The following is a 44,427-nucleotide window of genomic DNA, read 5'->3' as shown; positions in this document are numbered from 1 at the left end:
TGCCCTGGATATAGGTGCGATCCTCGAGTTTTGGGTCCGGATCGACGCAGGATTTCTGATTGCTGCGAAAGCCCCGCAGTCTGGGATCGGCGGTGGCAACGAAACGGCAATCGCGATCGTAGACGGTCAGTCCGATCACGCCGGGAAGGGTCGCCACTTTCTCCGCCAACCAGCGGTCCATCCGGACGACCTGCTCGGGGGCCGAGGCCAGCCGGCCGAGCTCCTCCGCCGATACCCGCCCGATGACCTCGCGCAGGACGTAATCGGCGGAGACGATGGTGGTGCCGAACCACTGGCTCATGAATTGGCTTTTCTGGACGGCCAAAGCCTGGCGTTCGACGAGGATGCGATTGCGCCCTTCGGCCAGGTCGAGTCCCAGCCACAGGCCGGCACAACCGAGCAAGGCAAACATCAGCACATAGACGACCGGCGACGAACTCTTTCCCCCCCACCCCGGCTGCATGCCCCCCCCTTCTCAACCTTAGGCGACTCGTGACTTTAGCGGTGTCCAGAGCCGAAATGAAGGCGCAACGGCGCCCAGTCCCCCGCAACTAGGCGTACCTTACCGCCCGCCATACGGCCATGGCCTGGGCGGTCTCGGCGACATCGTGAACGCGGATGATCTGGACGCCGGCATCCAGCCCGGCCAGATGCGCCGCCAGCGAGCCGGCCAGGCGCTGCTTGGGCGGCTCGCCCCGGCTTAAGCGGCCGATGAAGCTTTTGCGCGACGCCCCCAGCAATACCGGACAAGCCAGGCCATGCAGCAAGGCGAGCGAGCCCAGAAGTTGAGCGTTGTGATCGTCGTTCTTGCCGAAACCGATGCCGGGATCGATCGAGATGCGGTCGCGGCCGATGCCGGCCGCCTCGCACGCCGCCACGCGGCCGGCCAGATAGTCATAGACATCCAGGGGCGCGCAATCATAGACCGGCTCGGCCTGCATGGTCTGGGGCTGGCCCTGCATGTGCATCAGGCAGACAGACGCGCCGGAAGCGGCGGCGACCGCCAGGGCGCCCTCGCCCGCCAGGGCGGTGACGTCGTTGATGATGCGCGCACCCGCCTGGGTGGCGACCTTCATCACCGCGGCGTGGCGAGTATCGATCGACACCACCACCCCTTGGGCGGCCAGGGCCTCGACCACCGGGACAACCCGGTCGATTTCCTGCTGGTTCGATACCGGCTGGGCACCGGGCCGTGTTGATTCGCCGCCAACATCGATGATGGCGGCGCCGGCCTCGACCATCGCCAACCCGCTGTCGATGGCCACCTTGGCTTCCAGCCGGTCGCCGCCGTCGGAAAAGCTGTCCGGCGTCGTGTTGACGATGCCCATGATCGCCGGAGCATCCATCGCAACCGTACCCCAGGACGGGCGCTTGGCGCCGACCCGATGGATCAACCGGCCGACATGGCGGGCGACATCTTCACTTTCGGCTTCCGACCAAGCCAGGATGTCGGCGAATGGGGCCAGGGCCGCCCACACCTGGCCACCCTCGCGCCAGATGATGGTGGCGGCGGTGAAGGCCAGCGCGGTATCGCCGATCGGCCAGCCATTGCCCGAAACCACCGCCGCAGCGGCCTGCTCGCCCCACACCAGACCGGCCGGCAGCAGGTACAGGTCGGCGGGCGAAAACGCGAAGCCCCGCGGGAGAGCGGGGCTTCGACGCCAAGCGGAACGGATCACGGTCACGGGCCGGGTTGCGGCTCGGGATCGAAGCCGCCGGTGGTCGGGATGCCGGTGCTGGGCACCGACGAACGCCGGCCGCTTTCCTTGGGCTTCTCGGAACCGTCGCGGGTGATGGACTCGCCGCGGATCAGGGCTTCGACCTCGTCCTTGTTCAGGGTCTCGTATTCCAACAGGCCGCGCGCCACCGCTTCCAGGGCGTCGCGATTGCTGGTCAGGATCTCGCGGGCCTTCTTCTCGCCCGCCTCGACGAAGCGGCGGACCTCGGCGTCGATGGCCGAAGCGGTGGCGTCGGACATGGTCTTGTGCTGGGTCACCGAATGGCCCAGGAAGACCTCTTCCTGGTTATCGTTATAGCGCAGCGGCCCCAGCAGATCCGAGAAGCCGAACTCGGTGACCATCTTCTTGGCCATGTTGGTGGCCTGCATGATGTCGTTCGAGGCCCCCGAATTCAGGTGGTCCTCGCCATAGATCAGCTGCTCGGCGACGCGGCCGCCGAAGCACACCGCCATGCGGGCTTCCAGGAACTTCTTCGACACCGACAGCCGGTCGCGCTCCGGCAGCGACATGGTCACGCCCAGGGCGCGACCACGCGGGATGATCGTGACCTTGTGCAGCGGATCCGAGTGGGGCATGTGCAGGTTGACGACGGCGTGGCCGGCCTCGTGATAGGCGGTGGCCTCCTTCTCGGCTTCGGTCATCACCATCGAGCGACGCTCGGCCCCCATCATCACCTTGTCCTTGGCCGACTCGAACTCGGCCATGGTGACGACGCGCTTGCCGATGCGGGCCGCCAGCAGCGCCGCCTCGTTGACCAGATTGGCCAGGTCGGCGCCCGAGAAGCCGGGCGTGCCGCGCGCGATGATGCGGGCATCGACGTCGGGACCCAGCGGCACCTTGCGCATATGGACCTTGACGATCTTCTCGCGCCCGGCGATGTCGGGATTGGGCACCACCACCTGGCGGTCGAAGCGGCCGGGACGCAGCAGCGCCGGGTCCAGCACGTCGGGGCGGTTGGTCGCCGCGATCAAGATGACGCCTTCGTTGGATTCGAAGCCGTCCATCTCGACCAGCAGCTGGTTCAGGGTCTGCTCGCGTTCGTCATTGCCGCCGCCCAGACCGGCGCCACGATGGCGGCCGACGGCGTCGATCTCGTCGATGAAGATGATGCACGGAGCATTCTTCTTGCCTTGTTCGAACATGTCGCGCACGCGGCTTGCGCCGACGCCCACGAACATCTCGACGAAGTCCGAGCCGGAAATGGTGAAGAACGGCACGTTGGCCTCGCCGGCGATGGCGCGCGCCAGCAAGGTCTTGCCGGTGCCGGGCGGGCCGACCAGCAGGCAGCCCTTGGGAATCTTGCCGCCCAGGCGCTGGAACTTCTGCGGGTCCTTCAGGAATTCGACGATCTCTTCCAGTTCGACCTTGGCTTCATCGATGCCGGCGACATCCTCGAAGGTGACGCGGCCGGTCTTCTCGGTCAGCAACCTGGCTCGGCTCTTGCCGAAGCCCATAGCCTTGCCGCCGCCGCCCTGCATCTGGCGCATGAAGAAGACCCACACGCCGATCAGCAGCAGCATGGGGAACCACGAGACCAGGATGCTCCACAAGGTCGGCTGATCCTCGGCCGGCGGCTGGGCCGAGATGCGGATGCCCGATTCGCGCAGGCGCGGCACGATGTTGGCTTCCGGCGGCAGATAGGTGGCGAACGAGCGGTTGTCGGTGTAGTGGCCGGTGACGTGGTAGCCCTGGATGGTGACGTCGGCCACCTGACCGCGATCGACCTCGGCCATGAATTCCGAAAAGGCGATCTGGCCCAGTCCACGCTGCGGGCTGGAGGTCTGGAACAGGTTGAACAGCATCACCAACAACAAGGCGATGACGATCCAAAGCGCCAGATTCTTGCTGAAATTCAAGGCTCGGTCCTTCCTGTGTCCAACCCCGCCGATTTTTGCGGGCACGTATTAGATAATGCCGCCCCCGGCCGGAACAAGGCAATGGCGCATCGGCCCTTCCCACACGATCCATTCGGCGGAAATGACGCCTCCGCCCCGTTTATAGCCCAGGTGGGGCACGGCGAAAACACCATCTCGGTCGATCAGGGCCGGCAGGCTGGCCCGTGCCGACGCAGGAACCGGCGCCACCTTGCCCAATGGGCGCCAGCCCGATGCCCCCAGCCCGGCCAGACGCAGCCCGGCGGGCAGATCGTGCGGCACCTCGACCCGCAGGCGGCCGTCCCACAGCAGGCGCTCGCCCGGCACCAAGGTCACCGGCGGGGCCTGGCGCGCCGCCTCGCGGGCGAATACCACCGAATCCGCGCCGATGGCCAAGGTGCAGCCGGCCAGGGTCGCCTTTCCGGCATGGCCCTGGGCCAGGCGGCGGAACAATCCCTCGGTGCGCTCGGCGCGCGGCGGATAATCGCCGCCGCCTGCCGCCTGCAGCAGGCGAACCAACAGACGCAGGCCGATTTCCTCGGGGGGCTCGACGAAGGCGGCCAGGTCCACCGTGGCAAAGCCGGCCGGATGCAGGCGCACAGAGCGGCCGGCACGCTGGGCCACCATCCAGTCCAAAGCGTCACGGGCCCGGCGCATCCGGGTGGCGGTCTCGGCCAGGCGGGAAACGGTCAGCCCCTCGCCGGCCAGCACCGGCAGCAGGCGGCGCATCCTGACCCGGGCGAAGGCCGGATCGGCGTTGGAGGGATCCTCGATCCAGTCCTGGCCCCGGCTTTTCAGGAATTCGCGCAAACGCTCGGCCGGCACATCCAGCAGCGGCCGCAGCAGGACCACACCGTCCCGCGAGGTCATCGGCCCCATCGCCGCCAACCCATCGACCCCCGAACCGCGCCCCAGGCGCAGCAACAAGGTCTCGGCTTGGTCGGCCTGGTGGTGGGCCAGCAGCAGATGGCTCACGCCCTGGGCGCGGCACCACTCGGTCAGCAAGCCATAGCGGGCCGAACGCGCCATCGCCTGCAAATCGGCGGGGGGGCGCGCGCCTGCGCGGACCAACGTGACATGGGGAATGTTTCGCGCCGCCAACCACCGCCCGACCTGGGCGGCCTCGGCGCCCGATTCCGGACGAAGGGCGTGATCGACGGTCAAGGCGGTAACCCGCCCGCCCCGGGCGGCGGCCCACTCGGCGGTCAGCAGGGCCAGCGCCATACTGTCGGCGCCGCCCGATACAGCCACCGCCAGATGGGGCGGTAGTCCCGGCCCCAGGCGGTCCAGAACGGCGGCCAGCGCCGCCGCCGGGTCTACTTGCACTCGTATTTCTGCTTCTCGGCCTGGGCCGCGCGCTTGACGCGGTCGGCCATGCCGGGATGATCCTTGAACAGGATCGAGAAGGCGACGCAGGCTTCCTTCTTCTTGCCCTGCTGACCGAAAGCCGAACCGGCCTTGTAGATCATGTCCGGCGCCTTGGCATGCTTGGGATAGGTCTTGTAGGCTTCCAGGAAGGTGCGCGCGGCGGTGTCGAAATCCTTGCGCGAGAAAGCGATGTCGCCCAGCCAATAGCTGGCATTGCCGGCCAGTTGGTGGTTGGGATTCTTGGACAGGAAGTCCTGGAACCCCTTCTCGGCGACGGCGAAATCGCCGCGTTGGGCGGCAGCATAGGCATCGTCATACTGACCCTGGGCGTCCTTGGGGGCGGCATTGGCCGCCTGGGGCGGGGTCAGCTTCTTCATGTCCTTGTCGGACATGGTGCCCAGCACCTGCGGGCCGGGGGCGCCGCCGGGGGTTTCGGCACCGCGCGACGCCCCACCGGCCGCCGGCATCGACAGTTGGTTGGACCCGCCGCCGGCAGCCGGCTGCTGGGCACCCTGCAAATCGCGGAAGCGAGCGTCGATGTCGGCCTGAAGCCGTTCCAACGCCTTGTTGGCCTGCTGGGCCTTGAAGGTGGCTTCCTCGATCTTGCCGGTCAATTGGCGGACCATGTTTTCCAGTTCATCGACCCGTTCGTCCAGGCGCACCGCCAGGCCGGCCGGCATCGGCGCCGCGTCGGGCGAACGGACCACCGTCTGGCCGCCGCCCAAGGCCGGCGAGGTGATCACCGTCGAGCCACCGCTGCGGGCCATCTGGCCCTGCATCATCTGCAAGTCGCGCTCGAGCCGCTCGATGCGGTCGTACAAAGCGCGGTTTTCGAATTGGGCCTGGGCGGGAGCGGCCAAACCGGCCAGCAGGACGGCGATGGCGGGAACGATCAGCAAACGGCGCACGGGCGAACCTCGAAACGAAATGAACCAGAAACGGTTTAGACCGAGATCACGGCAAAAACAAGGCGCCCGCCACTTCCGCCGACCCTGGGGTCGACGGAAGGGCGGGCGCCCGCATCACGATCGTGATTGTCTTGGGCTTACTTGCCCAGGACGGTCACGCCACGACGGTTCTGCGACCAGGCCGCTTCGTTCGAACCCAGAGCGACCGGGCGCTCCTTGCCGTACGAAATGGTCTTGACGCGGTCCTTGGCGATGCCGGCACCGACCATGTAGTCCTTCACCGCGTTGGCGCGACGCTCGCCCAGGGCGAGGTTGTACTCACGGGTGCCGCGCTCGTCGGCATGACCTTCGATGGTCATCTTGTAGGTCGGGTACTTCTTCAGCCAAGCGACCTGCTTGTCCAGACCGGCCTTGGCGTCGGCGCGCAGAGCGAACTTGTCGTAGTCGAAGAAGACGCGATCGCCGACATTGGCGATGAAGTCCTGCTCCGAGCCCGGAACGATGCTGGGCTTGGCGGCGGCCGGAGCCGAAGCGGTGCTGGCCTGGGTGGCGCCCGACTCAGGGGCCGATTCGCAAGCGGCCAGCATGGCGGCGGCGGCGAAGATGCTCATAAAACGCAGTTTCATATTTGAGGACCCCCTCAATGGAACGCTGGAAGAAAAGGGAAAGGCAATTTGGACCTATCTTAGAGACGCCGCAGCAACCCTTTCAAGGGCCGACACAGCCTTCCTTAGGCATCGAAACAGGACCCGATACCTTCGGAACAAATCCTAATCGCCGCGGACTATACTGGTCTTCACCTAGGGAATCAAGGGGGACCAAGCAGGATCCGAACCATCTTGTGGCGTCAAAACCTGCCTTTCGTTGAATCCGGTCAGGTCAATGGTGTAGAGACGGGACGAAATTCCGCGTCCGCGCTCGTCGCTGGGGCCTTCCTTCCAGAAGGCCAGCACGCGGCCGTTGGGGGCCCAGGTCGGGCCTTCCACCAGGAATCCCTGGGCCAGCAGGCGCTCGCCCGAGCCGTCGGGATGCATGACGCCGATGAAGAACTCGCCGCCCTTCATCTTGGTGAAGGCTATGAGGTCTCCGCGCGGGGACCATACCGGGGTTGCATAGCGGCCGTCGCCGAAGCTGATGCGCTGCACGTTTCCGCCGTCGGCATCCATGGTGTAGATCTGCTGGGCGCCGCCGCGGTCGGAATTGAACACGATGCGCGTGCCGTCTGGCGAGAAGCTGGGCGAGGTGTCGATGGCCGGATGATTGGTCAGCCGCCGCTTCTGGCGGGTCATCAGGTTCATTTCATAGAGTTCGGTATTGCCGTCCTGGGCCAGGCTCAGGATCACCTTGTTGCCGTCGGGCGAGAAGCGCGGCGCGAAGGTCATGCCGGGAAAATCGCCCAACAGCTCGCGCCGGCCGGTATCGATCTGCAGCACATAGACGCGCGGAATGCCCTTGAAATAGGACATGTAGGTGATCTCGCGCGCGGTCGGCGAGAAGCGAGGCGTCAGCACCAGATCCTCGCCGGCGGTCAGGTAGCGATGGTTCTCGCCGTCCTGGTCCATGATGGCCAGACGCTTCTTGCGGTCGGTCTTCGGCCCCGATTCCGAGATATAGACGATCTGGGTATCGAAATAGCCGTCCTCGCCGGTGATCCGCTTGTAGATGGAATCGGCGACCAGATGGGCGATGCGGCGCCAACCGGACGGCGAGGCGGTATAGGCCTGGCCGGCCATCTGGCCTTCCGAGAACACGTCCCACAGGCGGAACTCGACCCGCATGCGGCCGTCGGAGCCGATCTCGACCTTGCCGCTCACCAGGGCTTCGGCGTTGATCTGCTTCCAATCGGCAAAGCGCGGACCGGCCTGCAGCGACGCCACATTCTGGATGAAGGCGCGTTGGTCGATGGGCTTGAACAGGCCCGAGCGCTCCAGGTCGGCGGCCACCACCCGGGCGATGTCCTTGCCCAGTTGGCTTTCCTGCGGCTGACCGCCGAACATGTCGGGAATGGCGATCGGCAGCGGCCGCATATGGCCGCGGGTGATGTCGATGCGCACTTCCGCGGCGGCGGGCTGGATGGCCACCAGGGCCAGGAAGGCGAAGGCCGCCAGCAGGGCGGCAGGGCGAAGTCGGCTCAGCATGGTCATGTTCCCATATCGTTGCAGGGAGCGAGAAAGTCGTGGAGCCCGCTTCGGGCACCATCAAAATCGCCGTCATGGCCGGGCTTGACCCGGCCATCCACGCGCATCCGCATAACGCGCTGTTTCCATTCGATTTTTGCGCGGCGCCACATGGATGCCCGTGTCAAGCACGGGCATGACGGAGTGTGGGGCGACGACTCGCGTCCATTCCGGGCTCGAGGCTCTGAAAGGCTCGCGCCACAAGCGTTTGCGGCGGGACGCCAAAATTTAAACCGGACAGCAGAGGGCTTGACGGAGTTCGGAAAGGCTGTGCCGCGCATCACCGCCTCCCCATCGCCTTGGCGACGTCGAAGGCCAGGATCAGGTTTCCATTCGTCAATGAATGGTATTCGTCGGGTCGGATCGGCAGCGGGCTGCACAGGCGAACGGCGCGCCGGGCGCTATCGACCGCAGCCTGACGGCCTGGGTTGGATGGCACCACCGGGTCCATATCCTTGGCCTCGACGACCGAGCCGTCGGGCTTCAGATACACACGGAGCCGAACAGCCTGTGCGCCGTCCCCGGTCGGCGGCACCCAACATCGGGCTACATGAGCGTGGATGCGGTCCACTAACGGCAACGATGCCTGCTTCTGCGGGTCGATCCCGTTCGGGGAACTCCGCATCGGCTTCAGCAAATTATCGATGCCGTCTCCAGCAAAGGTTGATGACATCGTTCCGAAAACGCCCCCTGCAGCCACCGCAACGGCCAAAGAAATTTGGAACAAGGCAAGCCCCGTCCCGTCTGGTCGATGACGGAAGAAATCGCGCAGAGTTCCCATCACCGCCTCCCCATCGCCTTGGCGACGTCGAAGGTCAGAACAAGGTCACCGTTCTTCAAGGTGTCGTACTTGTCCCTGGGGATCGGCAGCGGGCTGCAGGTGCGCACGGCGCGCCGGGCGCTGTCGGCGGCGGCCTGCCAGAAGCCGTCGGCGAAGATCGGCTTATCGACGATCTGGGCATCGGTGACCGAGCCGTCCGGCTGGATGAACACCCGGATCGCCACCACCAGCTTGTCGGCCTCCTTGGCTCCGGCCGGCGGCACCCAGCACTTCTCGACATGGGCGCGGATACGGTCCATCTCGGTCATCGACACCGGCTCCAGCGGGTTATGCTGGTCCGAGCCCTTGACGCCCTGGGGCTTGGGCTGATTGCCGGTTTCCTGGGTCTTGGGCGTGGGCTTGGCGTTCTTGGTGGACTTCATCAGCTCGTCCAAGGGATCGACCTTGGGCTTGGGCTTGTCCAGGGTCTTCAGCAGCGAATCCACATCGGTTTGCGGCTGCGGCTTGGGCGGCGGCTTGATCTCGGACAGCTTCTGTTCCGGCGGCTTGGGCTCGGGCTTGGGTTCCGGCTTGGGTTCCGGCTTCGGCTCGGGCTTGGGCAGCGGCGCCGGTTCGGGCTTGGGTTCCGGCTTGGGCGGCGGCGGCGGGGCCGGCGCAGGCGTCGGCTCGGGCTTGGGCGGTTCGGGCTTGGGCTGTTCCTTGGGCGGCTCGGGCTTGGCCGGTTCGGGCTGCGGCTCCTCGGCCTGCTTGGGCGGCGGATTGGTCTTCAGGCCGATCGGCACCAGATCGACGACCATCGGGGTTTCCTGCGGCGGCGGCTCGCGGAAGAAATGCGGCAGGCCGAACACGGCCAGCAGCGCCACCGTGACATGCAGCACGCCGGAATAGATCAGGCTGTCGCGACGCAGGACTGCCGACAAGGTCTACTTGCCTCCCTTCTTGCCGGCCTTGGCCGGCTCGGCCTGCTTCATCTCGGTGACCAGGGCCACCTTGGTAAAGCCGGCGCCACCCAGGGTGCCCATCACTTCCATGACCCGACCGTACTGGATGCCCTTGTCGCCCCGGATGAAGATGCGGGTGTCGGGCTTTTGGGCGGTGATCGCCTGCAGCTTCGGCACCAGTTCCTCCATGGTCACCTTGGTCTCCTGGATCCACACGTCGCCATTGGCATCGACGGTCACCGAAAGCGGCTGGTCGTCGCCCTTGATGGGGGCGGCCTCGGATTTCGGCAGGTCGACCTGGACGCCGGCGGTCAGAAGCGGCGCGGTCACCATGAAGATGACCAGCAGCACCAGCATCACGTCGACCATCGGGGTGACGTTGATGTCGGCCATCGGGCGATGGCGCTGGCGTCCGCCCTTCCTGCCTCCGATGGCGGCGCCCATCAGGCCTTCTCCTCGAGCTGACGCGAGAGGATGGCGCCGAATTCACCCGAGAAATTCTCGAGCCGCTTGGAATAGCGGTCGAGGTCGTTCGAGATCTTGTTGTAGGCGATCACCGCCGGAATGGCCGCGACCAGGCCCAGTGCGGTGGCGAACAGCGCCTCGGCGATGCCCGGGGCCACCACCGCCAGGCTGGTGTTCTTGGTCGCGGCGATGGACTGGAACGAGTTCATGATGCCCCACACCGTGCCGAACAGACCGATGAACGGCGCCGTCGAGCCGACCGAGGCCAGCACGCCCAGATTCCGCTCCAGGGTATCCATCTCGCGGCCCAGGGTGACATGCATCACCCGGTCGATGCGCTGCGGCAGGCTGACGCGGCTGGATTCGCGGTCGGCCAGGCCCTTGGCCGCCGAACGGCGCCATTCGCGCATGGCCGAGACGAAGATGGCGCTCATCGGATCGACCGGGCGCGAGCCGATGCGGTCGTAAAGCTCTTCCAGCGAGCCGCCCGACCAGAAGCTTTCCTCGAACTGCTCGGCGCGCTGCCACAGCGAACGCAGGCGCATCAGCTTGTCGAAGATGATCGCCCAGCACCAGAACGAGGCGATCAGCAACGCCACCATCACCGTCTTGACGATGAAATCCGCCCGCAGAAACAGCGCCCACATCGAGAGATCATGCTCTGCGATCGAGCCCGCCAGCTGCACCGACTGAACAGGATCCATAATGATTACCTTTCGCTTACCAAAGCCCGCAGGGTGGCCCGCATGTCCGCCGGAATGCGCGCCGCGCGCCCGTCCAGGCTGATGAAGGCCAGTTGGATGTGCAGACGCACCAAATCGGCGCCGTCGTCAAGTCGTCTGATGGTCTGGACCATCGAAAGCGAGGCGCCGCCGGCCAGGATGACCTTCGATTCCACTTCCAATCGGTCCATCAGTTTGGCCGGTTTCAGGAAGTCCATCTCGGCCCGGCGCACCGCGAAGGCAAAGCCCTTGCCATTGTCGGCCAGGGCGCGCTGGTCGATGCCCAAGGCTTCGACCATCTCGGTCCGCGCCCGCTCGGCGAAGTTCAGATAGTTGGAATGATAGACGATGCCGCCGGCATCGGTATCCTCCCAATAGACTTTCAGCGGATGGCGGAAGATCATTCCTCGTCCTCCATCCGGGCCAAAAGGTCCAACTGCACCAAGACCTCTTTCGGCGGGTTGAGGCCGATATGCTTGAAGCCCGAGGCCGACAGCATGCGGCCCCGGGGGGTGCGCTGGATCAGGCCTTGCTGCAGCAGATAGGGCTCGACCACCTCTTCCAGGGTGTCGCGGCTTTCCGACAGGGCGGCGGCCAAGGTGTCGACGCCGACCGGCCCGCCGCCATAATGCTCGGCGATGCAGGCGAGATAGCGCCGGTCCATGGAATCCAGGCCGATGCGATCCACTTCCAGCCGGGTCAGGGCGGCGTCGGCGATGGCAGCGTCCACCGGCGACTTGCCGGCGACGGCGGCGAAATCGCGTACCCGGCGCAGCAGCCGGCCGGCGACGCGGGGCGTGCCGCGCGAGCGCCTGGCCACCTCGCCCGCCCCATCGGCGGTCAGGTCGAAGCCCAGCACGCGGGCGCCGCGCGCCACGATCAGCTCCAGCTCCTCGGGGGTGTAGAAATTCATCCGGCAGGGAATGCCGAAGCGTTCGCGCAAGGGCGTGGTCAACAGACCCGAGCGCGTGGTCGCGCCGACCAGGGTGAAGGGCGCGAGGTCGATGCGGACCGAACGGGCGGCGGGTCCCTCGCCGATGATCAGGTCGAGCTGAAAATCCTCCATGGCCGGATAGAGCACTTCCTCTATGGCAGGATTAAGGCGATGGATTTCGTCGATGAACAGAACGTCGCGGGGTTCCAGATTGGTCAACAGCGCCGCCAGGTCGCCGGCCCGCTGGATCACCGGCCCCGAGGTGGCGCGAAAGCCCACCCCCAGCTCGCGCGAGACGATCTGCGCCAGGGTGGTCTTGCCCAGGCCGGGCGGGCCGTAGAACAAGGTGTGGTCCAGCGCCTCGCCGCGCGCCCGCGCCGCCTCGATGAAGATCTTCAGATTCTCGCGCACCTGCTTCTGGCCGATGAAATCGTCCAGCACCTGCGGGCGCAGATGGGTCTCGATATCGCCGGGCCGGCTTTCGGGCGAGACTTCGCGGCTCATCGGGGGCGGCTCATCGGGTCAGGTCCTTGGCCAGGCGCTTCAGGGACAGCCGGATCAGCGTGCCGGCATCAGCCCCCTCGCCCTGCTCGCGCATGGTCTGCCCGACCGCCTCGAAGGCTTCCAGGCGGCGATAGCCCAGATTGACCAGGGCGGAGATGACATCCTCCATCACCCCGCCGCCATCCGCCGGCATCGGCGCGGCGCCGGCGACCGCCGCCGGGACGAAGGTGCCCATGGCCATCTTGCCGGCCTTGTCCTTCAACTCGGTCAGGATGCGCACCGCCAGCTTCGGCCCGACGCCCGACGCCCGGGTCAGGCTGGTCTTGTCCTGCGCGGCGATGGTCTGCAGCAATTGTTCCGGGCCTGCCACCGACAAGATCGCCAGCGCCACCTTGGCGCCCACCCCTTGGACGGTGATCAGCAGGTTGAACCAATCCTTCTCGCCCACGTCGGAAAAGCCGTAGAGGTGGATATGGTCCTCGCGGACATGGGTCTCGATCTGCAAGGCCGCCGCCTGGCCCACCGCCAGCCTGGACAGCGTCTTGGCGGAACAGAACACCAGATAGCCGACGCCGCCCACGTCAACGATGGCGAAATCGTCGCCGACCGCATCGATCAGCCCTTTAAGCTTGGCGATCATGATGTGCCCCTCAGGCGCCGGGCGCCGCCTCCGGCGGCTTGGCTTACGCTCGCATTGGCTCGCGGGGCCTCAACGGCCCAGTCGCTACGCTCCGTCATCGCATGACCTTCCGGAGGGTGGCGCGGTGGTGGGCATGACAGATCGCCACCCCCAACGCGTCGGCGGCATCGGACTGGGTGGTCAGGCAGCCCGGCAACAAGGCGCGCACCATCATCGCCACCTGATCCTTGGCGGCCCGGCCGGTGCCGACCACCGCCTGCTTGACCGCGGCCGGGGTATATTCGCCGACGAACAGACCGGCCAAGGCCGGAGCCAGCAGCACCACGCCGCGGGCCTGGCCCAGCTTCAGGGTGCTTTCCGGGTTGACGTTGACGAAGGTCTGTTCCACCGCCGCCTCATCCGGCTTCCATTGGTCGATCAGGGCGGCGACGCCCTGGTGCAACTGGGCCAGCCGCTCGGGCAGCGACAATTTGTCGGTCGAGCGCACCGTGCCGTCGGCGACATAGCGCAGATGATGGCCGACCATCTCGATCACCCCCCAGCCGGTCACGCGCAGGCCGGGATCGAGACCGAGAACGCGCATGATGATCCCCCGTCAGCCCAGCTTGGCCATGATGTCGTCGGGAATGTCGAAATTGGCCGACACACGCTGGACGTCGTCATTGTCGTCCAGGGCGTCCAGCAACTTCATCAGGGTCTTGGCGGTGTCCTCGTCGGCGACCGGCACGCTGGTCTGCGGGCGCCAGTCCAGGCGGGCATGCTCGGGCGTGCCGAAGACGGCTTCCAGGGCATCGCGCACGGCGGCCAGATCGTCGGGGGTACAGGTGATCTCGTGGCCGTCCTCGTCGGAGTCCACGTTGTCGGCGCCGGCTTCCAGCGCCGCCTCGAACATGGCGTCGGCCCCGGCGGCCGAGGCCGGATAGCGGATCGAGCCGATACGGTCGAACATGAACGACACCGAATTGCTTTCGCCCAGGGCGCCGCCATTCTTGTTGAAGGCGGTCCGCACTTCCGAGGCGGTGCGGTTGCGGTTGTCGGTCAGCGCCTCGACGATAATCGCCACCGAGCCGGGGCCATAGCCTTCATAGCGCACTTCGTCGTAATTGGCGCCGTCATCGCCGCCGGCGCCGCGCTTGATGGCGCGATCCACGGTGTCCTTGGGCATGTTGGCGGCGCGCGCGGCCTGGATGGCGGCGCGCAGACGCGGATTGGCGGCGGGGTCGGGCTGGCCGGACTTGGCCGAAACGGTCAGTTCGCGGATCAGCTTGGTGAACACCTTGGCGCGCTTGGCATCCTGCGCGCCCTTGCGGTGCATGATGTTCTTGAATTGGGAATGACCAGCCATGTTCGGAGGAGCCCTGGATGCGATGATACGAACGCGCCGACATACCACATCTTGTGAGCCAGGGCTACCCGATCTGCAATCCCAGGCGCGTGCCGTCCTCGATGGCGCGAAGGGCGTCGATCCCCGACGCCTGACGGGCGCCGCCGATCCTGTGGACGATCCGCCCGGCGGCGGCCAAATACTGGGCCAGGCTGTCGTCACAATCCTGGCCGGAACAGACGATGATGGTGTCGGCCTCGATCAGGCGGTCGGCGCCATCGACATGGATATGCAGGCCGGCATCGTCGATATGGCGATAGGCCACGCCCGCCAGCATGACCACCCCTGCCCTTTGCAGCTTGGCCTTGGCGATCCAGCCGGTGGTGCGGCCCAGATCGGCACCTGGGCGGCCGGGCTTTCTTTGCATCAAGGTGATGGCGCGGGCCGGCGCTTCGGCCGGTTCGACCACCGCCAGGCCGCCCGGCTGCAACAAGGTGCGGTCGATTCCCCATTCGGCATCGAAGGGGGCGGACGGCCCCAGCAGGTAAAGGGCGACGTCGAAGGCGATCGGCCCGGCGCCGATCAAGGCCACCCGCTGGCCGGCGACGCGCCGCCCGGACAGGATATCGTCGTAAAGGGCCACCATCGGATGGTCGATACCGGCGATGTCGGGACAGCGCGGCCGGACCCCGGTGGCGATGACCACCTGATCGAACCCGACCAGATCCTTGTGGGTGGCGGCACGGCCCAGCTTGACCGTCACACCCAGGCGGTCCAGTTCGGCGGCGAACCAATCCAGCGTCGCCACATAGCTTTCCTTGCCGGGAATGCGTTCGGCCAGGGCGAACTGGCCGCCCAGGTGATGGCTCGCCTCGAGCAAGGTAACGTGATGACCGCGCGCCGCCGCCTCGAGGGCACAGGCCATGCCGGCCGGGCCGGCGCCGACCACCGCCAGATTCAGCGGGACAGCGACAGGAGCGGCGACGAACTCGCCTTCCCGGCCGGCCCGCGGATTGACCAGGCAGCTGGCCGGGCGGCCGTCGAACATCGCGTCCAGGCAACCCTGGTTGCAGGCGATGCAGGTGTTGATGGCGCCCGCCTGGACGCCGGTGGCCTTGGCGGCGAAGGCCGGGTCGGCCAGCAGCGGCCGGGCCAGCGAGACCAGATCGGCGGCGCCCGAGGCCAGGATCGCCTCGGCCCGTTCCGGCGTGTCGATGCGGTTGCTGGCCGAGACCGGAATCGAGACAACCGCCTTGACCCGGGCGGTGGCCCAGGCCCAGGCGCCCGCCGGCACCGGATGGGCGATGGTGGGAACCCTTGATTCGTGCCAGCCGATGCCGCTGTTCAGCAGATCGGCGCCGGCTTGCTCGGCCACCAGGGCGGCGGCGACCACCTCGTCGCCCGACAGGCCGCCCTCGACCAGATCGACCATCGACAGGCGCACCGACAGCAAACCCTCGCCGATGGCGCCCCGCACCGCGTGCACCACGCGATCCAGAAAGCGCAGGCGGTTGGACAGCGGCCCGCCCCACTGGTCGGTGCGGTGGTTGGTGGCCGGAGCCATGAATTCGGAAATCAGATAGCCTTCCGAGGCCATCACCTCGATCCCGTCATAGCCGGCCTGGATGGCCAAGGCAGCGGTGCGGGCGTAATCGGCGATGGTCGCCTCGATCTCGGCCTCGGTCAGTTCGCGGGGCGTGGCGCGCGAAATCGGCGCCCGGATCGCCGATGGCGCCACCGGATCGTCATGGCGGGCATAACGGCCGCAATGCAGGATCTGCAGGATGATCCGCCCGCCGGCCTGGTGCACCGCATCGGTGATCGGCAGGTGGTGATCCAATTGCGACGGATGATCCAGCACGGTGCCGTCGGCGCCGAAGCGCCCCCGCGGGTTGGGGGCGACGCCACCGGTGACGATCAGCCCGACGCCGCCCTTGGCCCGCTCGCCATAGAAACGAGCCAGGCGCTGGGGGGCGTCCGCCTCGGTCTCGCAGCCCAGATGCATCGAACCCATGATGATCCGGTTGGGCAGCACGACATGACCGACACGGACGGGGGTGGCTAGCAGACGGGTCATCGACCGGCTCCGATTAATTCGGTAGTCGAATACCATAATACGCCAACCATCGCCAGGGCTTGCGCTTCACCGACGGGATTCGGCCAGCAGCAGCTGGGCGACATGCTGGACCGGCCGGCCGTTGGCGGCGGCGATGGCGACCAGCGACCAAGCCGGGTCGGCCTGCTTGATCCCGCCGGCTTCCAGCCGCTGCACCAGGGCCGAAGCCTCGACCCCCAGAGCCGGAGCCAGTTGCACCAGCGGCGCCTCGACCATCTTTCCGGCCAGGGCCATCATCGGATTGCCACCCCGACCGCTGCCTGTCACAGCAGGGGCGACGAAGGCCGCCAGGGCCAGCCCGCCGGCCACCAGCAAGACATGGGTGCGCCGCTGCTTGATCAGGACGGCGAAGCCCCGCCAATGGCGGGCGAGATGCAGCAGCACGGCGGCGACGAAGGCCAGGCTCAGCCATTCATGGGCGCCCTTCAGGAAGCGGTCGCCAACATGAAAAAAGATCGGCACCCCGGTCACCACCGCCACCGCGAACAAGGCCGCTGTCATGGGGGTCGAATAGAGATTGAGGAAATTGCGCATGGTGAAGGCCCGCTTGCTTGGAAAGACGGGCGCACGCTAGCAAGCCGATGTTGCAGGCGTTTGACGGGCCGGTAACACAGTGTAATCAGCGCTTCTCGAACACCACCATCTCGTCCTCGCGGCCCATGTTCAACATGGCGCGGGCGCGTTCTTCCAGCATGTCGGGGTCCAGATGGTCGGGGCGCAGCAGCAGCACCCGATGTTCCAGCACCTGGCGCTCGGTGGTGACCTTGGCCAACTGCATCTCGGCGTCCAGAATCTCGTTCTTCAGCCGCACCCAGGCCAGCACGCCGCGATCGCCTTCCACCGTGTGGTAGGCGAAATACGCCACGGCACAGGCCCCGATGACGGGGCCGATGACGGGACGAAGTCGACGGGCCAGTTCCTTAAGCATGAAGCGGATGGAATCACCTAAGATTCATGACGTCAACAAGTCATGAACGAGATGATTCATTTTTCCCGAGCAGAAGTCGTCGCTGTTGCAGAAATGACTCAGTTTTCTGGCTTTATCGAGTGCTTTACCGAAAGAAAAGCGGCCGAAGGATTTCTCCCCCGGCCGCCCATCAACAGAACAATTCAGAAACGGATCAGCGCTTCATGATGGCCTTGCCGGCATAGCGCGCCGCCGAGCCCAGCTCTTCCTCGATGCGGATCAGCTGGTTGTACTTGGCCAAGCGGTCCGAACGCGACAGCGAGCCGGTCTTGATCTGGCCGCAATTGGTGGCGACCGCCAGGTCGGCGATGATCGAATCCTCGGTCTCGCCCGAGCGGTGGCTCATGACGGCGGTGTAGCCGGCCTTGTGGGCCATGTCGACGGCTTCCAGGGTCTCGGACAGCGAGCCGATCTGGTTGACCTTGACCAGGATCGAGTTGGCCAGGCCCTTGTCGATGCCCATGGCCAGACGGGCCGGATTGGTGACGAACAGATCGTCGCCCACCAGCTGGACCTTGCCGCCCAGTTCCTCGGTCAGCATTTCCCAACCGTCCAGATCGTCCTCGGCGCAGCCATCCTCGATCGAGATGATCGGATAGGACTTCACCAGCTTGGAATAGAACTTGACGATGCCCTTCTGGTCGAAGCTCTTCTTGGCGCCTTCCATCTCGTACTTGCCGTTCTTGAAGAACTCGGTCGAGGCGCAGTCAAGGGCCAGCATGATGTCTTCGCCGGGCTTGTAGCCGGCCTTCTCGATGGACTGCATGATGAAGTCCAGCGCCGCTTCGGCCGACTTCAGGTTGGGGGCGAAGCCGCCCTCGTCGCCGACATTGGTGTTGTGACCGGCGTCCTTCAGCTGCTTCTTCAGGGCCTGGAACACTTCCGAACCCATGCGGATGGCGTCCGAGCAAGTCGGCGCGCCGACCGGCATGATCATGAATTCCTGGATGTCGATGGGATTGTCGGCGTGCGCCCCGCCATTGATGATGTTCATCATCGGCACCGGCAGGATCGAGGCGAAGGCGCCGCCGACATAACGGTACAGCGGCAAGCCGGTTTCCTCGGCGGCGGCCTTGGCACAGGCCAGCGACACGCCCAGGATGGCGTTGGCGCCCAGGCGCGACTTGTTCGGCGTGCCGTCGAGCTGGATCATGGTGTGGTCCAGCAGCACCTGATCCTCGACATCCATGCCCGACAGGGCGTCGTAGATCTCGCCGTTGACGCTTTCCACCGCCTTCAGCACGCCCTTGCCGCCATAGCGCTTCTTGTCGCCGTCACGCAGCTCGCACGCCTCGTGGGCGCCGGTCGAGGCGCCCGACGGAACGGCGGCGCGGCCCATCACGCCGCTTTCCAGCACGACGTCGACTTCAACGGTCGGATTGCCGCGCGAGTCCAGGATTTCGCGAGCGTGGATATCGATAATGGCGGTCATCGGGTCTCTCCGAAAAGTGCGGACAGGGGTTAATCGATTTGGACGGGATAGCACTTGGCCGTCGCGTCGAACTTCATCAGCATTTCGATCAGGGCCGGCATGTCCCTCAGCGCGATCATGTTGGGGCCGTCTGACGGCGCATGATCGGGATCGGGATGGGTTTCGATGAACACACCAGCGATACCCAAGGACACCGCGGCGCGGGCCAGCACCGGCGCGAAGCGGCGGTCGCCGCCCGACGATCCGCCCTGGCCGCCCGGCGATTGCACCGCGTGGGTGGCGTCCATGATCACCGGATAGCCGGTGCGCGCCATGATCGGCAGCGCCCGCATGTCGGCGACCAGATCGCCATAGCCGAAGCTGGCACCGCGCTCGGTCAGCAGGATGCGGCTGTTGCCGGTGCTTTCGATCTTGGCGGCGACGTTGGCCATCTGGTCAGGGGCCAGGAACTGGCCCTTCTTGACGTTGACCACCGCGCCGGATCGGCCGGCGGCGATCAGCAGGTCGGTCTGGCGACACAGGAAGGCCGGCACCTGGATGATATCGACCACGCGGCCCATGACGGCGCATTGTTCTTCGGTGTGGATGTCGGTCAGGACCGGCAGCGCCAGCTTGGACTTGATCTCGGCGAAGACCGGCAGCGACGCGTCCAGCCCCAGCCCGCGCCTCCCTGAGATCGAGGTGCGGTTGGCCTTGTCGAACGACGACTTGTAGATCAGCTTGATGCCGGCTTCCTGGGCCATTTCCTTCAACGCCGCTGCGCATTCCAGGGCGTGTTCGCGGCTTTCCATCTGGCACGGCCCGGCGATCAGGACCAGCGGCAGATCGTTGCCGAAGACGACGTCCGGGGAAACGGCGACGTGATGGAAAGGGGGCATGGCGTCAGACCAATCGCGATTGCCGCACCGCGGCCTTGATGAAGCTGGTGAACAGCGGATGCGGGTCGAACGGCTTGGACTTCAGTTCGGGATGGAACTGCACGCCGACGAACCACGGATGGTCGGGAATTTCCACGATTTCCGGCAGCACCCCGTCGGGCGACAGGCCCGAGAACGACAGGCCGGCCTTTTCCAGCTGCGGCCGGTAATCCATGTTGACCTCGAAGCGGTGACGGTGGCGTTCCGAGATCATGTCCGAGCCATAGATGTCGGCGACCCGGCTGCCCTTTTTCAGCATGCAATCATAGGCGCCCAGGCGAAGGGTTCCGCCCAGCTCGCCATCGGCGGCGCGCTTTTCCAGCATGTTGCCCTTGACCCACTCGGTCATCAGGCCGACGACGGGATGCTCGCACGGGCCGAACTCGGTCGAGTTGGCGCCCTTCAGGCCGACCAGGTTGCGGCAGGCCTCGATCACCGCCATCTGCATGCCGAAGCAGATGCCGAAATAGGGCACCTGGCGTTCGCGGGCGAACTTGACCGCCTCGATCTTGCCCGACGCGCCGCGTTCGCCGAAGCCGCCGGGCACCAGGATGCCGTGGCAGGGCTCGAGATGCAGCACCGCGTCTTCGCGCTCGAAGATCTGGCTGTCGATCCAGTTCAACCGAACCTTGACGTTGTTGGCGATGCCGCCATGGGTCAGCGCCTCGGCCAGCGACTTATAGGAATCCAGCAGGCTGATATACTTGCCGACCACGGCGATGGTCACCTCGCCTTCCGGCTGGCGCACCCGCTCGACGATATTGGTCCAGCGCGACAAATCGGGCTGCTTGGATTCGATGCGGAAATGGCGGCACACCTGCTCGTCCAATCCCTCGGCATGGTACGAGATCGGCACCTGATAGATGCTGTCGACGTCCAGAGCCGGGATCACCGCCTGGGGGGCGACGTTGCAGAACAGGGCGATCTTCTTGCGCTCGCCTTCCGGAATCTCGCGATCCGAGCGGCACATCAAAAGGTCGGGCTGGATACCGACGGACAGCAATTCCTTGACCGAATGCTGGGTCGGCTTGGTCTTCAGCTCGCCCGCCGTCGGGATATAGGGCAACAGGGTCAGATGGACGAACATGGTGCGCTCGCGCCCCAGTTCGTTGGCCAGCTGACGAATCGCTTCCAGGAACGGCAGGGATTCGATGTCGCCGACGGTGCCGCCGATCTCGCACAGGCAGAAATCCTCGTCGGTCAGGTCCGACTTGACGAATTCCTTGATGGCGTTGGTGACGTGCGGGATGACCTGGACGGTGGCGCCCAGATAGTCGCCGCGCCGCTCGCGGGCGATGACGTCGGAATAGATGCGACCGGTGGTGATGTTGTCGCTTTTGCGCGACGCGACGCCGGTGAAGCGCTCGTAATGGCCCAGATCCAGATCGGTCTCGGCGCCGTCGTCGGTGACATAGACCTCACCGTGCTGATAGGGGCTCATGGTGCCCGGATCGACGTTGAGATAGGGGTCGAGCTTCCTGAGCCGGACCTTGAAGCCGCGCGCCTGCAGGCACGCCCCCAGAGCCGCCGAGGCCAGCCCCTTGCCCAGGGACGACACCACGCCGCCGGTAATGAAGATGAAACGCGTCATGGGCCCCTTGCTCGCGCGAAGTGTCTGGCTTGACCAGGTGGCGGCCGCCGCCGGCGACCGCGTTCCCCAAACGGATGAACCTACTTCGAAATCGGCGCCGCCGGCTCGGCCGGAACCGCCGGCTGGGCCGGAGCCGCCGCCGGAGCGGCAGCCGGCACCTTGTCGAAGGGCGAGCCCCCGCCGGTGCGGTTGTTGGCGATGATGGCAAGCGCCAGGCTGGTCAGGAAGAACGCCCCGGCCAGGATGCCGGTGGTGCGGGTCAACAGATTGCCGGCCGCCCGGCCGGACATCAAACCGCCGCCACCGCCGCCCATGCCCAGCGCGCCGCCTTCGGAACGCTGCAGCAGCACCACGCCCACCAGGGCGACGGCGAGAAGCAGGTGAATGACGAGAATGATCGGAAAGAAGTCCATTGGCACACCACGAAATGACCCGACCCAGAGCGGTCCCGATGGGACAGCCCTGGGGGCGGGTGAAATTGTTCGACGCGATATTTAGCCCCCTCGGCCGAGGATAGCTAGTGCAAAAATGGACGCCCCGGGTTCAAAGCCCGGCGGCGCGTGAGACGGCCCGGCATCGGGCGCGCCTCGCGCAGAAGCGCCTTGCGCCTAAGCGCAATTGCGAGCGATGGCCCAGAAATCCTCGACCTTCAGCGAGGCGCCGCCGATCAGGCCGCCATCGACGTCGGGCAGGGCGATCAGCTGGGCGGCATTCTCGGGCTTCATCGAGCCGCCGTACAGAATGCGCATCTTGCCGGCCTCGGTCTCGCCCACCAGCTTGACCAGTTCGGCGCGGATGGCGGCATGGACTTCCTGCGCCTGTTCCGGCGAGGCGACCCGGCCGGTGCCGATGGCCCACACCGGCTCGTAGGCGATGACGGTGTTGTCGGCATTGGCGCCCTCGGGCAGCGAGCCCTTCAACTGGCGGCGATTGACCTCGAGCGTCTCGCCTCCGTCGCGCTGGGCCAGGGTCTCGCCGATGCAGACGATCGCCACCAGGCCGGCGGCGTGGGCGGCGGCGGCCTTGGCCTTAACCTGCGCGTCGGTCTCGCCGTGGTCGGTGCGGCGCTCGGAATGGCCCAGGATGACGTGGGAACAGCCGGCATCCTTCAGCATCACCGGCGAGGTGTCGCCGGTATGGGCGCCGGAAGTCTTGGCGTGGCAATCCTGGCCGCCGACCGCCAGCCCCGAGCCGGCGACGGCGCGGGCGACATCGGAAACCAGCAGGAAAGGCGGGCACACCAGCACGTCGCAGGCCAGATCCGGCTCGGCCCGGCGCTTGGCGGCGACACCCTCGGCCAGGGCGATGCCGTCGGCCTTCAGGCCGTTCATCTTCCAGTTGCCGGCGATCAGCGGACGTCTGCTCATGGAGGTCTCCCGTTCTCTATGAATTGTGACCCGGTCTATACCATCGCCCCCAAGCCCTTGTCGCCACCCAATCGGAGCGATTCCAGGGTGGGTTAAAGCAGTTGCCACCCCTTCCCCCCCCTCTTATTATGCCGGCACTTTTGCCGGAGCCCGCTTGCGCCCGGCCCCTCGAACCCGCCGGATGCCATGCTCGATTCCTTTCGCAATGCCTCGAAGTCCTGGGTCGTCAAACTGCTGTTCGGCCTGTTGGGTCTCAGTTTCATCTCGTGGGGCGTCGGCGATGTCTTGAGGGGCGGATTGTTCGGGCGCGGCCCGGCCATCGAGGTGGGCAAGGTCCAGGTCACCGCCGCCGAGGTCAACGCCGAGTTCAAGCGCGAGGTCGCCCGCCTGCAGCCGCTGTTCGGCGGCAAGCTGAGCGCGGAAGAGGCCCGCAAGATGGGCCTGCTGGACCGTACCATCCAGACCATCGTCACCCGCACCCTGATCGACGAGGCGGCTCGCCGCCTGGGTCTGTCGGCGTCCGAGGACGCGGTGGTGGCCCAGGTCGCCGCCGACCCCAACTTCCGCAACGAACGGGGCGAGTTCGACCGCGAGCTGCTGCGCCGGGCCTTGAACCGCGCCAATCTGAGCGAAGCCGACTACATGCGGATGGAAAAGAGCAACATGGTCCGCGCCCAGATGGCCGAGGCGCTGTCGGGCGGATTGGTGGCGCCGGTGACCCTGGCCGATCCCCTGACCCGCTGGCGCGAAGAGCGCCGCGCCGCCGAGATCGCCCAGATCAAGGACGAGGCGGTGGCCCTGCCCGCCGCCCCCGACCAGGCCGCCATCGAGCAATATTACAAGGACAATTCCCAGCGCTTCATGGCGCCGGAATTCCGCGCCCTGACGGTGATGCTGCTGCGCCCGGCCGATGTCGGCGCCCTGGCCGAAATCACCGACGCCCACATCGCCGAGGCCTATCAGCTTCGGCTGGACGAATTCGTCACCCCGGAACGGCGCCAGGTCGCGCAGGTGGTGCTGGCCGACGACGTCGCCGCCGCGCGGGCCACCGATCTGGTCAAGGCCGGCAAGGACCTGGCCGCCATCGCCAAGGATCTGGGCGCCTCGGTGGTCGATCTCGGCACCGTCGAAAAGGGCGAGCTGCCCGACGAGCTGGGCGCCGCCTTGTTCGCCCAGAAGCCCGGCACCATCAGCCCCCCGGTGCGGACCGCGCTGGGCTGGCACGTCGCCCAGGTCGGCCAGGTCACCCCCGGCCGCACCCGGCCGCTGGCCGAGGTCAAGTCGATGCTGGAGCAGGATCTGCGCCGCGAGCGTTCGACCGACCTGTTGAGCCAGCTGGCCAATCAGGTGGAAGACACCCTGGGCGCCGGCACCAGCCTGGAAGAGACCGCGTCGCGGTTCCAGTTGAAGGTCCTGCGCATCCCGGCCATCGATGCCAAGGGCCAAGGCCCCAACGGCAAGCCGGTCGCCGACGCGCCCAAGTCCGACACCTTCCTGGATGTCGCCTTCCACACCGAACAAGGTGCCGAAAGCCAGCTGACCGAGAAGGAAGGCGACGGTTATTTCCTGGTTCGCGTCGATCGGGTGGTGGCGCCGGCTCCGCGCGCCCTGGCCGACGTCCGCGCCGAAGTGGTCGCCGGCTGGCAGGCCGAACGCCGCCATGAAAAGGCCGGCGAACTGGCCCAGGCCATCGCCTTGCAGGTCAAGGCCGGCGAGCCGCTGGCCAAGGTCGCCCAGGCCCACGGCATCAAGGTCTCGACGTCGTCCCCGTTCACCCGGGAAGGCGCCGAGGCGGCCAAGCTGGCCCCGGCCGTCGTCGCCGAGCTGTTCCAGGGCAAGCCCGGGACGGTGGCGGTCAAGGCCGAAAAAGGCGGCTGGGTGGTGGCCCGCCTGGCCCAGGTGATCGCCTTCGAGCCGGCCAAGGATGCCAAGGCCGCCGAGACGGCGCGCCGCAAGATCTCGTCCACCGTGGCCGGCGATCTGGTCGACCAATACCTCGCCGCCCTCAACGTCGAACTGGGCGTGCGGGTCGATCGCAGCCAGATTTCCCGCGAAGAGTGACCATGACCGTTTATCCCGACTACACCGCCTTCCAAGCCACCTACGACAGCGGGCGGCCGCAATTGGTGTGGCGCACCATGGTCGCCGACCTGGAAACCCCGGTCTCCGCATTCCTGAAGCTGGCCAGCGGTCAGAAGCACGCCTTCTTGCTGGAATCGGTGGAAGGCGGCGCCGTGCGCGGCCGCTATTCGGTGCTGGGCATGAAGCCCGACCTGATCTGGAAGTGCCAAGGCAACATGGCGTGGGTCAATCGTGACGCCCGCACCCAGCCCGAGTCCTTCGCGCCCTGCCCGGTGGCCGAACGCGACGGCACGCTGGCCTCGCTGCGAGCACTTTCGGCCGAAAGCCTGGTCGACATCCCGCCGAACCTGCCGCCCATGGCCGCCGGCCTGGTCGGCTATCTGACCTATGACACCGTGCGGCTGGTGGAAAAGCTGCCCGATGCCAATCCCGACGTCATCGGCATCCCCGACGGCATCTTCATCCGCCCGACGGTGATGGCGGTATTCGACAACGTCAACGGCACATTGACGGCGGTGGTGCCGGTATGGCCGCGCGCGGGCGTCGATTCGCGGGCGGCCTTCGACCTGGCCAACGAGCGGCTGGACCATGTGGTCGAGGCGCTGGAGCGCCCATTGCCGCACCTGGATGCCGGCCTCGAGCGCCACACCCACGCGCCGGTCCCGGTGGCCTCGATGACGCCTGAGGAATATTGCGCCAAGGTGCTGAAGGCCAAGGAATACATCGCCGCCGGCGACATCTTCCAGGTGGTGCTGTCGCAGCGTCTGAAGGTGCCGTTCCGGCTGCCGCCCTTCTCGCTGTACCGAGCGCTTCGGCGGATGAATCCCAGCCCGTTCCTGGTCTACATGAATTTCGGCGAGTTCCAGCTGGTGGCGTCCAGCCCGGAAATCCTGGTGCGCCTGCGCGACGGCCGCGTCACCATCCGCCCGATCGCCGGGACCCGCAAGCGGGGTATCGACCAGGCCGAGGACGAGGCCCTGGCCGCCGACCTGATGGCCGACCCCAAGGAACTGGCCGAGCATTTGATGCTGCTGGATCTGGGCCGCAACGATGTTGGCCGGGTGGCCAAGATCGGCTCGGTCAAGGTCACCAAGAAGATGTTCGTCGAGTATTACTCGCACGTCATGCACATCGTCTCGAACGTCGAGGGCGACATCCGCGACGGCTGCGACGCCATGGACGCGCTGATGGCCGGCTTCCCGGCCGGCACCACCTCGGGCGCGCCGAAGATTCGCGCCATGGAGATCATCGACGAGTTGGAGCCCGAGCGGCGCAGCTTCTATGCCGGCTGCATGGGCTATATCTCGGGCAACGGCAACATGGACACCTGCATCGCGCTTCGAACCGCGCTGATCAAGGACGGCACCATGTACGCCCAGGCCGGCGCCGGCATCGTCGCCGATTCGGTGCCCGAGAAAGAGCACGAGGAATGCATGAACAAGGCCCGCGCCCTGGTCCGCGCCGCCGAGGAAGCGCTGGAATACACCCTTAGCCGGCAATAGCGGCCAGCAGGTCTTCCCATTCCCGGGTGAAACGGGCGCTGTCGTTCAGACGGCTGGCCCGCACCCGGTCGCGCAAGCTTTCCCGCAGTTTGGCGCGCAAGGGCCGGTCGGCGGCCAGACGCACGGCGCGGGCGACGTAATCGTCGGCATGGACAGCGATGCCGTCGGCGAAGCCAACCTCGGTCAGCAGCGAAAGCCCATAGCGGTCCAGGATACGCTGGCCCGGCAGGGTCACCACCGGCACCCCCATCCACAGGGATTCGAAGGTGGTGGTGACGCCGTTATAGGGCACCGGGTCCAAGGCCACGTCCAGTTCGCCGAAGGCGGCCAGATGCTCGCCATAGCCCGCGGTCGGAGGCAGGAATTCCAGGCGGTCCGGGCCGATGCCGTGGGCGGCGAAGCCGTCCTTCAGGCGCGGATGGTCGAAGGCTGACTGCACCATGCCCTTGACCCGAAGGCGCGAGCCGGGACAGGCGGCCAGCACCCGGGCGAACAAGGCGATGGATTCAGCCCCGATCTTGGCCAGGGTGTTGAAGCAGCCGAACCGGACGGTCCCGTCATCGGGGCGCAAGGGCAGGCCCGGCACCGCCAATTCGTCCACGGCGAAGTGATAGCTGCACGGCAGGCGGTAGACCCGTTCGCGATAATCACCCTCGGCGCCGGGCGGCAGGGTGCGGGAATCGGCGACCAAGCCGTCCATCGCCGCCATGCCGGTGGTGGTCATCGGCGGCCAGTGCAGGTGGATGCGGGCCGGGCGGCGCGCCACCGTCAGCAGGCGGTGCCCCTTGGGGAAGCCCAGACCGTCGATCAGAATGTCCAGTCCGTCGGCGGCGATCAGCTGGGCCAGTTCGGAATCCGACAACCCCCGGGTCATCCGCACCGTCGCCAGGGCGCAAAAGCGCTCCAGCCGGCGATGGGCCGGGTCGCCGTCGAAATAGACGATCACCTCGAACCGGCTGCGGTCATGGTGGGCCAGCACCGCCAATTGGGTGCCGTCCAGGGTGAACAGACCGGCGGCGAGATAACCGATGCGGATGCGCCCGTCGCCGGCCACGGCCGGCCGGGCGACCGGGGCCAGCGGATCGGCGTAGGTCTTGGCCCATGCGGTGGCGACTGCCAGGGTGTCGGCGGCGGAAAACGGCGCCAGATTCATCGCCAGGATGCGGGTGGGCGCAAGATTGGCGGCCGGTTCCAGTCCCTCGACCCGAGCGTAATCGGCGACGGATTCGGCGTGCCGGCCCATCTCGGCTTCCAGGTTGGCCTTGTTGCGCCAGGCCGCCGCCAGATCGGGTTGCAGCTCCACCGCGCCTTGATAGGCCGCAAGGGCGGCCGCGCCATCGCCCGCATCACGCAAGGCGTTGCCCAGGTTGAAGCGCAGCAGGGCGTTGCGGCGATCAAGGGCGATGGCGGCCGTCAGCGCCTCGACCGCGCCGGCACAATCGCCGCGCTGGGCCCGCAGCACCCCCAGATTGGCCTGGGCGTCACGGTCCTTGGGCGCCCATTTCACCGTCTCGACCAGGATCGCCTCGGCATCCGGCGATCTGCCGAAAGCGGCCAGCGCCAGGGCGTGATCGTTGGCAAGGCCTGCATCCTTGGGGGCACGGGCGCGGATTTCGGCGAACAGCGCCAAGGATTGCGGCCCCTGCCCGGCCCGCGCCAGCGCGACGGCCAAGGCGTGGCCGGCGGCCAGCCGGGCGGGAGCCAACTGACGGGCACGACCCAGAATGGTCGCAGCCGCCGGCCATTGGCCCAGCCGGGCCGCCGCCAGCCCCAGGAACAGGCAGGAATCGGCGCAAGCCTGGGCGTGGCTGAAGGCCGCCGACAGCATCTGGCTGGCGGCCTGGGCCTCGCCCCGGCCGATCATCGCCTCCAGCCTTTCGGGAAGGTCGGCCAATCCTGCGCGCCGAACCTTGGCCCGCAAGCCCTTCAGCGCCGCGTCGAAATCCATCGGCGGCGGATCAGGCCGCGCCCAGGAAGGTGAAGCCGGCCTCGTCGACCGCCTTCTTGACCTGATCTTCGCTGGCATTCTCGACGGTGACGGCGGCCGAGCCCAGATCGACGGTGACCTTGGCGTCGGGGGCCACGCTCTTGATGGCCGATTCCACCGAACGGGCGCAGCCGCCGCAAGTCATGCCGGTCACTTTGTAGGTCGCGCTCATAAGATCAGCTCCTGTGCCATAGGGTTCGATGATGGAAGTTTGGACCTTCCAGCGACGGGAAGGTCAAGGGGGTGTTTGCGCCTTGACGATGGTGGTGACCGGCACCAGCAGGAAGCCCCGGGCTTCCAGCCCCGGCAGCCAGGCGGCCAGGGCCTCGATGGTGGAATCGTGGGGATGGCCGATGGCGATGGCGGCGCCGAACTTGCGGGCATGGGCCTCGGTCTTGGCCAGCTGCGCCTTGACCGACGCCACCGATTGCTCGTTGTCGAGAAAGACGCTGCGCGCCGCGAACGGCACACCGTGGCGTTTGGCCAGTTCGGGGGCCACGCTTTTGTCGGTGGTGACCGAATCCAGGAACAACAGGCCGCGCCTTTTGACCTCTTCCATCACCACCTTCATGCCGGTGCGGTCGGCGGTGAAACGCGAGCCCATATGGTTGTTGATGCCGACGAAGCCCTCGAAACGATTGAGCCCCCAGGACAGGCGACGGCGATTCTCCTCGGGGTGGACGGCGACTTCCAGCACGTCGGGGCCGGGATCGTAGGATTCGCCCTGGGGCTGCATCGGCACATGGACCATCAGTTCGTGGCCGCGCTTGCGGGCGAGCTGGGTGATCTGCGGCAGGTTCTCGGCATAGGTCATCCAGGCCAGCGTCAAGGGGGCGCGCAATTCGACCACCTTCTCGCTGCGCTTTCGATCGACCCCCAGATCGTCGATCACCACGGCGATCATCGGCTGGCTGCCGGCCTTGGGCGCCGGCACGGCATAGCGGACCCAGGCGGGTGCGCCCTGCTCGACCGGCTTGACCGAGGGCTGCGGCAGGATCAGCGGCACCGAGGCGACCTGTTGGTCGGCCACCTGGCCCTCGGCTTGGTCGGCATCGAAACCGTCATCGGCCGGGCCGCCGGGACGGGCCGGCGGCAGCGGCACCAGCGGGATCACCGGCGGCTCGGCGGCAGCGGCCGGTTCCAGCAACGCCTCGCGCCGGGGCGGACGATCGACCGCCATCTCGGCCCGTTCCCAGTCGCGCGCTTCCTGATCCGGGCGGCTGGCCATGATGCCCAGCCCGACGCCCACGCCGATGGCGATGCCACCCAGCAGAACCGCCGCCATCAGGGCCAGCACTGCCCAGGAACGCGACGAACTCGACCGTCGCTTCGGTTCCATCAGCAGCCGCCGGATTTCACGCCGCGACACGAAATTTCGCCTTTCACCGCACAATTCAACAGATTAGTGGCCTGCTCATCTTAGAAATTCACCTGCGAATTTCTGGGGCAGGGCACTTGATCGACGCCGGTTATAGCCCTGCCGCCCGGCCCCGGCAAAGCCTTCAGTGGCAGCAGGTGTCGGACAGGCCTTCCAGGATCGGGCAATCGGGGCGGTCGTCGCCCGAACAGCGCTCGACCAGGGCGGTCAGGGTGCGGCGCATCTCTTCCAGTTCGGCGATCTTGGCCTCGACGGCGCGGACATGGCCCTGCGCGATGGCCCGCACGTCGGCGCTGGCCCGCTCGCGGTCGCACCACAGCGCCAGCAGGTCGCCGACATCCTTGACCGAGAAGCCCAGCGAGCGGGCGCGCTGGATGAATCGCAGGGTCTCGACATCGGTCGAGCCGTAATCGCGATAACCGGCCGCCGTGCGCCCGGCCGGCGGGATCAGGCCGATTTCCTCGTAATAACGAATGGTCTTGGCCGGCACGCCCGACCGTTTGGCGACCTGACCGATATTCATGGCATCCTCCAGCGGCGCAGCAGCAGGGAATTGGTCACCACCGACACGCTGGAAAAGGCCATGGCGGCACCGGCGATGGTCGGCGACAACAGCCCGGCGGCGGCCAGCGGCAGGGCCAGCAGATTGTAGAAGAAGGCCCAGAACAGGTTCTGGCGGATCTTGGCATAGGTCGCCCGCGACAGCGAAAAGGCGGCGGGCAGCAAGGCGGGATCGCCCTTGACCAGGGTGATGCCGGCGGCCTGCATGGCGACGTCGGTGCCGGTGCCCATGGCGATGCCGATATCGGCCGCCGCCAGGGCCGGGGCGTCGTTGACGCCGTCGCCGACCATGGCCACCACATGGCCATCGGCCTGCAGGCGGCGGATTTCCGCCTCCTTGCCCTCGGGCAGCACCTCGGCCAGAACCATGGAAATGCCGACCTGCCCGGCCACCGCGGCGGCCGCCCGGGCATTGTCGCCGGTCAGCAATACCGCCTTGACCCCCAGGGCCTCGAGCCCGGCCACCGCCGCCCGGGCGCTGGGCTTGACCGGATCGGCCACCGCCAGCCAGCCGGCCAGCCTTCCATCGACCGCCACCAGCATGACGGTCCGCCCCAGCTCTTCGTGGGCTTTCATGGCTTCAGTGGCCGATTGCCAATCCACCGCCCGTTCGTCCATCAGCCGGGCCGATCCGACCAGCATGGCCCGGCCCTCGACCATGGCCTCGATGCCGCGCCCCGGCAAGGCCTTGAAGGCGGTCACCGGGGCCAGGTCCAGACCCGTCGCCGCCGCCCGCACGGCGCGGGCCAGCGGATGCTCGCTGCCGGCCTGGGCCGAGGCGGCCAGGCGCAGCACTTCCGTCCCGCCCTCGCTGGCCACCAGGGCCGGGTGACCCTCGGTCAGGGTGCCGGTCTTGTCGAACACCACCAGATTGGTGTGATGGGCCCGTTCCAGGGCGACGGCGTCCTTGATCAGGATGCCGTGGCGGGCCGCCACCCCGGTCCCGACCATGATGCCGGTCGGCGTCGCCAGCCCCAGCGCGCAGGGGCAGGCCACCACCAGAACGGCGACGGCCGCCGCGAAGCCTTGGCCCGCATCGCCGCCGATCAGCGCCCAGCCCAGGAACGACAAAGCCGCGATGGCCACCACCACCGGCACGAAGATGGCCGACACCTGGTCCACCAGCTTCTGTACCGGCGCCTTCGAGGCCTGGGCACCCTGGACCATGCGGATGATGCGCGAGATGGTGCTGTCGGCGCCGACCCGGGTGGCGGTGACCCGCAGCAAACCGTCGCCGTTGATGGCGCCGGCCACCACCGCGTCGCCGGTCTGCTTGGCCACCGGCAGGCTTTCGCCGGTGATCAGGGATTCGTCGGCCTGGCTTTCGCCATCCTGCACGATGCCATCGACGGGAAAGGCCTCGCCCGGGCGGACCACCACCAGATCGCCGGCCACCACGGCCGAGGCGGGGATTTCCACCACATGGCCGTCTCGCTCGACGCGGGCAGTGTCGGGGCGCAGCTTCATCAGGGCGCGAATGGCCCCGGCCGCCGAGCGCTTGGCCCGGGTCTCGAGGATCTTGCCCAACAGGACCAGGGTGACCACCGCCGCCGCGCCTTCGAAGTAAAGACCGCCATGGCCCTGGGCGACCACCCAGGCCGACATGCCATAGGCGGCCGAGCTGCCCAAGGCCACCAGCACATCCATGTTGCCGGCGCCCCCCCTCAGCGAGGCCCAGGCGCCGCGATAGAAGCGCCAGCCGGCGCCGAACTGCACCGGCGTCGCCAGCAGCCATTGCCAGCCGCCCGAAAGCATCCAATCGCTCCCGAACGGGGCCAGGATCATCGGCGCCACCAACGGCAGGGTCAAAACCGCCGACACCCAGAACCAGCGCCACTGGTGGGCCAGATCGCGGGCCTGCTGGGCCTCCTCGGCGCTGGTGGAATCCTCGCCGTCGGCGATCAGATGGGCGGTGAAACCGGCCTTCTCGACCGCCACCACCAGCTCGGCGGCGCCGGCCCGGCCGATGATGGTGGCGCGTTCGGCGGCAAGGTTGACACTGGCCGCCTCGACGCCGGGCACGCGGCCCAACACCTTTTCGAGCCGGGTCGAGCAGGCGGCGCAGGTCATGCCGCCGATCCTGAATTCCAGCGACGGCGACAAGGAGGCGGTAAGGGGGTCGGCAACCATGAGCGTGTTTCCTGAGAAGCGATCCATGGAAACAAGGATCGCCCTTCCAGTCACTGGAAGGTCAAGGGCTTTGTTATATGCACATTTCCTGGATATAGACCATATTTCCGCTTCCTTTGCCGATGGCACACGGCATAATTGATGGAAATGACGAGACCCGGATGGTTGGGGCAACCGGGCATGGGCATCACCCAAGGGAGGTTTTCTTCATGCCCGATGGCTCCAACGCCTCGCAGACCAGCGACCGCGCCCAGTTCGCGCAGGCCGTGGTCCAGCGTCTGACCACCATTCAAACCGAAGTCACCGAAATCGCCGGCAGCGTCGATGAAGTGGCGGTCTTCCTGGAAGACCAGATGGGCAAGTTCCAGGCGCTGAGCGCCATCGCCCAGCAAATGGCCGAGGCCATCGATGCCATCGATTCGGCCAGCAAGACCACCGACCACGTCTCGCGCGAAGCCGCCGACCGGTCCACCCACTCGCTGACCACCGTCGAGACCGCCGTTTCCAGCATTCGCGGCCTGGCCGAATCGGTTCGCGCCATTCAGGCCAGCCTTGGCGAATTGGACACCCACCTGGCCAGCGTCGGCGCCTCGACCAAGGACATCCAGGACATCGCGCGCCAGACCAACCTTTTGGCCTTGAACGCCACCATCGAATCCGAACGGGCCGGCGAGGCCGGCAAGGGCTTCGCGGTGGTGGCCGGCGAGGTCAAGGGCCTGGCCCGCAAGGCCGGCGAGGTCACCCGCACCATCGAAGGGTCGGTGGAATCGCTGACCGCCTCGATCGCCGACCTGATCGTCGCCACCGGCCAGACGGTGACCAGCGCCGGCCAGGTCAGCAACGGCGTCGGCATTATCTCCGAGACCATCAACGGCTTCGGCGACTCCCTGGAGAAAATCCACGGCCGCGTCGAGGAAATCAGCGAAGCCGCCGCCGAAGGCAAGGTCCAGTGCGAGGACGTGATCGATTACATCGATACTTTCATGATCAGCCTGTCCACCACCGGCGAGACCTTGGGCGAGGCGCGCGAGCGTATTCACCATCTGGTCGATCAGGCAACGTCGGCCGTCGAGTTCGCCAACAAGCAAAGCTGATACATGCCCAAGGAATTAGGCTGTTCGATTGGGCAAAGAGCACCTATGGCCACGCCCAACGACTAGGCCGAAAGTACGTGTGGCGAGAACAATTCTTACTTCCAACCAACGAATGGCGGAGGGATGACACCAAAGTCGCCCCGCCGTTAACAATCTGTTCTTAACTGTCACAACTTTCACCAATTCGCCCGTTTTCAGCTGTGCGTGACTTTGCCAAAATATCTGAAGCTAAATGTTTCAAATATTTTGGTTTCGGGCACCACGTTGACACACAAGCATGGTAACCACGACGAGGGAATCGTCTCGATTTCCGATCTCCGCAAGGGGGGCGGCTACGTCGCCACCGCGTCGATCGTCTTGAACGTTCTGGCCTTGGCGTTGCCGCTGGCCCTGTTGCAGGTCTACGACCGCATCATTCCCAATTCCTCGATGGGGACCTTGCTGCTGCTGCTGGCCGGCGTCGCCGGGGCGGTGTTCCTGGAATCGACCCTGCGGGTGGCGCGGGCGGAAATCATCAGCTGGATCGGCGTCCAGTACGAACACAAATCCGCCTGCAACGCGTTCTCGCGCATCATGAACGCGCCGGCCGACGAGCTGGAAAAGATCGGCCCCGGCGAATTGATCGAGCGGCTGGGCGGCCTGCCCACCGTGCGCGAGATCTTCGCCGAGAACTGGACCCTGGTGGTCTGCGACCTTCCCTTCGTGCTGCTGTTCCTGGGCGGCATCGCCTATCTGGCCGGCTGGCTGGTGGTGGCGCCGTCGGCCGTGCTGGTGGCCTTCGTCATCGTCACCATGGCCGGCAAGGCCAGGTCCGAGAAGGCGCTGGCCGACTTCAATCAGGTGCGTGACCGCCGCCAGAACTTCTCGATCGAGGTCATCCACGGCGTCCATTCCGTCAAGGCCCTGGCGATGGAGGCGCAGATGATCCAGCGCTACGCCCGCCTGCAGGCGGCGGTGGCGCAGCATTCCCATCAGGTGGTCCACATCAACGCCAACGCGCTCGGCATGGCCGGGGTGTTCTCGCAATTGCTGACGCTGTCGGTGGTGGTGTTCGGCGGCCTGATGGTGGTCGACAACGCCCTGACCGTCGGCGGCCTGTCGGCCTGCACCCTGCTGGCCGGCCGCGCCCTGCAGCCGATCCAGAAGGCGGTGGGGCTTTACACCCGCTGGCGCCAGGCGCTGATGATGCGCGACCGCTTCGAGACCATCTTCACCCTGCCGGGCGAGCCGCGCCCCGCCGCCCCGGTGATCCAGCCGCTCAAGGGCAAGATCGAGCTGAAGGATGTCCACTTCAATGCCGGCCCCGAGGCCGAACCGCTGTTCACCGGCCTGAACCTGTCGGTCGAGCCGGGCGAACGCATCGCCATCGGCGGCGAGAATGGCGGCGGCAAATCGACCTTGCTGCGCCTGATCCACGGCAGCATCGCGCCGCACCAGGGCCAGGTCCTGCTGGACGGCATCGCCGTCGGCGATTTCGACCGCGACCATTTGCTGCGCCAGGACGGCGTCGCCTTCATCCCGCAGCGCGGCGAATTGCTGCGCGGGACCATCCTGGAAAACCTGACCATGTTCCGTGCCGACCGGCGCAAGGACGCCTTGCGGCTGGCCTCGGTGCTGGGGCTGGACGACGTCATCTACCGCCTGGCCAACGGCTACCACACCCGCGTCGGCGACGGATCGTCCGACATTCTGCCGCGCGGCGTGATCCAGCGGGTGGCGGTGGTGCGCTCGCTGGTCAGCCGCCCCCGCATCTTGCTGTTCGACGAGGCCAACGCCGCCATGGACGGCCCCGGCGACGAACGCCTGCGCCAATATTTCGAATCCATGAGCCGCGACACGAGCCTGATCATGATCACGCTGCGCCCGTCGCTGCAGCGCCTGGCCGACCGCATGTACCGCATCGACCAGGGCCGACTGGTCGAGGCCGCGGTGCCGGTGGCGCCGCCCCAGCCGGCCGCCCCCCTGCCCGCGCAGGTGCCGGCATGATCTCGCACATTCACCCCGACATCGGCTGGGGCGTCCCGCCCCGGCGCGTCGAACTGGACGAACAGCAATCGGCCAGCGGCACCCTGGGCGGGTTCGAGGCGGTGACCGACCTGGCGGCGACGGTGTTGCCGCTGTTGTCGGCGCTGGGATGGGAAGGCGAACTGGTCCACATCGCCGAATCGCTGCCGCATTTCGCCGACGGATTGGACCTGACCGACCTGTTGAACGTGATGGCCAATCTGGGCTTTTCCAGCCAGTCGATCGACATCGCGCCGGCCCGCATGGACCCGCGCCTGATGCCCTGCCTGTACCTGCCGCCCCATGGCAAGGCCGAGGTGCTGGTCCGCGTCGAGCCCGAGGGCATCGTCGCCTTCGACACCGACACCCGCACCTATCGCCATATCGCGCCGCCCGCCGAGCGCGGTCGCGTCTATCTGTTCCGCACCCTGGACGAGGATGCGCGCCAGCAATTCGAGGAGGCGCCGAAGAACTTCGTCGGCGCGACCCTGCGCCGCTTCATCCCGCTGTTCGTGCGGATGCTGGGCGCCAGTCTGGTGTCGAACCTGTTGGTGCTGGTCACGCCGCTGTTCATCATGGCCATCTACGACCAGTTCCTGCCGACCGGGTCGGTGCCGCTGCTGGTGTCGCTGCTGGCCGGTTCGGCCATCGCGGTGGCCGGCGATTATGCCATCCGCTCGGTGCGCTCGAAGATGATCGCCTATATGGGGGCGCGCCTGGATCACCTGCTGGGCCTGGCGGTGTTCCGCCGCCTGATGCTGCTGGCCCCGCCTTATACCGAGCAGGCCAATTCCAACGCCCAGATCGCCCGCCTGCGCGATTTCGAGATGGTGCGCGAATTCTTCACCGGGCCGCTGGCCACCACCCTGGCCGAGGCCCCATTCATCGTCGTGTTCCTGGTGGCCATGGCCATCATCGGCGGGCCGCTGGTCTTCGTGCCGCTGGCCGCGCTGATCTTGTTCGCGGCGACGGCGGTGATCGCCCGGCCGGTGGTCGAAACCCGGGTGACGGCGGCGACGCGGGCGTCGTCGCGGCGCCAGGAATTCCTGGTCGAGGCCTTGTCCAAGCCGCGCGCCATCAAGGAGGCCGGTGCCGCCGGCATCTGGTCCGATCGGTTCCGCGAATTGTCGGCCGACGCCTGCCTGAAGAACCACCGGACCGCCCGGGCCAACCTGATCGTCGCCACCGCCTCGCAGGCCCTGGTGGTGATCGCCGGCCTGTTCACCCTGGGCTGGGGCGTCGAGCGGGTGATGACCGGCCACATGACCACCGGCGGCCTGATGGCGACGATGATCGTGGTGTGGTGGATCTTGCGCCCGGTGCAGACCGGCTTCTCGCTGGCGTCGCAGGTGGAACGGGTCCAGGCCTCGGTCGCCCAGATCAACCGCCTGATGCATCTGAAGGCCGAGCGGGTGCTGGCGCCGTCGGTGCAGGCGGTGCCGCACTTCAAGGGCCGGGTCACCTTGTCCAACGTGTCGCTGCGCTACAGCCCCGACGCCGACCCGGCGGTCCTGGGCCTGACCATGCAGGCCGAACCGGGCGAGGTGGTGGCGCTGGTGGGCCCCAACGGATCCGGCAAGTCGACGCTGCTGAAGCTGGTGCTGGGGCTTTACCGGCCGCAGACCGGCGCCGTGCTGATCGACGACATCGACATCCGCCAACTCGACGCCATCGAGCTGCGCCGCCTGATCGCCTATGTGCCGCAGCAGCCCGACATCTATTTCGGCACGGTGGCGCAGAATCTGCGCCTGGCCCGGCCCGAGGCGTCGCTGGAGGAACTGCATTGGGCCTGCGGCGAGGCCGGCCTGCTGGACGAAATCCTGGAATTGCCGCAGCAATTCGACACCAAGCTGGGCGACGGCACCACCGACCGGCTGCCGGCCAGCTTCCGCCAGCGTCTGTCGCTGGCGCGGGCCTACCTCAAGCGGGCGCCGATCACCTTGTTCGACGAACCGGCTTCCAGCCTGGATTTCATGGCCGACCGCCAATTCATGTTGACCCTGGAGCGCATGCGCACCCACTCGACCGTCTTCCTGGTCACCCATCGCCCCAGCCACCTGAAGCTGGCCGACAAGGTGGCGGTGCTGGTGCAAGGCCAGGTGCGCATGTACGGCCCGGCCAAGCAGGTGCTTGACCGCCTGCCGCCGAACTTCTTCTGAAAAGCGATGTGACCATGACCGCCAACGCCCAACTCGCCCCCGCCCCCGTCAAGCTGGAAAAGGCCTCGCGCCAGATCCGGCACCTGGCCCAGTTCGCCATCGTCGAGGAAGCCGGCATCTCGGTGGTGTCGCGCTCGGCGGTGCTGATCGTGACCGCGGTGGTGGTGGCCTTCCTGGTATGGTCGGCGCTGATGCGCATGGACGAGGTGGCGGTCACCTTCGGCTCGGCGGTGCCGGCCAAGTCGGTGCAGGTGGTCCAGCATCTGGAAGGCGGCATCGTGCGCGAAATCCTGGTCGAGGACCGCGCCATGGTCGAGGCCGGCCAGGTGCTGGTGCGGCTTGACCCCATCCAGGCCGCCGCCGAGCTGGAGCAGGCGCAAAGCCGGCGCATGAGCCTGCTGATCAAGGTCGAGCGCCTGCGCGCCTATGCCGAGGGCCGCCAGCCCAACTTCGCCGACATTCCGCCCAAGTACCAGCCGCTGGTGACCGACCAGATGGACATTCTGGCCGCCAATTCCGATCGCTGGGTGTCGCAGCGCAAGGTGTTCGAGGAACAGATCCAGCAAAAGCGCGAGGAAATCCGCGCGGCGCAGCAGCAGCAGAAATCGGTGACGGAACAGCTGACCCTGGTCACCGAGGAAGTCGGCATGCGCGAGACCCTGTTCGCCGCCGGCCATTCCAGCAAGGTCGATTATTACGCCGTGCGCCGCCAGCGCGCCGCCATCGAAAGCGAGCTGTCGCGACTGAAGGGCCAGGAAGGCACCGCCGCCAAGTCGCTGGAAGAGCTGAACCGCCGCATCGCCGACCTCGACAACAACCAGCGCCAGGACGCCCGCGGCGAGTTGGGCACGGTCAGCGCCGAGCTGGCCCAGGTCGAGGAATCGCTGGGCCGCCTGAGCGACCGGGTCAACCGCCTGGAAGTGGTGTCGCCGGTCAAGGGCTATGTCCAGAACCTCAAGGCCAAGACCGTCGGCGCGGTGGTGCCGGCCGGCGGCATGCTGATGGAAATCGTGCCGGTCGATGACAATCTGCTGATCGAGACCAAGATCAGCACCCGCGATGTCGGCCACCTGCACCAGGGCCAAAAGGTCATCGTCAAGGTGGCGTCCTACGATTTCGTCCGCTTCGGCAGCATCGAGGGCCGGTTGAAGGACATTTCGGCGACCACCTATGTCGATGAAAAGGACAACGCGCCTTATTACAAGGGCTGGGTCGAAATCCCCCATCCCTGGGTCGGCCACAATCCCGGCGAGAACCGCATCCTGCCGGGCATGACCGTGCAAGCCGACATCATCACCGGCGACAAGACCTTGCTGCAGTACCTGTTGAAACCGTTGCAACAATCGTTCTCGCAGGCATTCCGCGAACGGTGATCGAACGATTGTGCCTTTTGGGGCCCGTGGGAGGGAAACATGGCTGAAGACAACCTGAACCAGACCGAGAGCCAAAGCCCGGAATCCGGCGGCACCGAAAATGTCGCGACGCTGGACGCGCTGCACTTGGACGGCAAGGGCCTGGACGGCCTGGAAGACGCCCAGGAACAGGAACTGACCAACACCGACGAGGTCGAGGGCGAGGACGTCAAGGCCTTCGCCAACGTCCAGAGCGCCGGACGCGAGACCTTCGAGAAGATGGTGGCCGGCGCCCCGGCCGAAGAGGGCGCCATTCCGGTCGGCGACCAGGTGGTCCCCGAACCCTACGCCCCCAGCGAGCCCGACAATCAGGTCGAGGCGCAATTCTCGAACCCGTTCCCGGCCTTCCCGCAGGAGGCCGAGGCCGATTCCGCCGAGGAGGCCCGCCCCGCCCTCGAGGCCGCCCCGCGCGAGGAAGAGCGCCCGACCGACGCGCCGCCGCCGGCCGACCCGGACGTCGGTGACGAGGACCCCGCCCCCGCCCCGGCCGAGACCTCTGCGGCGCCGCTTCTGCCGGTCGAACCGCTGCCGGTCACCGATCCCGTCGAGGTTTTGCCAGGCATCGCCCAGGCGCCGACCCTGACGCTGGAAACCGTGGCCAACGGCACCGAGGACCAACTGACCCAGCTGAAATTCACGGTCGATACCAACGATACCGATGGCTCGGGCGACGTCTTTTCCCGGATCGAGATTTCCGGCATTCCCACCGATTTCGAGATCGTCAATTCGAACGGCAATCCGATCGGCATCCGTGACGGCGACAGCTGGGTGCTGGACAACCCCACCGCGCTCGATTTGGCCGACATCTATCTGAAGAACACGGATTCCGACGACGATTCCGACTTCTCGGGCGACTTCACCCTGCGGGTCACCGCCACCGCCGCCGATCCATCGACCACCGCCGCCACCACCCTGGACGTGCCGGTCCATATCGAGGCGGTGGCCGACATTCCGGTCATCGCCGTCGAAGACACCTTCGGCATGGAAAACCAGTGGCAAGACCTGGACATCGACCTGACCTCGAAAGACCAGGACGGCTCGGAATACCAGCAGATCTATGTCACCGGCCTGCCCGACGGCGCCCAGTTGAATCACGGCACCGTGCTGACCAGCCCGGTGGTGATCGACGGCATCACCCTTCCGGCCGGCTCGGTTCTGGTCGATGCCGCCGACATCGCCGACCTGAAGGTGCTGCCGCCCACCAACGACAGCCATGACTTCACCCTGACCGTGCGCGGCATCAGCACCGAGACCCCCAATGGCGACCAGGCCATTTCCGACCCGCTGACCATCCAGGTCGATGTCGGCATCGTGGCGCCTTCTGCCTCGGGCTCGGGCGTCGGCGATGAAGACGATTGGGCGCTGCTGGACCTGGGCGCCTCGGTCAACCTGCCCGACGGGACCGAGGTGCTGACCGTCGCCCTGACCGACCTGCCGGCCGACGCCCAATTGGCGACCCGCGACGGCACCGTGCTGGTCCCTGACCAAAACGGCGCCTATGCCATCGCCCTGACCGATCTGGATAATCTGAAGGTGCGCTGGACCAATCCAGCCCACACCGATGCCGACATCAATTTCAATCTGACCGCCACCGTCCGCGACGGCGACACCGACAGCGATTCGGCCGCCGTTCAGGCCGGCGCGCCCGACGTCAATGCCGTCACCGTGCCGGTCACCGCCATCATCCGCGCGGTAGCCGACGCGCCGACCCTGTCGGCCTCGGCCATCGGCGTCGAGGATCAGTGGCACGCGTTGACCATCAATTCGGCCCTGGTCGATGCCGACGGCTCGGAAAGCCTGGCGATCACCGTGGCCGGGCCGGCCGGCTTTTCCTTGAATGTCGGCACCGAGACCAGCCCCGGCACCTGGAGCCTGACTCCGGCCCAGTTGACCGGCCTGCAATTCAAGCCGCCGCAAGACAGCGATGCCGACTTCAACCTGACCATCACCGCCACCACCACCGAGGCGGCCACCGGCGACCAATTGGCGGTCAAGACCGCCAGCACCACCAGCACCATCACCGTCAAGGTGCTGTCCGACGCCGACGCCCCCATCGTGGCGGTGGACGAGCCGGCCAAGCATGTGGCCGAGGACGGCTTCTACAATCTGCGCACCGTGCTTGAAGACGGCGGCTATGCCGTGACCGGTTCCTTGGGCGAACTGGGCGCCACCGACGGCCAGACCGCCAGCCCGGACGGATCGGAAAGCCTGACCTTCCAGATCGATCCGGTCGAGGCCATCGGCCTTCGCCTGCAGACCTATGATGCCGGCACCGGCACCTGGTCCGACCTGGCCCTGTCGGGCGGGGTGTGGACGGTCTCGGCCGCCCAGGTGTTCGGCGGCCAGGTCCGGGTCGGCGGCCCGGCCGACTGGGCGTCTGCCAGCAATGCCGATTCCATCCATTTCGACATCCGCACCATCGCCACCGAAGCCAACGATTCCACCGACGATGCCCTGCAGGCGGCCAATCCCGGCCTGACCCGCGACGGCCAGGCGACCAGTGCCTGGGACCGGCTGACCCTGGTCATCGATCCGGTCGCCGACACCGCCACCCTGGTCGATGCCAATGCCGGCAACGAGGATCAGGCGGGCGGCATCACCATCGACCCGGTCGCCACCTTCACCGACACCGACTTCTCGGAACGGCCCGATCCCAACGGCACGGTCACCATCGTCTCGTCCGATCCCGACATGACCAGCGGCCATTTCGAGCTGACGCTGAACGGGGTCACCACCACCATCGCCCCCACCATCGGCGGCGACGGCGCCTATAGCTGGGCCATCCCCGGCTCGGCCTTCGAGCAGTCGGGCGCCAATGCCAACCAGTGGACGCTGGCCGGGCTCAAGTTCTTCCCCGCCACCCATCTGGCCGAGGACGCCACCTACACCATCAACGTGCCGGCCTATGACACCCAGACCGGTGTCGCGCGCGTGCTGACCGCCACCGGCTCGGTGACGGTGGAGGCCATCGCCGACATCCCCGACCTGGCGGCCGGGCGGACCTACGGCATGGAAAACACCGCCATCGCCGTCGATATTTCCGCCTCGCTGGTCGATCTGGACGGGTCCGAGACCCAGTGGGTCTATGTCGCCGACTTCCCGGCCGGCGCCGTCTTCAACCACGGCACCGTCACCACCCAGGCCGTCACCGTCGATGGCATCACCATTCCGGCCGGCGCCTTGAAGGTGGCCCCCGCCGACCTGCCCAGCCTGACCGTCACCCCGCCGGCCAATTATTCCGACGACATGACCTTCCGGGTGTGGTCGACCACCGCCGAGACCCGGAACGGCGACATGGCCATCAACGGCCCGGTCACCGCCATGGTCGATGTCGGCATCGTCGATCCGTCGGCCGCCGGTTCCGGTACCGGCACCGAGGGCCAGTGGACCACCTTGGCCTTGTCGGCCAACGTCAACGCCGCCGACGGCAACGAAACCCTGCGCGTCTTCATCGAGGATCTGCCGACCGGGGCCGAACTGGCCCGGGTCGATAATGGCGGATCCTTCACCCAGGTCACCTATACCGGCTCGGACGGCCAAAGCCACACCGGCTACGAGGTCACCGGCAACCTTGCCAACGTCAAGGTGCGCTGGACCGACACCAATGCCGATGCCGACATCGCCCTGAATCTGCGCGCCGTCGCCGTCGACCGCGACGCCGATGCCGCCACCGATTCCGGCGGCATCGACCGCGCCACCGCCATCACCGATCCGGTGGCCCCCGATACGTCCGACGTCGTGGTGCCGATCAGCGTCACCATCAAGGCGGCGGCCGACGCGCCGACCCTGTCGGCCTCGGCGGTCGGCGTCGAGGACAAGTGGGCGGCGCTCAACATCACCACCGCGCTCGCCNGGATCTGCCGACCGGGGCCGAACTGGCCCGGGTCGATAATGGCGGATCCTTCACCCAGGTCACCTATACCGGCTCGGACGGCCAAAGCCACACCGGCTACGAGGTCACCGGCAACCTTGCCAACGTCAAGGTGCGCTGGACCGACACCAATGCCGATGCCGACATCGCCCTGAATCTGCGCGCCGTCGCCGTCGACCGCGACGCCGATGCCGCCACCGATTCCGGCGGCATCGACCGCGCCACCGCCATCACCGATCCGGTGGCCCCCGATACGTCCGACGTCGTGGTGCCGATCAGCGTCACCATCAAGGCGGCGGCCGACGCGCCGACCCTGTCGGCCTCGGCGGTCGGCGTCGAGGACAAGTGGGCGGCGCTCAACATCACCACCGCGCTCGCCGATACCGACGGGTCCGAGACCCTGGCGGTCTATGTCAGCAGCCTGCCCCCCGGCACCACCTTGTCGGCCGGCACCTATCTGGCCGGCGGCGAGATTCTGGCCGACGGCAGCACCATTCCCGCCGGCTCGTGGAAGCTGAATGCGGGCGAACTGTCCGGCCTGAAGATCGCCAACCTACCGACCGACAGCGACAGCGACTTCCAGATCACCGTGCGCTCGGTGGCCACCGAGCAGGCCAGCGACGGCCAGGTGGCCGCCAAGGTGGCGATCAGCACCTCGACCTTCAACGCCACCATCTTCGCCGACGCCGACAAGCCGGTGACCTGGGTCGATCCCGACACCCAAATCATCAACGAAGATTCGATGTTCCAGCTGCGCAGCGTGCTGCCCGGCTACGACCCGGCCACCGCCAAGTCCGGCGAGACCGGCAGCGCCTATGGCACCAGTGCCGCCAGCGCGGTGTCGGCCGACGGCTCGGAAACCGTCACCTTGTTCCGCATCTATCCGACCGAGACCGGCACCCGGCTGGCGATCAGCGCCGATTCGACCATCTCGGCCGGCGAGTACCAGACCCTGCCGGCGTCCGGCTATTGGGAGGTTTCGTCGGCCGATGTGTTCGCCGGCAAGGTCTATGTCGGCGGCAAGGCCAATTGGTCGGCCGCCACCGATGGCGACACCATTCATTTCGACGTCCGCACCGTGGTCCGCGAGAGCGACTTTGCCGCCAACACGTCGTCGCTGTCCGGCACCGGCCTCTCGCGCCTGACCGAGAATGTCAGCGATCCCGCCACCTTGACCCTGAAGGTCAACCCGGTGGCCGACGCCCCCACACTTTCGGTGTCTGGCGTTGGCGTCGAGGACAAGTGGGCGGCGCTCTCCATCTCGACCGCGCTGACCGACACTGACGGCTCGGAATCCATCGCCGCGATCTATGTTTCCGGCATTCCCGCCGGGGCCAGCCTGTCGGCCGGCACCTTGCTGGCCGCCGACGAGACCCTGGCCGACGGCACCACCATCATTCCCGCCGGCACCTGGAAGCTGGCGAGCGGCGATCTGGCCGGCCTGAAGGTCACCAACCTTCCCACCGATTCCGACGCCGAC

The 44,427-nt window shown here is 66.9% G+C and carries 34 protein-coding genes and 1 pseudogene; 6 read left to right on the top strand and 29 right to left on the bottom strand.

All coding sequences use genetic code 11. The features are described from left to right. The 24 genes and pseudogenes from MTBLM5_RS01580 to tpiA form a co-directional block, all read right to left on the bottom strand. Window positions 1–463: pseudogene (locus tag MTBLM5_RS01580) on the bottom strand (GGDEF domain-containing protein); the annotation flags it as partial. Window positions 464–551: 88 nt separating this feature from the next. After that, window positions 552–1,679, bottom strand: coding sequence for a dihydropteroate synthase (folP, locus tag MTBLM5_RS01575; RefSeq protein WP_371813992.1), 1,128 nt, complete (start codon window positions 1,677–1,679; stop codon window positions 552–554). 2 nt (window positions 1,680–1,681) lie between these two features. Then, complete coding sequence (gene ftsH, locus MTBLM5_RS01570; RefSeq protein WP_173974036.1) at window positions 1,682–3,595, bottom strand: ATP-dependent zinc metalloprotease FtsH; 1,914 nt, start codon at window positions 3,593–3,595, stop codon at window positions 1,682–1,684. Between the two features lie 48 nt (window positions 3,596–3,643). Next, a complete protein-coding gene (tilS, locus tag MTBLM5_RS01565) occupies window positions 3,644–4,939 on the bottom strand; it encodes a tRNA lysidine(34) synthetase TilS (protein ID WP_173974035.1) in 1,296 nt (431 codons plus the stop codon). Further along, on the bottom strand, window positions 4,930–5,889 hold the full coding sequence (gene ybgF, locus MTBLM5_RS01560; RefSeq protein WP_254430854.1) for a tol-pal system protein YbgF: 960 nt from the start codon (window positions 5,887–5,889) through the stop codon (window positions 4,930–4,932). Before ybgF ends, tilS begins: the two co-directional genes overlap by 10 nt. Before the next feature lie 137 nt (window positions 5,890–6,026). Beyond that, window positions 6,027–6,515 carry a peptidoglycan-associated lipoprotein Pal gene (pal, locus tag MTBLM5_RS01555; RefSeq protein ID WP_068496902.1) on the bottom strand — a complete coding sequence of 163 codons (489 nt, stop codon included), beginning with the start codon at window positions 6,513–6,515 and terminating at the stop codon, window positions 6,027–6,029. A 174-nt stretch (window positions 6,516–6,689) separates the two neighbouring features. Further along, entirely contained in the window at window positions 6,690–8,033 is a 1,344-nt protein-coding gene (gene tolB / locus MTBLM5_RS01550; RefSeq protein WP_173974034.1) for a Tol-Pal system beta propeller repeat protein TolB, read from the bottom strand. A gap of 313 nt (window positions 8,034–8,346) precedes the next feature. After that, complete coding sequence (locus MTBLM5_RS01545; RefSeq protein ID WP_173974033.1) at window positions 8,347–8,847, bottom strand: cell envelope integrity protein TolA; 501 nt, start codon at window positions 8,845–8,847, stop codon at window positions 8,347–8,349. Beyond that, entirely contained in the window at window positions 8,847–9,767 is a 921-nt protein-coding gene (locus MTBLM5_RS01540; protein ID WP_217424948.1) for a TonB C-terminal domain-containing protein, read from the bottom strand. The genes MTBLM5_RS01545 and MTBLM5_RS01540 overlap by 1 nt, the downstream gene beginning before the upstream one ends. Before the next feature lie 3 nt (window positions 9,768–9,770). Continuing rightward, window positions 9,771–10,232, bottom strand: coding sequence for a protein TolR (tolR, locus tag MTBLM5_RS01535; RefSeq protein ID WP_173974032.1), 462 nt, complete (start codon window positions 10,230–10,232; stop codon window positions 9,771–9,773). Beyond that, window positions 10,232–10,957 (bottom strand): protein TolQ, encoded by a 726-nt coding sequence (tolQ, locus tag MTBLM5_RS01530; RefSeq protein WP_173974031.1) that lies wholly within the window; start codon window positions 10,955–10,957, stop codon window positions 10,232–10,234. The genes tolR and tolQ overlap by 1 nt, the downstream gene beginning before the upstream one ends. 5 nt (window positions 10,958–10,962) lie before the next feature. Next, window positions 10,963–11,379, bottom strand: coding sequence for a YbgC/FadM family acyl-CoA thioesterase (locus MTBLM5_RS01525; protein ID WP_173974030.1), 417 nt, complete (start codon window positions 11,377–11,379; stop codon window positions 10,963–10,965). Next, window positions 11,376–12,413, bottom strand: coding sequence for a Holliday junction branch migration DNA helicase RuvB (gene ruvB / locus MTBLM5_RS01520; RefSeq protein ID WP_173974029.1), 1,038 nt, complete (start codon window positions 12,411–12,413; stop codon window positions 11,376–11,378). The genes MTBLM5_RS01525 and ruvB overlap by 4 nt, the downstream gene beginning before the upstream one ends. 10 nt (window positions 12,414–12,423) lie before the next feature. Further along, a complete protein-coding gene (ruvA, locus tag MTBLM5_RS01515) occupies window positions 12,424–13,053 on the bottom strand; it encodes a Holliday junction branch migration protein RuvA (RefSeq protein ID WP_173974028.1) in 630 nt (209 codons plus the stop codon). A gap of 94 nt (window positions 13,054–13,147) precedes the next feature. Beyond that, window positions 13,148–13,636, bottom strand: coding sequence for a crossover junction endodeoxyribonuclease RuvC (ruvC, locus tag MTBLM5_RS01510; RefSeq protein ID WP_173974027.1), 489 nt, complete (start codon window positions 13,634–13,636; stop codon window positions 13,148–13,150). A gap of 12 nt (window positions 13,637–13,648) precedes the next feature. Then, window positions 13,649–14,398 carry a YebC/PmpR family DNA-binding transcriptional regulator gene (locus MTBLM5_RS01505; RefSeq protein WP_173974026.1) on the bottom strand — a complete coding sequence of 250 codons (750 nt, stop codon included), beginning with the start codon at window positions 14,396–14,398 and terminating at the stop codon, window positions 13,649–13,651. A gap of 64 nt (window positions 14,399–14,462) precedes the next feature. Next, the gene (locus MTBLM5_RS01500; protein ID WP_173974025.1) at window positions 14,463–16,454 is read right to left on the bottom strand and encodes an NADPH-dependent 2,4-dienoyl-CoA reductase; all 1,992 of its coding nucleotides are present in this window, start codon (window positions 16,452–16,454) and stop codon (window positions 14,463–14,465) included. A 66-nt stretch (window positions 16,455–16,520) separates the two neighbouring features. Continuing rightward, window positions 16,521–17,027 carry a DUF4405 domain-containing protein gene (locus tag MTBLM5_RS01495; protein WP_173974024.1) on the bottom strand — a complete coding sequence of 169 codons (507 nt, stop codon included), beginning with the start codon at window positions 17,025–17,027 and terminating at the stop codon, window positions 16,521–16,523. Window positions 17,028–17,112: 85 nt separating this feature from the next. After that, entirely contained in the window at window positions 17,113–17,358 is a 246-nt protein-coding gene (locus MTBLM5_RS01490) for a septum formation initiator family protein (protein WP_245644132.1), read from the bottom strand. A gap of 256 nt (window positions 17,359–17,614) precedes the next feature. After that, a complete protein-coding gene (gene eno, locus MTBLM5_RS01480) occupies window positions 17,615–18,892 on the bottom strand; it encodes a phosphopyruvate hydratase (protein WP_173974022.1) in 1,278 nt (425 codons plus the stop codon). A gap of 29 nt (window positions 18,893–18,921) precedes the next feature. Further along, entirely contained in the window at window positions 18,922–19,770 is an 849-nt protein-coding gene (kdsA, locus tag MTBLM5_RS01475; protein ID WP_173974021.1) for a 3-deoxy-8-phosphooctulonate synthase, read from the bottom strand. A 4-nt stretch (window positions 19,771–19,774) separates the two neighbouring features. After that, a complete protein-coding gene (locus MTBLM5_RS01470; RefSeq protein WP_173974020.1) occupies window positions 19,775–21,400 on the bottom strand; it encodes a CTP synthase in 1,626 nt (541 codons plus the stop codon). A gap of 80 nt (window positions 21,401–21,480) precedes the next feature. After that, window positions 21,481–21,813 (bottom strand): preprotein translocase subunit SecG, encoded by a 333-nt coding sequence (secG, locus tag MTBLM5_RS01465; RefSeq protein ID WP_173974019.1) that lies wholly within the window; start codon window positions 21,811–21,813, stop codon window positions 21,481–21,483. A gap of 195 nt (window positions 21,814–22,008) precedes the next feature. Further along, window positions 22,009–22,767, bottom strand: a complete 759-nt coding sequence (tpiA, locus tag MTBLM5_RS01460; protein WP_173974018.1) for a triose-phosphate isomerase — start codon at window positions 22,765–22,767, stop codon at window positions 22,009–22,011. A 186-nt stretch (window positions 22,768–22,953) separates the two neighbouring features. On the opposite strand from tpiA, the gene MTBLM5_RS01455 reads away from it, so the two are divergent. Both MTBLM5_RS01455 and trpE read left to right on the top strand, forming a co-directional pair. Next, on the top strand, window positions 22,954–24,828 hold the full coding sequence (locus MTBLM5_RS01455; protein WP_173974017.1) for a SurA N-terminal domain-containing protein: 1,875 nt from the start codon (window positions 22,954–22,956) through the stop codon (window positions 24,826–24,828). Between the two features lie 2 nt (window positions 24,829–24,830). Beyond that, the gene (trpE, locus tag MTBLM5_RS01450) at window positions 24,831–26,351 is read left to right on the top strand and encodes an anthranilate synthase component I (protein ID WP_173974016.1); all 1,521 of its coding nucleotides are present in this window, start codon (window positions 24,831–24,833) and stop codon (window positions 26,349–26,351) included. On the opposite strand, the gene MTBLM5_RS01445 is transcribed toward trpE, so the two are convergent. The 5 genes from MTBLM5_RS01445 to MTBLM5_RS01425 all read right to left on the bottom strand — a co-directional run bounded on the left by MTBLM5_RS01445 (window position 26,338) and on the right by MTBLM5_RS01425 (window position 32,407). After that, complete coding sequence (locus MTBLM5_RS01445) at window positions 26,338–28,299, bottom strand: tetratricopeptide repeat protein (protein WP_173974015.1); 1,962 nt, start codon at window positions 28,297–28,299, stop codon at window positions 26,338–26,340. The two genes, trpE and MTBLM5_RS01445, sit on opposite strands and share 14 nt — an antisense overlap. 10 nt (window positions 28,300–28,309) lie before the next feature. Next, on the bottom strand, window positions 28,310–28,510 hold the full coding sequence (locus tag MTBLM5_RS01440; protein ID WP_068496932.1) for a heavy-metal-associated domain-containing protein: 201 nt from the start codon (window positions 28,508–28,510) through the stop codon (window positions 28,310–28,312). A gap of 63 nt (window positions 28,511–28,573) precedes the next feature. After that, on the bottom strand, window positions 28,574–29,707 hold the full coding sequence (locus tag MTBLM5_RS01435) for a divergent polysaccharide deacetylase family protein (RefSeq protein ID WP_254430853.1): 1,134 nt from the start codon (window positions 29,705–29,707) through the stop codon (window positions 28,574–28,576). 133 nt (window positions 29,708–29,840) lie between these two features. Further along, complete coding sequence (gene cueR / locus MTBLM5_RS01430; RefSeq protein WP_173974014.1) at window positions 29,841–30,239, bottom strand: Cu(I)-responsive transcriptional regulator; 399 nt, start codon at window positions 30,237–30,239, stop codon at window positions 29,841–29,843. Beyond that, on the bottom strand, window positions 30,236–32,407 hold the full coding sequence (locus MTBLM5_RS01425) for a cation-translocating P-type ATPase (RefSeq protein WP_173974013.1): 2,172 nt from the start codon (window positions 32,405–32,407) through the stop codon (window positions 30,236–30,238). The genes cueR and MTBLM5_RS01425 overlap by 4 nt, the downstream gene beginning before the upstream one ends. A gap of 209 nt (window positions 32,408–32,616) precedes the next feature. Here MTBLM5_RS01425 and MTBLM5_RS01420 point away from each other — a divergent pair, with 209 nt between their 5' ends. The 4 genes from MTBLM5_RS01420 to MTBLM5_RS01405 all read left to right on the top strand — a co-directional run bounded on the left by MTBLM5_RS01420 (window position 32,617) and on the right by MTBLM5_RS01405 (window position 39,037). Further along, the gene (locus MTBLM5_RS01420) at window positions 32,617–33,501 is read left to right on the top strand and encodes a methyl-accepting chemotaxis protein (protein ID WP_173974012.1); all 885 of its coding nucleotides are present in this window, start codon (window positions 32,617–32,619) and stop codon (window positions 33,499–33,501) included. A 264-nt stretch (window positions 33,502–33,765) separates the two neighbouring features. Next, window positions 33,766–35,487, top strand: coding sequence for a peptidase domain-containing ABC transporter (locus MTBLM5_RS01415; RefSeq protein WP_173974011.1), 1,722 nt, complete (start codon window positions 33,766–33,768; stop codon window positions 35,485–35,487). Then, window positions 35,484–37,664: a peptidase domain-containing ABC transporter gene (locus MTBLM5_RS01410; protein ID WP_173974010.1), complete on the top strand. Its 2,181-nt coding sequence runs from the start codon at window positions 35,484–35,486 to the stop codon at window positions 37,662–37,664. The genes MTBLM5_RS01415 and MTBLM5_RS01410 overlap by 4 nt, the downstream gene beginning before the upstream one ends. A gap of 14 nt (window positions 37,665–37,678) precedes the next feature. After that, window positions 37,679–39,037 (top strand): HlyD family type I secretion periplasmic adaptor subunit, encoded by a 1,359-nt coding sequence (locus MTBLM5_RS01405; RefSeq protein WP_173974009.1) that lies wholly within the window; start codon window positions 37,679–37,681, stop codon window positions 39,035–39,037. The last annotated feature ends 5,390 nt before the right edge of the window (window positions 39,038–44,427 follow it).

The organism is Magnetospirillum sp. LM-5 (genome assembly GCF_902729445.1).
Taxonomy (GTDB): Bacteria; Pseudomonadota; Alphaproteobacteria; order Rhodospirillales; family Magnetospirillaceae; genus Magnetospirillum.
The sequence above is the reverse complement of the archived record's forward strand: the minus strand, read 5'-3'. Positions and strand labels throughout refer to the sequence as shown.

Bases quoted from the DNA above. Each gene is read 5' to 3' on its own strand.
- pal (WP_068496902.1), bottom strand. From the start codon at position 6,515: ATGAAACTGCGTTTTATGAGCATCTTCGCCGCCGCCGCCATGCTGGCC.
- tolB (WP_173974034.1), bottom strand. From the start codon at position 8,033: ATGACCATGCTGAGCCGACTTCGCCCTGCCGCCCTGCTGGCGGCCTTC.
- MTBLM5_RS01545 (WP_173974033.1), bottom strand. From the start codon at position 8,847: ATGGGAACTCTGCGCGATTTCTTCCGTCATCGACCAGACGGGACGGGG.
- tolR (WP_173974032.1), bottom strand. From the start codon at position 10,232: ATGGGCGCCGCCATCGGAGGCAGGAAGGGCGGACGCCAGCGCCATCGC.
- tolQ (WP_173974031.1), bottom strand. From the start codon at position 10,957: ATGGATCCTGTTCAGTCGGTGCAGCTGGCGGGCTCGATCGCAGAGCAT.
- MTBLM5_RS01525 (WP_173974030.1), bottom strand. From the start codon at position 11,379: ATGATCTTCCGCCATCCGCTGAAAGTCTATTGGGAGGATACCGATGCC.
- ruvB (WP_173974029.1), bottom strand. From the start codon at position 12,413: ATGAGCCGCGAAGTCTCGCCCGAAAGCCGGCCCGGCGATATCGAGACC.
- ruvA (WP_173974028.1), bottom strand. From the start codon at position 13,053: ATGATCGCCAAGCTTAAAGGGCTGATCGATGCGGTCGGCGACGATTTC.
- ruvC (WP_173974027.1), bottom strand. From the start codon at position 13,636: ATGCGCGTTCTCGGTCTCGATCCCGGCCTGCGCGTGACCGGCTGGGGG.
- MTBLM5_RS01505 (WP_173974026.1), bottom strand. From the start codon at position 14,398: ATGGCTGGTCATTCCCAATTCAAGAACATCATGCACCGCAAGGGCGCG.
- MTBLM5_RS01500 (WP_173974025.1), bottom strand. From the start codon at position 16,454: ATGACCCGTCTGCTAGCCACCCCCGTCCGTGTCGGTCATGTCGTGCTG.
- MTBLM5_RS01495 (WP_173974024.1), bottom strand. From the start codon at position 17,027: ATGCGCAATTTCCTCAATCTCTATTCGACCCCCATGACAGCGGCCTTG.
- eno (WP_173974022.1), bottom strand. From the start codon at position 18,892: ATGACCGCCATTATCGATATCCACGCTCGCGAAATCCTGGACTCGCGC.
- kdsA (WP_173974021.1), bottom strand. From the start codon at position 19,770: ATGCCCCCTTTCCATCACGTCGCCGTTTCCCCGGACGTCGTCTTCGGC.
- MTBLM5_RS01470 (WP_173974020.1), bottom strand. From the start codon at position 21,400: ATGACGCGTTTCATCTTCATTACCGGCGGCGTGGTGTCGTCCCTGGGC.
- secG (WP_173974019.1), bottom strand. From the start codon at position 21,813: ATGGACTTCTTTCCGATCATTCTCGTCATTCACCTGCTTCTCGCCGTC.
- tpiA (WP_173974018.1), bottom strand. From the start codon at position 22,767: ATGAGCAGACGTCCGCTGATCGCCGGCAACTGGAAGATGAACGGCCTG.
- MTBLM5_RS01455 (WP_173974017.1), top strand. From the start codon at position 22,954: ATGCTCGATTCCTTTCGCAATGCCTCGAAGTCCTGGGTCGTCAAACTG.
- trpE (WP_173974016.1), top strand. From the start codon at position 24,831: ATGACCGTTTATCCCGACTACACCGCCTTCCAAGCCACCTACGACAGC.
- MTBLM5_RS01445 (WP_173974015.1), bottom strand. From the start codon at position 28,299: ATGGATTTCGACGCGGCGCTGAAGGGCTTGCGGGCCAAGGTTCGGCGC.
- MTBLM5_RS01440 (WP_068496932.1), bottom strand. From the start codon at position 28,510: ATGAGCGCGACCTACAAAGTGACCGGCATGACTTGCGGCGGCTGCGCC.
- cueR (WP_173974014.1), bottom strand. From the start codon at position 30,239: ATGAATATCGGTCAGGTCGCCAAACGGTCGGGCGTGCCGGCCAAGACC.
- MTBLM5_RS01425 (WP_173974013.1), bottom strand. From the start codon at position 32,407: ATGGTTGCCGACCCCCTTACCGCCTCCTTGTCGCCGTCGCTGGAATTC.
- MTBLM5_RS01420 (WP_173974012.1), top strand. From the start codon at position 32,617: ATGCCCGATGGCTCCAACGCCTCGCAGACCAGCGACCGCGCCCAGTTC.
- MTBLM5_RS01410 (WP_173974010.1), top strand. From the start codon at position 35,484: ATGATCTCGCACATTCACCCCGACATCGGCTGGGGCGTCCCGCCCCGG.
- MTBLM5_RS01405 (WP_173974009.1), top strand. From the start codon at position 37,679: ATGACCGCCAACGCCCAACTCGCCCCCGCCCCCGTCAAGCTGGAAAAG.